Genomic DNA, 57,542 nt, shown 5'->3' on the forward strand with positions numbered 1-57,542 from the left:
CAACCTCATCCGCCTGGATGCCTGGTGGAACGGACACCCGCTCGACCGGACCCGCACCAGCCACCTCGCCCGCCTCGAACTGGCAGAACTCGCTCTCGCAGCCTGAGACGAGTTAACCAGCAGGATCCTGTGTTGCTATAGATGGCGTCATCATCTGACACTTCGAGGACAGGGCGTTCGATGGCATCGGTGACGTTTCGCGATGAGACTGCGACAGGCCGGGAGCTGGCGGAGTTCTCTCTGCCCGGCCTGCCTGAGCGGATCTCGGCCCGGGAGCTGGTACGGCTGCGCGTGCGCGAGGAGGTGGCCCGCCACAACGCCGCCCCGTCGCATCATTTCCGCGGCCTGGTCAAGCCGAGCGACGCCGAGGTCGAGCTGAACGGCTACCGGATGCGCACCGCGCGCAGGCTGGACTGGGACAAGCAGGCCGACGCCGCCGAGGCCGCGTTCGCCCGCAACGGATTCCTGCTGCTGGTGGGCGACCGGCAGATCGAGGACCTGGACACCGAGATCGATCTGGCCGCCGACCCGGTGGTGTCCTTCGTCAAGCTCGTCCCCCTCGTCGGGGGCTGACGTGACCTGCATCGTCCCCCGCCGCAGTGCCCCCTCCCGGGACGTCAGCCCTTGATCTGCCGGACGATGGTCTCGTCGGTGATCCGGCTGTCCCCCGCCAGGAGGAGTGCCTTGCTGAGGATGAGTGCGAGGCGCCCGTCGTCCTCGAACGGCAGGAACAACCCCCCGTTGCGGTCGGGTGCGGAGACGATGCACAGGTAGACGTCGCCGGGCTCCATGAGGACGTTGGCGCTGCCCAGGTGGATCTTGTAGGTGCGCAGGTCGCCGCGGACGACGAGGTAGCGATCGGTGAGGGAGCAGCGGCCGGCGATCGCCAGGCGCGGCAGCAACCGGGCCAGCGCGTCGCGACGCACCTCGGCCGAAGGCGGCAGCTCGCCGAAGGACGCCGCGTGCCAGTAGTCGAGATGGCGGTCGTGCCCGCGGTCGGCCCACTCCGGGTCGGCCGCGATCGAGGTCACCGCCACGAACAGGTCCACGTCCCGCATGGCCTCGCTGAACACCAGCGCCGGCACCTCGGCCAGCGGCGCCTCCCGCCACTCGCCGTCCACCCTCCGGTGGAAGCGCACCTGGTCGGTGGAGGCGTGCTCGCCCGGATCCCCGTACAGGTAGTCGTGGAAGAACGACGCCCGCCACCGTCCCTCGGCCAGCACCCGCGTGGCCTGGCCCGCGTCGCCGCCGTCCCAGGGGCCGAGCATGTCGGCCCGCCACCCCCGGACCTTGAACATCGCGTACAGCCGCCGGTAGTCCACGACGTGTCCGGCGAAGCGGTTGGAGTAGACGGCGGTCCGCTCCTCCGCGGGTGTCAGCGGGTAGACCTCGCGGAACGCCTGCTTGAACGGCTGCCTGACGTGCCCCTCGGCCACGGCCTCCCGCCAGCCGGTCACCTCGGCGAGCGTCGCCCGGGCGGGATGCCAGAGGCGTACCCGCCGGCCCTCCAGCCCGCCGAGCGCGGCCCGCCACTCCCCCGGCGCGACCTCGGCCTCCCAGATCAGCCGCGCGGCCACGGTGGCGGCGATCGGATGCGCCGCGATCTGCTCGCGCCAGGTGTCGTACGGCTGCGCGGCTTCGCCGGCGAAGCCCGCCTCCAGCGCCCTGACCAGGGTCGTCACCTGCCGCTGCACCTGCTTGACCAGCTCGCGCACCCGCTTGACCTCGTCGGGACGCTCCTTGCGCAACGCCGCGGGCGCGGCCTTGAGCCGCCGGTCCCCGTGCCACCAGGACAACGCGAACTCGCCGTCCTCACCGGCCGCCACGACCGCCAGGTGCTCGCCCATCGGCACCTCCAGCCGCCCGCCCGGGCCGAACCCGAGATCCGGCATGCGGAAGGCCACCTCGATCCGGTCCGCGAGCCCCGGCTCGGCCTTCCGGATCATCCGATCGAGCTGCTTGACCACCCCGGCGTGCCGGGTGAGCGCGCGGGCGGTGCGCAGCGCCGTGATCGCCTCCGGCGTCGGGAACCGTTCGACCGCCCGCGCCACCTCGTACAGCAGCGCCTGCGAGGGCAGGGTCTTGGCCGCCGTGGGGGCGACGGCGACCCGGGAGAGCAGGCGGTCGAGCAGCTCGGGCAGCCACGGCTCGTCGCGGAACAGCGCCAGCCGCGCGGCCCGCCCGATCGCCCCCGTCTCGGCCGGTCCGAACGCCTTGTCCGCCCGGTAGGGGATCTCGCCCGCGTGAATCGCCGCCAGCCGGTCGTCGGCGGCCTCCAGTGTCGAGCGGGCGAAGTCCACGTACGCCGGCATCGCGGCCAGCCGCTCCCAGACGTCGGTCAGCTCCGGCGGCGACCCGTACGACCGGGACCCGATCTCGGCCAGCAGCGCCCTGCCCGCCGGGTCCATACCCATGACCAGCTCGAGCTCGGCGGCCGCCAGCGGCTCCTGCCGCTCCTGCATGATCTCGGCCACCTCGTCCATCCCGGCCAGGCCCGCCACGGCCAGGAACGCGTACGGGTGCTCGGTCCGCTTCTCCCTGACCATGAACTCGATCAGGGTGCGCGCCGGCGCGGCGAGTGCGGCCGACGGCGCACCGCCGGGGCAGCGCAGCAGCGCGGCCGCCGCCAGGCACAGGTCGGCCCACTTACGGCGGGCCAGGCCGTCGACCAGGGCCTCGTACAGCGCCACGCACGACTCAGAGCTGAAGGACGGCTGCCGCTGCCTGACCTCGTCCTCGACGATGACCCTCGCCGAGAACGCCGGGCCGCTGCTGGTCACGCGATAGGCGAGCGGCAGCAGGGCGCCCAGGTCGGCCGCGCTGAGCTGCGGCCCGGCCTGCCGCCAGACGAGATGCCCGGCACCGGGCTCGGTGAACTGGTTCTGGAGCCGCTGGGCCGTGGGGGAGAGCTGCATGTGGTGTCCCTTGGTCTGCCAGAGGACCGTCAACCTTGATCCTCGCTTTCACCGCAGGAGAATGCCGCACGCCACCGACAGAAGCCAGTTCCCGGGCTGCCCGGATGCGGCGCTACCCCAGCACGGGGAAGTTCGCCCTGATCACGCCGTGCGGGTCGCGGGCGCGCTTGAGGTCGCGCAGCCTGGCCAGCGACTCGCTCGGGAACGCCGCCGCGGCCTGCTCGCCCCCGTGCAGCATCGTGTACGGCTTGCGCCCGCTGGTGACCGGCACCAGCGCCTTGCCCAGCCGTTCGAGGCGATCGGCCGTCGCCTCGGAAGGCAGGCCGATCGCGTAGATCAGGTAGGGCTCGTCCAGGTGCCCGGCGGCGCCGCCGCCGTCCGCGGGCCTGGCCAGCGCGCCGCCCAGGTGCCGGATCTGCACGCTCACCAGCGGGTCGATCGGCTCGCCCAGCAGCACGCCGGCCACCTGGTCGTCCAGCCCGGTCAGCAGCTCGCACCGGCTCGCCCCCGGCGAGGGGTCGGTGGGCTCGTCGCAGATGGAGCCCAGCTCGGCCACCGGCAGCAGCCGCCTGTTGTCGCTGACGGCCCCGCCGATCAGGTCGAAGGGCCGCAGCAGCCCGCCCGGGTCACGGCCCAGGAACGTGCTGTCGATCATGACGAACCCGGGACCGCCGGGGATCTGCAGCAGGTCGAACCAGACCGTCAGCTCGTCCGGCGCGGACGCGCTGACCTCCTGGAAGGCGGCCAGCACCGCGGGCGCCCGCTCGATCGGCCACATGATCCGCCCGCCGTGCAGGAAGGGGGCGGGACGCAGCTCGAACTCCACCGCCGTCACGATCGCGAAGTCGCCGCCGCCGCCCCGCAACGCCCAGAACAGCTCGGGGTCCCGATCGGCGCTCACCCTGATCCGGGTGCCCTCGGCGTCCACCGCGTCGAAGGCCCGCACGCTGTCGGCCGCGAAGCCGTACTTCCTGCTGAACCAGCTCAGCCCGCCGCCCAGCGTGTACCCGGCCACGCTCACCACGGGCGAGCTGCCCGCCAGGCCGGTCAGCCCGAGCGGGCTCGCCGCCGCGAGCACCTCGCCCCACTTCACGCCCGCGCCGACGCGGGCCACTCCGTTCTCGATCTCCACGCCGCCGAGCCCGCCGGTGCGCAGCAGGATCGTGCCCTCGGCGTCGCCGGAGGCGCCGTGGCCGCTCGGCTGCGCGGTCACCGACAACCCGTGCAGGCGGGCGTAACCGACCGCGGCCGCCACGTCGTCGGCGTCGGCCACCTCCACGACCGCGCGCACCGGCTGGTCGACGGCCAGGTTCCACGGCTTGCGCGCCTCGTCGAAACCCTCGTCGCAGGGGAGGAGCACGCGGCCGTTCGTCAGATTCTTCAGCTCGTTCATGCGTCCAGCGTGCTGTTTGGGACTTGAGGAGGAGTTGGGGTTGACTTGGGGTTCGTGGAGTTGAGACTGTTCGGCCCGCTTGAGGTGGACGGCGACGAGGGTGACCGGCTCGACCTCGGCACCCGCAAGCAGCGGGCGGTCCTGGCCAGGCTGGCGCTCGAGCCCGGCCGCGTCGTCCCGCTCGACCAGCTGATCGAGGAGCTGTGGGCCGGGGAGGCGCCGGCCAAGGCCACGGCGACGCTGCAGGCGTACGTCTCGCATCTGCGGCGGGTGCTCGAGCCGGGCCGCAAGCCGCGCACGCCGCCCCAGGTGCTGCTCACCCGCGAGCCCGGTTACCTGCTGAACGTCACGCCCGGCCAGACCGACGTGGGCCGCTTCGCCGCATGGGCCGCCGACGGCGCGCGCCTGGTGAAGCAGGGGCGGCACGCGGAGGCGGCCCGGGTGCTGGACCGGGCCCTCGCGCTCTGGCGCGGGGAGCCGCTGGCCGAGTTCCCCGATCTGGCGCCGGTGGCGTCCGCGCGGCTGGGCGAGCTGCGGCTCGCGGCCGAGGAGGACCGTCTGGAGGCGCGGCTGGCGCTGGGCGAGGCCAGCGTGCCCGACCTGGAGGCGCTGACCGAGGCGCATCCCTACCGGGAGCGGGCGTGGGGGCTGCTGGTGCTCGGGCTGTACCGGGCGGGGCGCCAGGCCGACGCGCTGGCGGCGCTGCGCAAGGTGCGCGCCCTGCTCGCCGACGAGCTGGGGATCGAGCCGGGGCCGGAGCTGAAGCGGCTGGAGCAGGCCGTGTTCGAGCAGGCGCCAGAGCTGGACGCGGCGACGCCCGCGAGAGGCGAGGTCGCGCCCGCGGACAGCCCCAGGCCCGCGCCCGCTTTCGACGGCGACAGGCTCGTGGCCAGGGAGGCAGAGCTGCGTGCCCTGGAGGAGCTGCTGTCCGAGGCCAGGCGGGGCAGGGGCGGGCTGGTCCTGGTCACCGGCGAGGCGGGCATCGGGAAGACCAGCCTGGCCAGGGCCGCCGCCGACCTCGCCGCCGCCAGGGGCTTCAGGGTGGAATGGGGGCGCTGCCTCGACGGCGGCACCGCTCCGGCGTTCTGGCCCTGGACCAGGGCGGGCCTGATCCCGCCGCGCCCGCACGCCGAGCTGTTCGACCTGTACGACGCCGTGCTGTCCGAGCTGCGCAAAGGGCCCCTGCTGGCGGTGCTCGAGGACCTGCACTGGGCCGACGCCTCCTCGCTGAAGCTGCTCGGCCACGTCGCGGGCGAGCTGGCGAGGACCTCCGCGCTCGTCGTCGCCACGCTCAGACCGGAGCCCGGCGAGCACCCCGAGCAGCTGCGCGAGACCCTGGGCGCGCTGGCCAGGGAGGGACACAGGCTGCCGCTGAAGCCGTTCGACGCCTCGGGCGTACGCGACTACCTGCACCTGCACGATCTGGCGGCCGACCCGCAGGAGCTGCTCGACCGGTCGGGCGGCAACCCGTTCTACCTCACAGAACTGCTCCGCCTGCCCGAACCCGAGCGCCACCTCGTCCCTCAGGGCGCCCGCGCCGTCATCGAACGCAGGCTGGCCCGCCTCCCCGAACCCACCCAGGAGCTGCTCAGAGCCGCCGCGGTCGCGGGCCGCGAGGTGGAGCTGGACCTGCTGACCGCCCTCGTGGACCGCCCGGTCGAGGAGGTCATGTCGCAGCTGGAGCCCGCGCTGGCCGCCGGACTGCTCGCCGAGGCCGCCGACTACCGCTTCTCCCACGCCCTGGTACGGCAGGCCCTCGACGCGGGGCTCACCAGGCTGGACCGCGCCCGCCTGCACCTGCGGGCCGCCGGACACCTGGAGACCGTGCCCGGCGCCGACCCCGTGCTCCTGGCGGGCCACTTCGCCGCCGCGGCCAGGCTGGGCGGCGCCCCCAAAGCCGTCACGTACGCCACGCGGGCCGCCAGGCAGGCCGCGCAGCGGCACGGCTACCAGGAGGCCGTCCAGCTGTGGGAGCTGGCGCTCGATCACCTGCCGCCCGGCGGCTCGCCCGAACGCTGCCGCGTGCTGACCGAGCTGGGCCAGGCCCGCCGCACGCTGGGCGACGCCGAAGGCGCCTACCGCGAGCTGACCGAGGCCATCGCCCAGGCCCAGCGGCTCGGCGACAGGGACGCGCTGGTGGCGGCGGTCTCGGTCTTCGGCGGCCTGTCGGTGTGGAACTGGCGCCCGTACGGCACGGTGGACGAGGACATGGTCGCGATCCTGGAGGACCTCCTGGCGGGCGACCTCGACGACCGGTCCAGGGCCGCGCTCCTGGGCACGCTCGGCACCGAGCTGCACTACGGCCCCCGGCGCGCCGAAGGCGAGCGGCTGGCGCTCGAGGCGATCGACCTGGCCCGCCGCTCGGGCGACTCCATGCTGCAGGCCAGGGCGCTCAACAACTACCTGATCGCGAGCTTCGTACCTGGCCGCAACCCTGAGCGGCTGGCGGCGGCCGAGGAGATGCTGGCCCTGCCCGGGCTGCCCAGGGAGGCCAGGCTGGTGGCTCGGGTGCTGCGCATGGCGTGCCTGCTGCGCGCGGGCGAGCTGGCCGAGTGGAGCCGGGACCTGGCCCGCTGCGAGCAGCTGCTCCACGAGGTGGACCGGCCCGAGCTGGAGGCGATGGTCCGCGTCGCGCAGACCGCCGACCACGCCCTGCACGGCCGGTGGGCGGAGGCGGAGGCGCTGGCCGAGCACTTCCCCACGATCTCCTACGGCGCGAGCCTGTGGGGCCAGGAGGCCCGGCGCCTCGGCGTCCTCTACACGTGCCGGCGCGGCCAGGGCCGGGTGGCGGAGCTGCTGGACGAACTGGTGGCCGCGGGCGACCGTCCGCTCATGAGCATGGTGCGCCCGCTCGCCATCCTGGCCTCCCTGGACGTGGGCCGCACCGGACAGGCGCGGCAGCTCGTCGAACGGTGGGGCGTGAACCTGCGGGAGGACTGGTCGGCGGACTTCTTCTTCCCGGTCTGGGGTCTCGTGGCCGCCCAGCTCGGCACCCCCGACCCCGGGGAGATGTACGAGCGGCTGCTGCCGATCGCCGGCCAGCCCATCGTCATGGGCACGGGCAGCGCGGCCCTGGGCTCCGTGCAGGACGTGCTGGCCGAGCTCGCGCTCCGGCTGGGCCGTGCGGACAGGGCGCTCGAGCACAACCAGGCGGCCATCGCCACGCACCAGCGGCTGGGCCTGGCCTACCTGGAGTCGCGCAGCCGCGCCCGCCGCGCCGAGCTGACGCCCTGAGCCTTGTCGGTGGCCCCGCGTATGGTGACCCTATGCCTGTCATCGAGGTCGCCGGGCGCGAGGTCCGCATCACCAGCCCCGACAAGGTCGTCTTCCCGCAGACCGGCCACACCAAGCTCGACCTGCTCGGCTACTACCAGGCCGTGGGCGAGGCGGCGCTGCGGGGCGTGCACGGGCGGCCGATGGTGCTCAAGCGGTTCGTGCACGGCATCGAGCAGGAGGCCTTCTTCCAGAAGCGCGCCCCGGCCAAGCGGCCCGACTGGATCGAGGTGGCCGAGCTGAAATACCGCTCGGGGCTCAGCGCCGAGGAGGTGGTCTGCACCGACCTGGCCCAGCTGCTCTGGGTCGTCAATCTGGGGTGCGTCGACCTCAACCCCCATCCGGTGCGCTCCGACGACCTGTCCAGGCCCGACGAGCTCCGCATCGACCTCGACCCGGTGCCCGGCGTGCCGTGGTCCGACGTGCTGGCGACCGCCCAGGTGGCGCGCGAGGTGCTGGCCGATCACGGGCTGGTCGCCTGGCCCAAGACGTCCGGTTCGCGGGGGTTCCATGTGTACGCGCGGATCGAGCGGCGCTGGCCGTTCGCGAAGGTGCGCAAGGCGGCCGAGACGGTGGCCCGCGAGGTCGAGCGGCGGGCGCCCGAGCTGGCCACCAGCCGGTGGTGGAAGGAGGAGCGGCACGGCGTGTTCGTCGACTTCAACCAGAACGCCTACGACCGCACGGTGGCCTCCGCCTACTCCGTGCGCGCCGTCCCCGACGCCCGGGTCTCGACGCCGCTGACCTGGGACGAGGTGCCCGGCTGCCACCCCGAGGCGTTCACCGTCGACACGGTGCCCAAGCGGCTGGCCTCGACCGGCGACCCGTGGGCGGACATGGACCTGCAACCGGGCTCGCTCGACGGGCTCCTGGCGCTGGCCGAGGAGCTCGGGCCGGCGCCCAAGCCGCCCAAGGGCACGGGGCGCCGGCAGCAGACCATGCCCGTCATCGAGATCGCGCGGGCGGAGCACAAGGACGAGGCGCTGGCCGGGTTCGAGCGGTGGAAGGCCCGCCATCCGGAGGCCGCGGCCCGCCTGGAGCCCGCCGACGTGCTGGTGGACGGCATGCGGGGGCGCAGCAGCGTGTGGTATCGCGTCCGGGTCAACCTCCAGCACGTCCCGGAGGAGCTGCGGCCGGAGCAGGAGCCGCTGGAGGTCGACTACGACCCCTGGCGCGGCGCCGCGGGCCCCCCACCAGGCCTTACGTGATCCAGCAACTGGCTCGACGGCTAAGCTGATCGGATGCGAGCGGTTGCGTTTGACATCTTCGGGGGCGAGCTCGAGGTGCGCGAGCTGCCCGATCCGTCCCCCGCGCCACATGGTGCGGTGATCAGGGTCGAGGCGACGGGGCTGTGCCGGTCCGACTGGCACGGCTGGCAGGGGCACGACCCCGACATCAAGGTCCTGCCCCACGTGCCGGGCCACGAGCTGGCGGGCGTCGTCGAGGCGGTGGGCCCCGACGTGCGCGGCTGGCGTCCGGGGGCGCGCGTGACCGTCCCGTTCATCTGCGCCTGCGGCACGTGCCCGTCCTGCGCCACCGGCGACCAGCAGGTGTGCGAGCGCCAGACGCAGCCGGGCTTCACGCACTGGGGTTCGTTCGCCGAGTACGTGGCCATCGACCACGCCGACGTCAACCTGATCGCGATCCCCGAGGACATGGCCTTCGTCACCGCGGCCGGGCTCGGCTGCCGCTTCGCCACCGCGTTCCGCGCCGTGGCGCAGGTCGGCGAGGTGCGGCCCGGCGAGTGGGTGGCGGTGCACGGCTGCGGCGGCGTGGGCCTGTCGGCCGTGATGATCGCGACGGCTGCCGGGGCTCGCGTGGTGGCCGTGGACGTCAGCACCGACGCCCTGCACCTGGCCGAGCGGGCGGGGGCCACGCACTTCGTCAACGGCTCGGCCGGTGACGCGGCGGCCCAGGTCAGGGAGCTGACCAGGGGCGGTGCTCACGTGTCCATCGACGCGCTGGGCAGCCCGCAGACATGTGCCGCCTCCGTCGAGAGCCTGCGCCGCAGGGGCCGTCACGTCCAGGTGGGACTGCTGCCGGGAGGGCCGACGCCGGTGCCGATGGGCCGGGTGATCGGCCACGAGCTGCGCCTGCTGGGCAGCCACGGCATGGCCGCGCACGCGTACCCGCCGATGCTGGAGATGATCAGGGCCGGCATCCTCCACCCCGACCAGCTCGTCACCCGCACGATCGGGCTGGCCGACGCCGGCAAGGCGCTGGCCTCGATCGGATCGGTGCCGGGCGTCACGATGATCACTCCTCGATCCGGCCACTGATCGTCCCGAATCCGGGGGCCATTCACCGAAACTCGGGTAATCGGCCTGACCGTCATTGAGCAAGACTTTCCACAATCGTGTCAATACGCCAGGATTGAGGGCCCCGCAGACGTTGTAAGCTGGCCGACCGCGTGATCGACATCGCGCTGCCCGGCAAGGACGGGCTCGCCGCCGCCGGCGAGCTGCCCAAGTGCGGGGTGCTCATCCTGACCGGCGTGGGCACGCCCGGCCTGCTCAAACGGGCGCTCGACGTGCACGTGCGGGGGTTCATGGCCAAGGACGCCCCGCCGGAGCGGCTGGCGGACGGCATCCCCAGGGTGGCCGACGGAGAGCAGGTCATCGACTCGGAGCTGGCCATCGCGGCCATGCGCCCGGCCGACGCGCCGCTGACGCAGCGTGAGCTGGACGTGATCGGGGCCGCGGCGGACGGGGCGTCGGTCGGGGAGATCGCCCGCGTCGCTGTTCCTGTCCGAGGCACCGGACGCAACTACCTGTCCAAGACCACGGCCAAGCTGGGCGCCCGCACCGGATCGACGCCATCCGCATCGCCAGGGAGGCAGGCTCATTGAATCACTTATAGACCCTTAGTGATCGTTAGTGGGGCGATGGCTGAGTTCCTTCGGCTGGCTGGAGTCTCGGTTGGACTGAGGCTTTGCCTGAGAAGCGATCTGGAGAAGATCGTGGTGATGTGGTGGGGCTGTTTGTGCCCACTGGTGGCCTCGTCTCGCTCGTATGTTCTACCCGGCACCCAAAGACTGGTAATCTATCGGTCACTCACTGTGCAAGACAGGAGGTGGGGTGCAGGTGGTGGAGATGTGCCAGTTCGTCCGCAATCAGGGTCGGGCAGAGACATCGCCCGCGCCTTGCTGGGCCGGGCGGATGGCGCTCGTATGGCGCTTGGTGTAGGGGAAGGCAGAGGTGCCACAGCGAGCGGCGGAGGCTCGGCGCCGTGCGCAATGGGGATGCCGTCGGGGTCGTCAGGGCGGGGGTGGCTGGTGAGGCGGAGGATCCCGTTGGCCGAGGGCGAGAGCCCCCGGACGGCGTGCGCTCGCGTCTTGTTGCGCGGTGGGGTGGAAGCGAAGACCGGCGAGTTGGTGTCGCCGGGAGTGCTGGCGATGCGGGTGGGCTGGTGTGCGGAGTTGGTGTCCGGCATGACGGCGGCGCTGCTGGCTGACCATTGGAACAGCGCCGATGTCGCATTGCTGGCGGGTGGGGTGGATGCGGGCGGGCGACGCCTGCCGTCACAGGCGTGGATGGCGCTGCGCCGGCTGGGCTGGATGGCCAGCGCGCCGGAGGGTGTCAGGGTCAACGACCGTGTCATGCGGATGGCCCAGGAGCAGGCCGGACGCCTGCTGCGCGGAGCGTGCTGGCGGGCGGAGGTGACCGCCGGTGTGCTGGCCACCTGGCCCGCCGATGCGCTCAGGCGCACAGCCGAGGAATGGGACGCCGTGCGCGCCGCCGTCCCCGACGGCCGGCGCCTGCCTTCTAGCGTCATCAAGGCCCGCACCCGGCAGGTCGCCGCCTATCTGCGAGCCAACGGCCGGCTGCCGGCCGACGTGTTCGAGCTGGAAGACGTGCCCCGGGCGGCGCGGATGCTGCTGCTGGCCGCCTGCGACCGCCAGCAGGCCACCATCGAGCGCAGCGAGAGCGACCCGCGGCGGGCTGTGCTGCGGCTGCAGCTGCCCACCCGGCCCGACCCGCGCTCGTACGCGGATTGGACGTGGGTGGCCTGCCCCATCACCCTGCCGCCCACGGTCCCCGCCTCGGCCCTCCTGCACCTGCCCACCCTTCGCCTTGCGGGCGGCCGGGTGCAGGCTGACATGGCCTACACCCACGCCGTTCCCACGACCAGCCATACCGGTCACACGGTCGCGCTCGGCGTGGACTGGGGCCTGAACACCCTGCTCAGCGCCGGCGCGACCCGGCTGCACCCCGACGGGCGGATCAGCGCGCTGGGCTCCGGCGCCCAGTTCCGGGCCGCCGGGGTCGTGGCCAAACAGCACCGGCTACGCCGCCTGTCCGAGCACCTGCACACCAAGGCCGACCACCACCAGCGACTCATCGCCGAAAACACCCAGCACGAGCTGACCGGCAAACACACCGTCCTGCGCGACGAGATCCGGCACGTATCCAAGCGCCGCTCCAACCTCAACGACGCCCTGGCCTGGGCCGCCGCCCGCTGGGTCGTCGACCAGGCCATCGCCGCCCGGGCGAGCGTGATCTACCTGGAGGATCTGCGCTCGCTGGAAGCTCGGGGTATGGGCTACACCCTCAACACCCGCCTGTCGCAGCAGGTGCGCGGCCAGATCGCCGACCGGATCAGGCACCTGGCCGCCGAGGTAGGCATCGCCGTCGTGACCGTCCCAGCCAAGAACACCTCCAAGCATTGCCCGCACTGCCTCACCCCGCTGCGGCACCGCAAAGCCCCTGACCAGCCGACGATCGCAGGCTGGAAATGGGCCATCTGCCCTAACCCCGAATGCGGCTGGCAAGGCGACCGCGACCAGGGCGCCTGGCGCCGTATCGCCGCCCGCGGCCTCACCCACCAAGCCAAGACCGTGACAGACCGGGCGAACGGCCAGATGACCATCCCCACGATGGTGGACAAGCTGGAAGCCGCCGCGGTCATCACCCCGCCCACCACCCAGCCTTGCCGGACGGATCGGTCCAAGACCGGCCCCACCCGGCGCAGCACCACACGCCCCGCGCCCAGGCGACGCAGGGCACCCTCCCCGGCACGACCTTCGGGTCCTGCTGGCCAGCGTCCGGAGGGACCCGCACCAACGGACCGGCACCGGCTGCCCCGAGCAGCCCACCGGCACCAGGACGGACAGGCGATCAGCACACCCACCAGGCACCGGCCACGCGGCGCGGCACTGGGCGCAGGATTCCATCTCCACGCCCACGCCGCCCCACCCCGGTGGCAACCGATCCCAGCCACTACGCCTGACATAGGATCGTTAAGCTGATCAGAGACGCTGGATCTAGGCCCGCGTACGCGGCGAGGAAGGCCAGGGCGTCGGCCGCCAGGCCGACCGACCAGCTGGACGCCCGCGTGCCGTGCCCGACGTCCGGCTCGTGCCTGAGCAGGATCGGCCGGTCTCCGCCCGTCGTCCACTGCAGGGCGGGCGCACATCTTGCGCGCGTGCATCGGATCAACACGCGTGTCGCCCGCCGAGACCGTGAAGAGCGTGGCCGGGTAGTCCAAGCCCTTCCTGACGTGGTGGTAGGGCGAGTAGACCAGGAGCCAGGCGAACTGCTGGGGGTCGTCGGGGTCGCCGTACTCGCCCGTCCAGGAGGGGCCCAAGGCCGCTCAGGTGATAGCGGGCCATGTCGAGCAGGCCCGCCGAGCACATCGCCGCCGCGAACAGTCCTGGCCGCTGGGTGAGTGCGGCGCCGACGAGCAGGCCGCCGTTCGACTCGCCCCAGATGCCAAGGCGTCCGGGTGTGGTCCAGCCGTCGGCGATCAGCTTCTCCGCGGCGGCGACGAAGTCGTAACACGTTCTGCTTGCGGTCCAGCATGCCGTCCCGGTGCCAGCCCTCGCGAACCGGCGCCTCCGTGACGAGCCTGACGTGCAGCGACAGCAGGACCGAGCAGCGTCACGCCGCCCGCGACCCCCGCCCCCGACCGCACCAGCCCGGCCAGGACCGGCGCCGTCAAGGCGGCTATGCCCGCTGCCAGCCCGAGCCCGCCTAACCAGCCGGGAGCCTTGAGTCTTGAACGCCCCACGACACGAGTCCGCGACGTGTGTCTTCCACCCCACCCCCGGTATGCGGTTGGGTCGACGGAGCCGGCCGTGTCGTGAATACGCCCGCCATTGCCCCGCTCCTCCTAATCGACCTGATTGGGATCGGCCCTGTAAATGTCGTCGGCGCTTTGGATACCCGTGACTTCCCGCCTGCGCCCCTGTTAACCAGACCAATCCGCTTCCAGTCTCCGGACCAGGGCCGAGGTCCGCCTCGCCGGCCCTTGGCCCGTGGTCCCCGGCGGAGCCGTGGCGACACCCCCGATCAGCCGGGCCGATCGCACCCGTATGGTGGGCGCCATGGAATACACAAGACTTGGCAGCACCGGTTTGAAGGTCTCCCGCATCTGCCTCGGCATGATGAGCTACGGCGATCCCGCCAGGCAGGAGTGGGCGTTGGCGCTGGACGAGGCGGAGCCGATCATCCGCAGGGCCGCCGACGCGGGCGTGACGTTCTTCGACACCGCCGACACCTACAGCCAGGGCGCGAGCGAGGTGGTGACCGGCGAGGCGCTGCGCGCGATCTTCCCCCGGCGCGAGGACTACGTGCTGGCCACCAAGGTGTACTTCCCCATGGGCGAGGGCGCCAACGACGGGGGCCTGTCGCGCAAGCACATCCACGCCGCCATCGACGCCTCGCTCCAGCGTCTCGGCACCGACCACGTGGACCTCTACCAGATCCACCGGTGGGACGACGAGACGCCCGTCGAGGAGACCATGGAGGCGCTGCACGACGTGGTCAAGGCCGGCAAGGCCCGCTACATCGGCGCTTCGAGCATGTGGGCCTGGCAGTTCTCCAAGGCGCAGCACGTGGCCGAGCAGAACGGCTGGACGAAGTTCGTCTCCATGCAGAACCACTACAACCTCCTCTACCGGGAGGAGGAGCGCGAGATGCTGCCGCTCTGCGCCGACCAGGGCGTGGGCGTGATCCCGTGGAGCCCGCTGGCGCGCGGCGTGCTGGCCAGGGCGGGCTCGGCGGCGACGACCGCGCGGACGGGCTCCGACCAGCGCATCGACTTCCTGTACGACCCGGAGAACGACAAGGCGATCCTCGACCGGGTGGCGCAGGTGGCCAGGGACCGCGACCTTCCGGCCGCCCAGATCGCGCTGGCCTGGCTGCTCCACCAGCCGGCCGTGACCGCGCCGATCGTGGGGGCCACGAAGGACCGGCACGTGGACGACGCGGTGGCGGCCGTGTCGGTGTCGCTGACGGAGTCGGAGCTGACCTTCCTCGGCGAGCCGTACCGCCCGCGCGAGGTGCGCTTCTAGCGGTTCCCCGACCGCCTTCCGGCGGTTCCCGGATTGTCGGCCCGACCTTCTAGGGTGTGGGCATGCGGGCAAATGAGGAGGCGGCGGCGGCGCTGCAGGAATACGCGGAGCTGTTCGCGCTCTGCGGCGGCGACGCCTTCCGGGTGCGCAGCTACCAGAAGACGGACAAGGCCATCGCCGGGTTCCCCCAGGACATCTCGGTGGTCGACGTGCGCGGCGTTCCCGGCGTGGGCGAGGCGATCGCCAAGAAGATGGCGGAGTTCCTGCAGCGCGGGAGCTTCCGGCAGCTCGACGACCTGCGGGGGCGGGTGCCCGACGGCGTGCGCAGGCTGACGCGGGTGCCGACGCTGGGGCCCAAGACGGCGATCATGCTGTTCGAGGACTTCGGCATCGACTCCACCGCGGCGCTGAGCGAGGCGATCACCTCCGGCCGCCTCGACGGCGTCAAGGGCCTCGGCCCGAAGACGCTGGCAAACCTGCTCAAGGGCATCGAGCAGCTCGAGCAGTCGGGCCGCCGCGTCCACATCGGCGTCGCCATGTCGGTGGCCGAGCAGGTGATGGCCTCGCTGGAGGCCGAGCGCATCGCGTACGCGGGGTCGCTGCGGCGGATGAAGGACACGATCGGCGACATCGACATCCTCGCGGTCGCGCCCGAGTCCGTCATGTCCGGCTTCCGTGCCCAGCCCTACGTCGCCGAGGTCATCGCCGCCGGCGACAAGAAGACCTCGATCCGCACGACGTCCGGCATCCAGGTGGACCTCCGCGTGGTGCCCGCCGGGTCGTGGGGCGCGGCGATGCAGTACTTCACGGGCTCCAAGGAGCACAACGTCGCTATCAGGGAGATGGCGGTGAAGAAGGGCTGGAAGCTGTCGGAGTACGGCCTGTTCGAGGGCGAGCGGGTGATCGCCGCCGCCTCGGAAGAGGACATCTACGCCGCGCTCGGCATGCAGTACGTGCCGCCGCCGATGCGCGAGGACGGCGGCGAGGTCAGGGCGGCGCTCCGTGGCGAGCTGCCGGAGCTGGTGCGGCTGGAGGATCTGAAGGGCGACCTGCACACCCACACCAACCTCACCGACGGCATCGCCTCACTGGAGGACATGGTGGCGGCCGGGCACGCCCGCGGCTACGCGTACTACGCGGTCACCGACCACGCCCCCGACCTGGCGATGCAGCGGATGACCCTGGACAAGGCGCTGGAGCAGCGGGGGCAGGTGGCCGAGCTCCAAGAGAAATATCCCGACATGCGCCTCCTGCACGGCACGGAGCTCAACATCGCCCCCGACGGGTCGGTCGACTGGCCCGCGGAGATCCTCGCCGGGTTCGACGTGTGCGTGGCCTCGGTGCACTCCCATTTCGGGATGTCGCGCGAGGAGATGACCCGGCGCTTCATCACCGCCTGCGAAAACCCGTACGTGGACATCATCGGGCATCCGACGACCCGCAAGATCGGCAAGCGGCCGGCCGTCGACGCCGACTGGGACGCCGTCTTCCGCGCGGCCGCCCGCACGGGCACCGCCATGGAGATCGACTCCTTCCCCGACCGGTCCGACCTGCCGTCGGACCTGGTGCGGCTGGCCAAGCACCATGGGGTGAAGTTCTCGATCGACAGCGACTCGCACGCGATCCCGCATCTGGCCAACCAGCGGTTCGGGGTGGGGGTCGCGCAGCGGGCCTGGCTGACCACGGACGATGTCATCAACACGTGGCCGCTGGACCGGCTGCTGGCGTTCCTCGGCCGCTGACGCTCCCGGCCCGTCGTCGACACGCCGAGGCAACGCCGCCCGCCGCCGGATACGCCTGCGGCGCTCGGTAGAACAGCGCCACTGGCCTCCGGGGGCACCGGCCGGGACCCCGGAGTGAGTACATCGCCCAGCAGCCAGCGGTAACCGTGTCGTGCGATTTCGGTCCTGGTGGGCGGTGGCGGTCGTGCTGGCGGCCATTGCCGGGTTCTGCCATGGGTCCATGGCCGGGCAGGGGGATCCGGCGCCCTGGCCCTTTCGCTTGCCGTCGACGTACACCCTCGCCGATGACTCCGACCACCCCGTCGGTCTTCGCCAACTTCGCCATCGCCTGCTGGACGTCCCCCAATGTGACCTGGCCGGCCGCCGGTGCCGGCACGCTCAACGCCGCCGCCGCGCACCGCTGTGCGCGGCGGCGGGCGTGGCCGATCGGTGATTCCTGCTGGTCGAGGTGTACGGCCGCGCGACGGGCCGTCGCGCACCGGCCCTTCACCGCCCATCAATCCTTACGTGAAATCTGACTGCCGGGCGGATGACCGCCACATGGTTTCTTCCGAGAAGGGGAATTACCAGACCCGAAAAAAGTCAGGACCAAAACAGCACAACTCATATTGGTGATTTACAACCGCTCTGCCTTGTGTGTAGCTTCGGGAGGTCTCGAATTCCCCGATGCCTTTTATGGAGGCTCCATGCGCGGATTTCGGTTACGCCCGTCAGCAAGGCGCGCGCTCATAGCAGGCGCAGCCGCCGTCCTCATGGGCGGAGCCATGGTGGTCAACGCTCCGGCGAGCGGTGCCGCCGAACCGAGTGTGAAAGCCCCGGCCGAGGCCGTCGCCGTCCCCGCTCCCGTCAGCCCGGACGTGGCGCAGGTGATGAGCACGGCGCGTAAAGCCAGAACAGAGGCCGTCGTGGCCTACTGGACAGAAGAGCGCATGCGCAAGGCGATCCCGGTCTCGGAATCCCCCAACAAGAATCCCACGCAAGACTCGCCGTCCGACGTCCAGTCGGCCGTTCCCAGAAGCGTCCAGCCCGCGGCGCCGCCGTCCCTCAAGGGGGTGGAACGCGGCAAGGCCGGCCGAGGCACTAGCCAGAACGTCAACGTGCTGGTCAACGCGTCGATCGCGGTCGGCAAGGTCTTCTACCGCAACGCCGTGGACGGACTCGACTACGTCTGCTCTGCCGGTGCGGTCAACAGCCCGTCCAGACGCATCGTGAGCACGGCCGGTCACTGCGTGCACGGGAGCAGCGGCGGGAACTGGCACCAGAACTGGGTCTTCGTCCCCTACTACAATTACGGAAACCGTCCGTACGGAACCTTCGCCGCGAATTGGCTGATCAGCTTCAACGGCTGGATCAACAACAGCAACTTCGATTACGACGTCGGCTTCGTCAAGACATTCAACAATGAGTGGGGCCAGCTCCTCGTCGACACGGTGGGCGGCCACGGTTTCCAGACCGGACAGCCGAAATCACGCTTCATGACCATGCTCGGCTACCCGTCGGAGTCCCCTTACCCGGGAGACTGGCAGTATTTCTGCCAGGGCACCACGTCCGCCTCCGGATCGAATCAGATCACGATGGGTTGTCCGCTGACGCGTGGCCAGAGCGGCGGCCCGTGGCTCTGGTCGTACGACGACAGCACAGGCCTCGGATATGTCAACGGCACATCCAGCACACTGGACAGAATTGTCAACCCCACCCAGTGGTGGAGTCCTTATTTCGACAATCCTGACTGGGATCTCTTTAACTACGCCGACCAGATATCCTGACGAATAGTGAGGCGGGGCGCCCCGGCTCCACGCCGGGGCGCCCCGCACCCGTCCTCAGTCTCCCATCGAGGGGAGGTCCTGGTGTTGTCCAGGACGGTCATAGCGGCAGCCGCGACCGCGGTCCTGATCGCCCTCGCTGTGATCGCGGTGCGCATGGCGACGTCGCAGCCTGCGGAGGGCGCTCGCCCCGCTCCCGGTGACACCGGCATTCCTGCCTCGCCGACAGCTCACCGCGTCGCGACTCCCACGCCGGCTGAGGAGTACTGGACGGACGAGCGGATGCGTCGAGCGTCACCGGCGCCCGCGCCCGTCCAGACGGAGTGAGCGCGCCTCCGTTCGCCCGTCGTCGCTCCACCGCAGCGGTGAACAGCCGGAGGTTCGCGACTGGCCGGAGATACGGCCGCTGGTCCGCAGGCCAGGCTCAGCGGGGTAAGCGCGATACGCGCGTTCCCCGGCGATCAGTCGTGGGTGATGATCACCTTGCCGAAGCCGCCGCCCGACTCCACGTAGCGGAAGGCGTCGGGGACGTGCTCGAACGGGAACATCCGATCGAGCACCGGACGCAGCCGGTGGGCCTCGACGGCGCGGTTCAGCTCGACGAAATGGGCCCGGCTGCCCGTGGCGACGCGATGCAGCGCCGCGCCAGCCCCGAACAGCGTCGCCGGTTCGATGGGCCGGGCTCCCTCGGCGCCGGAGAGCCAGTAGCCGACGAAGGCCACCTCGCCGCTGACCGCGACGGACTTCAGCGACTGCTCCAGCGGCCCCGTCGCATCGACGACACGATCGACGCCCACGCCGCCGGTGAGGGCACGGACCTTCTCCGACCATGCCGGGTCGTCCCGGTAGTTGATCACCTCGTCCGCCCCGAGGGCCTTCAGCCGGTCGGCCTTGGCGGCGCTGGACGTGGTCACGACCACCGCGGCTCCGGCCACCTTGGCGAACTGCAGCACGAACAGCGACACGCCTCCCGACCCCAGGGTCAGCACGGTGTCTCCGGCGTGCAGCGCGCTGCCCGCGGTCAGGGCGTTCCAGGCGGTCACCGCCGCCAGCGGCAGCGCCGCGGCCTCCTCGAACGAGAGGTGCTCCGGGATGTGCACGACGCCGTCCTCGCTCACCACGGCGTACTCCGTCAACATGCCGTCGATCGTCGTTCCGAGCTGTGCGGCGTTGTCCTGTATGAACGGACCGTCCAGCCAGCGGGGAAAGACGGTGGCCGCCACCCGGTCGCCCGGCTTCACCCGGCTGACCTCCTCACCGACGGCGACGACCTCCCCCGCCCCTTCACAGCCGGCCACCACGCCGGGTCTGATGGGCAGCGGGTAGTCGCCGGCGAGCACCCTCAGGTCACGGAAGCCGAGCGAGTTCGCGCGAACCTTGATCACGACCTGCCCACGCCCCGGTGCGGGTTCGTCGTGGTCCTGAACCGTCAGCCCGGCGAGGCCACGTCCCGGATCAAGGTGATAACTCTTCATGAAAACGGCCTTTCACGCTCTCGTGGTCATGCGTGGAGGCCGGCCCCGCGATGCGTCGGCGGGCGGCCCCACGTTTCACGACGGGATCCTGCTGAGTGGCCGCGGCGTCCGGCAATTCCCTCGAGGGAATCGCCGGTGCCGACGGGGACTGGATAGAAATGTCTGGTGAGCAGCACGATCGAACGGAGCGGCGTCGGCACGGAGCTGAGCCGCTGGCGCCGGGCGCGCCGGCTCAGCCAGCTCGAACTGTCCGCGCTGGCCGGCACGACCCAGCGTCATCTGAGCTTCATCGAGAGCGGTCGCTCCCAGCCGGGGCGGGCGCTGGTGATCCGGCTGGCCGAGTCACTCGGCCTGTCGCTGCGGGAGCGCAATGACCTGCTCGCCGCGGCCGGGTATGCGCCGATATTCACGGAGTCGGGCTTGGACGAATCCGCGCTGCGGCCGGTCCGCGACGCCCTCGAGCAGATCCTGCACGGGCATATGCCGTATCCGGCGCTCGTCGTCGCGCCCTACGGCCGGGTGGTGGCGGCCAACGACGCCGTCGAGGTGTTCACCGAGGACGCCTCACCCGGGCTGCTCGCGCCGCCGGTCAACATGCTGCGCCTCATGCTCCATCCCGACGGGATGGCACCCAGGGTGCGAAATCTTGACGAGTGGGGCCGGCATGTCATCGAGAACCTCCGCGCCAGGGCACGGCGGAGCCCGGATCCGCGCTTGGACGATTTCCTCACCGAACTGGCCGGATACGTCCCGCAGACCCCGGTCGGCCCCGGGCACCTCGGCTTCTCCGTGCCGATGCGGCTGGCGTCGGCCGACGGCGAGCTGCGTCTGATCACCACGCTGACCTCGTTCGCCACCGCGATCGACATCACGCTTGCCGAGCTCCACCTGGAGGCGTTCCTGCCCGCCGATCAGGCCACCGCCGAACTCCTCCGGATCCGGGCGGAGCGGCGCCGAACCGGAAAGAGCGCGGGGTAGCCCGGGGCCGGTTCCCGGCTCCCCCGCGGCGGGTAAGGCCCTGGATGGCGAAATGGAACGTTCCCGTGCTGGTTGGGCAGAGTTTGGCAACAGGGGACGCACTGGAACAGACTGAGGGGATTAAATGGTTTCCAGGTAGGAAATACGTCTTAGCGAGGTGACTACCATGAGGCAAGCGACGGCGGCGATCGTGAAGCCACTGCCCGAACACCTGTTCAGGGTGCACGGCCTGAACGCGGAGATGCGGTGGGAGGCCATGTCGGGGCAGGGATACCACACCCCGATCGACCGCTTCTTCGTGCGGAACCACACCTCCACTCCGATCATCGACGTCACCACCTGGCGGCTGCGGGTGCACGGGGCGGGCGTCCGATGTCCGCGGGAGTTCGGCTACGAGCAGCTGCGGGCCATGCCGTCGCGGACGTTCGACGTGGCGATCGAGTGCGCCGGGAACGGGCGGCGCTTCTACGGCACGCAGCAGCACGACTCCGCACCTGGCACGCAGTGGGGGCTGGGCGCTATCGGGGTCGCGCGGTGGCGCGGGGTTCCGCTGAAGTACCTGCTCAAGGAGGTCGGGCTGCTGCCCGGGGCGGTCGACGTGCTGCCGGCCGGGCTCGACGCGCCGTTCGAGGATTACGGGCACGTACGCAGGCCGCTGCCGCTCGACAAGGCCATGGACGACGTCCTCGTCGCGTACGAAATGAACGGCGAGCCGCTGCCCCCCGATCACGGATTTCCGGTGCGGCTGGTGGTGCCGGGATGGGTGGGAATAGCCTCCATCAAATGGCTCGGCGATATAGCGGTGTCAACGACAGAGCTCCGCACGCCGTGGAACACGGTCTTTTACCCGGACGTCACGGTCCAGCCGGTGAAGAGCGCGTTCGAACTTCCCTGGAATGCGCGGCTTTCCCTCGCCGGCCCGCACATCCTGCGCGGACGGTCCTGGTCGGGGCGGGGCAGGATCGTCCGGGTGGAGGTCAGCTTCGACGGCGGGCTCAACTGGCGCCAGGCAGAACATCACGGCCAGCACCTGGTCGGCACGTGGCTGCCATGGCACATTTCATGGGCGCCACGCCACCGGGGGGCTCAGGTGCTGATGGCCCGGGCCACCGACGAGACGGGCGCCACACAGCCACTGGTCACGCCACGGCACCCGTACGGGTACGGGTTCGACGCCGTCGTGCGCCATCCCATTGACGTGGTCAATGGATAGGTAATTGTCACCGATCCGGACTGAGCTGGGAATTCACTAAAGTCTGGTACGGCACACCTGAATTCATCTGAAAGACTCTCGCGGAAACCTGCCGGAAATCCCTTCGTGTGATGCTGCACACATCCCGGGAAAAGGAGAGCAGATGCGCCAGCTGACCGCACTCGACGCCCAGTTCCTCAATGTCGAGACCGCGACCACCGCCGCACACGTGGCCGGCCTGGCGATACTCGACTCGGCGGGCGGAGCGGTCAACCGGGACGCCTTGGCGGAGCTCCTGCTCGCACGCCTGCACCTCTCGCCCGCGCTCAGCCTCCGGCTGGCCGAGGTGCCGCTCGGGCTGGACCACCCGTACTGGGCGGCCGACCCGGACTTCGACATCGGCAACCATCTCTTCGAGCTGACGTTGCCCGCTCCAGGGGACGACTGGCAGCTGGCCGAGGCCGTGGCGGCCATCCACGCGCGCCGGCTGGACCGGGCGCACCCGCTGTGGGAGATGCACCTGATCAACGGGCTGGCGGGCGGGAGGGTCGGCGTCTACACGAAGGTGCATCACGCCGCCATCGACGGCGTCTCGGGCGCGGAGACCCTCGCCACCCTGCTCGACCTCACCCCTGAGGGCCACCTCACGAGAAGAGGCCGCTCCACCGACGGCCACCTCACGAGAAGAGGCCGCTCCGCCGCGGACGCCGACCGCCCCCGGCAACGTACTCGCCCGGCGACGGCAGGCGCTTCGGACGATCATGGGGACGTGCCCGGGCTGGCCGGGATGCTGGCAGGAGCGGCCATGCGGACGGCGACCCACCCCGTACGGGCCGTCCAGTCGGTCGTCAGGGCGGCCGGAGACCTGGACGCCATCCCGCTGGCGGCGGGCATCCCCGGCGCCAGGCTCATCGCCAGGGCCGCGCGGCTGGTCGCCGGCGACCGGCACGACCGCCCCGAGCTCCCCAGCCTCACCGTCCCCCGGACCCCGTTCAACGGCCCCATCAGCGCCCGCCGCCGTCTCTCGTTCGGCTCGCTCCCGCTCAAGGACGTCAAGAACGTCGCCAGGACCAACGGCATGAGCGTCAACGACGTCGTCATGACACTGTGCACCTCGGCCCTGCGCTCGTGGCTGCAGGAACGCGACGCGCTGCCGGAGGCGCCGCTGATCGTCGCCGTCCCCGTGGCGGTCCGTACGGCCGAGGCCAAGGACCTGGTCGGCAACCAGATCTCCGCCATGGTCGCCCCCATGCCCACGAACGTCCCCGACCCCAGGGAGCGCCTCCAGGCCGTCGGCGCCGCCATGCGCACGGCCAAGCGGCGTTTCGCGCTGGCCCCGGCGACGTGGCTGAGCGAGCTGTGCTCGGTGCTGCCCGCCCCGCTGACCAGCCTGGCCACGCCGGCGATCTCCCGGCTGGCGGGGATGGCGTTCCCGCCGATCAACCTCATCGTCAGCAACGTGCCGGGCCCGCAGTTCCCGCTCTACCTGTGCGGCGGGAGGGTGCTGTCGTACTACCCGCTGTCCGTCCTGACCGACATGAGCGGCGGCCTGAACATCACCTGCTTCTCCTACGACGGCATGCTCGACTTCGGCGTCGTGGCCTGCCCCGAGCGGATGGACGACGTGTGGGGGCTGCTCGGCCACCTGCGTACGGCGCTCGAGGAGTTGTCAGACGAGGGAATGGGCGATGAGTTCCGCGACGGCGTCGGGATCGATCTGGTGGCCGGTTAGCTGGCAGAGGTTCTCCTGGTAGAGCAGGACGGCGGCGAACGTGGCCGCCGCCACCTCCAGCCTGGCCGCGTCCCCGCGCGCGCCGGGCAGCGCCAGCTCAAGCGCGAACCTGGCGCGCCTGATCAGCTCGCCGTTGAGCCGCCCGAGCCGTTCCTTGACCGAGCCGTGGGTGTCGGCCTCCCTGAACAGGATGCGCCGCATCGCGGGCGAGGCCCGCAGCGGGAGGCCGCGCGCCAGTTTGGACAGCGTGCGCGCCGGGTCGCCGGGCACCGCGTCGACCTCGCGCCCCTCCTCGACCAGCGTGCGTTCGTCGACGAGGGCGACCAGCACGTCGATCTTGTGCGGGAAGTAGTGGAAGATCAGCCCTTTGGGCACTTTCGCCAGCCGCGCGATGACCGCGGTCGGGGTGGCCTCGTAGCCGCCGCCCGCGAACAGCTCCTCGGCCGCGTCCAGGATGCGCGTACGCGCGTCACCGATCACCACAGCTCGCACCATAGCGCCACCTGCGACTTCACCGCCATCCCGGGAGAGCGAGACCCCCGTGCCGGGCCCTGCCGCCCTCGACCTGTCGTCCGCCCAGCACTGAGCGAGGGGGTGCCATCGGGCAGGCTCGGCGAAGGTGCCGATAATGGCGTAATGAGATCAATAGGCACGACGGACCTGTCCGTTTTCCCGATTTCGCTCGGCACGAATGTCTTCGGCTGGACGGCTGACAAGGAGTCCGCGTTCGCGGTCCTGAACGCGTACGTCGAGGGCGGCGGCAACTTCATCGACACCGCCGATGTCTACCCGTACTGGGCGACCGGCGAGTCCACCTCGGAGATGATCATCGGCGAGTGGCTGCACACTCGCCGCAACCGCGACTCCATCGTGCTCGCCACCAAGGTCGGCATGCTGGAGGGGCTGCAGGGGCTGGCCCCGGCGACCATCCGGACGGCGGTCGAGGACTCGCTGCGCCGGCTCCGTACGGACTACATCGACCTCTACTGGGCGCACGTGGACGACCACGACACGCCGCTGGTGGAGTCGCTGGCCACGTTCGACGCGCTGGTCCGCGAGGGCAAGGTCCGGCACGTCGGGGCGTCCAACTACGGCGCGGAGCGGCTGGCGGAGGCGCTCAAGACCGCCGGCGAGGAGGGGCTGGCCCGGTACGTGGCCCTGCAGCAGCAGTACAACCTGGTCGAGCGGGGCTACGAGGGCGAGCTGCGGGACGTGGTGGCCGGGGAGGGGCTGTCCAGCACGCCGTACTTCGGGCTGGCCCGCGGGTTCCTGACCGGCAAGTACACGCCCGGCGTGACGATCGACAGCCCCCGTGCGGGGATGGCGGCCGAGTACCTGCAGAAGGAGCACGGGCGCCGGGCTCTGGATGCGCTGACCAAGGTGGCGGCCGAGCGGGCGGTGGCTCCGGCCACGGTGGCGCTCGCCTGGCTCGCCGCCCAGCCCACGGTCGCGGCGCCGATCGCCAGCGCCCGGGACGTGGCCCAGCTCGAGCCCCTGCTGGCGGCCGCGGAGCTGGCGTTGAGCGAGGAGGAGCTGACCCTCCTGGACGAGGCCTCCCGCCCCTGACGCCTGTGCGCCGTCCTGCCGCGCCCGGCGGGCGCGCACGCACAAAGGGCGCGGCGAGGTGCCGGGGCAAGGCAGGAGGGTCAGTGGACGCGGTTCACCGGCGAGGCGCAGACCGCGCGCAGGTCAGTGGACACGGTTCACCAGGGACGCGCAGAGCGCGCGCAGGTCCGTGGCGTCCGGCAGGCACTCGTCCATGACCGCCAGCGCCGCGGCAAGGTGCCCGTCGGCCTGGGACTGGGCGACGGCGCGGCCGCCGGCCTGCTCCACGAGGCGGGCGGCGTGGCGAAGCGAGTCCTCGTCCGGGACGCCGGCGGCAAGGAGGACGGACAGCTCGCGAGCGGCCGGGTGGTCGGCGGCGAGGGCGGCGAGGACGGGAAAGGTCTTCTTGTCGCGCCGCAAGTCGGAGTACACGGGCTTGCCCGTGATGCGCGGGTCACCCCAGATGCCCAGCATGTCGTCCGCGATCTGGAAGGCCACCCCCAGATCCCGCCCCATCCCCCACATGCGGTCGGCGACCTCCGGCGCGCCCCCCAGTGCGACCCCCGCGGCGGCGGCGGCCCCGAGCAGGCCGCCGGTCTTGCCTGCCGCCATCGCCGTGTACTCGGAGATCGTGACCGCGTTGGGCCCGTGCCAGGGCCGGTTCTCGAAGGCCATGTCCGCGGTCTGTCCGTTGACGAGCTCGATCAGCGCCGCCGACAGGTACTTCATCGCCTCAGGCGACCCGGAGAGCTGGCTGATGGCCAGCGCGAGGAGCGCGTCGCCGGCCAGGAGCGCCGGGCCCACGCCGTACGCCTTCCAGAGGGCCTCCCGGTGCCGCCGCCGCTCGTCGTGATCGATGATGTCGTCGTGCACCAGCGAGAAAGCGTGCACCAGCTCCACCGCCACCGCCCCCGGGAGCGCCGACTCGGCCGTGCCGCCGACGGCCTCGGCGCTGAGCATGGCGATGGCGGGCCGCACGCCCTTGCCGCCGTCCCCGTTGTGCGGCCTGCCGTCCGCATCGGACCAGCCCAGCGCGAACGCGGCCATCCCGGCACCCCACGGATGCAGCGCCGAAACGGCCTCCCGTAGAGCCGGCTCGAACAGGCGCCGGCAGCGGGCCACGGCGTCGCCGCCCAACGGATGGCTGAGATTCAATCGGTGCTCCTACCCCGGTACGATCTTGAATCTACATGCACAAGCATGTGATACTCCACCCAACAATTGACATTTGTCAGGAAATGTCCGTGGTGCGAGACGGACACTGTACGCGACGGAGGGAGCACTGGTGGCGATAGACTCCGCCCCGCTCAGAAGACTGCCACCACTCCCCCCAAAATACGGCAAAGCGGACACATTCCTAGTAGGCATGCCAAATAGCCGCATAGCTGGCTCTTAGTCGTATAGAGCATTCGGATCGGGGATCGCCGCCATGTCGTACGCCACGGAAACCTCCGTGATCACCCCCCAAGTCGTTCCCTTTCACCGAGCCATCCCCCGGTTGGTGAAAGACCCGGTCGACGAGCTGGCCAGGATGGGCACCGAGGCCGCGGGCCAGGTGGTCCGGGTCGACCTCGGCCCCTTTCGCCCTTATCTGGTCTCGCACCCCGACCACGTCCAGCAGGTGCTCACCGCGGAGTGGGGCAACTTCGCACGCGAGGGCATGTTCTGGCGGCCGGTACGGCGGGTGACCGGCAAGGGCATCCTGCGCGAGGGCGACGAGTGGGCGTCCGCCAGGAAGATCCTCCAGCCGCTCTTCACCGCCAAGTACACCGCCACCCTGGCCGAGGGCATGGCCGACGCCATCGCCGAGCGCGTCCTGGAGCTCGACGTCCACGCGCGAGCGGGCCGCCCGATCGACGCCGCCGACCAGATGACGGCGATCATCAACCAGGCCGTCGTCAAGGTCCTGTTCGGCGGGCGCATCTCACGCGACACGGCCGAGCGGCTGGCGCCCGAGTTCGCCACCTGCGCCACGTCGATCGCGTTCCGGCTGCTCTTCCCCTTCGTGCCGTACTCCATCAAGGTTCCGGGCGATCGCGCGTACCTGAGAGCCATGAACAACATCGACGAGATCGTCTATCCCCTCATCGAGCAGGCGCACCGCGAGGGCGCACACGGCGGGACGGCCGACCTGATCGCGGTGCTGCTCAGGGCCAGGCAGCAGGAGGACGGCCGGATGGATCTGGAGCAGGTCCGCGACGACCTGGTGAGCATGTACGCCACCTCCACGGAGACCACGGCGACGTCGCTGACCTGGCTGTGGGCGGTGCTGCACGATCATCCCGACGTCAGCGCCCGGCTCCATGAGGAGATCGACCGCGTGGTGGGCCAGGAACCGGTACGGCCGGAGCACGTGCCCCGGCTCACCTATCTGCACATGGTCCTGCAGGAGCTGTTACGGCTGTATCCGGCGGGCTGGATCATCCCCCGCCAGGCGGTCGCGGACACGAAGATCGGCGGCGTCCGGATCAAGGCCGGCTCGCAGGTGCTGATCAGCCCGTACACCACCCACCGCCTGCCGGAGTTCTGGGACCGGCCACTGGAGTTCGACCCCGGGCGCTGGGCCGACGGCGCCGCCCCCAGACATCGCTACGCGTTCTTCCCCTTCGGCGCGGGCCCGCACTCGTGCCTCGGCCAGGGCCTGTTCCGCATCGAGGCCCCGCTGGTCATCGCCAGCCTGCTGAGCAAGTACCGGTTGGCGCTGACCAATCCCCAGCGGCTCACCGCCGTACCGGGAGCCTCAGCACGGCCGAAACAGCAGATCATGCTGCGGCTGGTGCCCATCGAGCGGAACCCGCGGACATGAGCCACGTGAGCATCACCGCCGAGGCGGCGACGGACATCGCCGCGCACGCGCGCGAACTGATCGAGAGCCTGATGCTCAGGCCATGGGGACAGGTCTCGACGTCGGTCTACGAGACCGGCCGGATCGTCGCGCTGGCCCCCTGGCTGACCGGCCACCGGGAGCGCCTCGACTACCTGACCGGCGCCCAGAGTCTGGACGGAGCCTGGGGCGCGCCGGACGGCTACGGTCTCGTGCCGACCCTGAGCGCCACCGAGGCGATCCTGACCGCGCTGGCGCGCGAGGATCCGGACACGGACCGCGAGCGCCTCACGCAGGCGGCCGAACGAGGGCTGCGCCGGCTCGCGGCCTGGCTGGGCGGCGGGCGGATCGACCTGCCGGACATGCCGGCGATCGAGCACATCGTGCCCTCGCTCGTGGCCCTCATCAACCGGCACCTCCAGAACCTGCCGGACCACGCGCCGCTGCCGCTGCCCGAGGGAATGAGCTATGACAGCCTCGACCGGGTCACGTCGTGGATCGGCTCGGGGGGCGCGATCCCGGAGAAGCTGCTCCACGCTCTGGAGATCGCGGGTGACAAGGCCGGTGGGGCGCCCAGCGTCCAGCCGGCCTCCATCGGGACCGTCGGGGCGTCGCCTGCCGCCACCGCCGCCTGGCTGGCCGGGCGGGACGCGGACGGACCGGCCCGCGAGCATCTGGAGGCGGTCGTCCGACGCCACGGCGGTCCCGTGCCCGTCGGGCTGCCCATCACCGTGTTCGAGCGGGGCTGGGTGCTGAGCTGGCTGGCCCGCGCGGGCGTGCCCGTCGAGGTGCCGCCGGAGATGGTGGCGGACCTCAGAACGGCCATCGGACCCGGCGGCACTCCCGCCGGGCCGGGGCTGCCCGCCGACGCCGACACGACCTCCGTGGCGCTGTACGCGCTGGCCCTGCTGGGAGCTCCGCACGAGCCCGACAGTCTGTGGAGCTTCCGTTCCGGGTCCCACTTCTCAACCTGGCTCGGCGAGCAGGGCATGTCTGTCAGCGTCAACGCTCACGTGCTGGACGCCTTCGGCGAGTACGTACGCCGCAGGCCCGCCGCCGCGCCACGCTACGAGCAGACCATCTCCGAGGTGGCCGCCTGGGTCCGTGAGCGGCAGGAGCCGGACGGGAGCTGGAGGGACAGGTGGCACGCCTCCCCCTACTACGCCACCGTCAGCTGCGCACTGGCGCTCGCCTCCTTCGGCGGCGCCGCATCGGCCGAGCCGGTGCGTGCCGCGGTCGAGTGGGTGCTGGACAGCCAGCGGCCGGACGGCTCCTGGGGCCGCTGGGAGGGCACCGCCGAGGAGACCGCGTACGCGCTGCAGATCCTGCTGCTGACCGGGGACCGGACGGACGCTCGGCTCCTACGCGCCGCGGCGGCGGGCGAGGAGTACCTGACGCGCTGGGCCGGCAAGGAGCATCCTCCGCTCTGGCACGACAAGGATCTCTACGTGCCGCTCGCAGTGACACGCAGTGCGGTGATCGCCGCGGCCCATCTCGCCCGGCGGGCGCGGGAAGGCACCCGGCCGCCGGACGGTGCGCCGTCCTAGCCCGCGTACGTGTCCGCGTCCCTGACCAGTTCCTGAACGGTATACGCATGCGTGTCCCTGGCCATGAACCAGCCACCGTTGAACGCGACGTTCCTGCGCTGCCCGTCCGCGATGCCGGCCAACGGGGCGGGCAGCTCCGCGAGGGCGGCCAGGAACACCGCGTGGAGCTCGGCGTAGTGCGCGAAGACCCGCTCGACGGCGGCCTCGGTGGTCATGCCCGCGCGCTCCAGGATGAGGACGGAGCTCGGCTTGCCCTCGTTCCTCTCCCGTTCGAACGTCCTGATGTCGTTGGCGAGCCGCATGCATGCCGCGCCCAGGGAGGTGACTCGCTCGATCGATCCCCAGTGCTCGGCGTCGGCGGGAGCGGGACCGCAGATCCCGAGGGCGGCGGCCCACCATGTGGGGTAGAGGATCGTGAGGCTGCCGTTGGCCAGGTACTCGTCGTACGCCGGCCAGGGCTCGTCACCTGCCGCCCACCGGCGCTCACGGACCATGGCGAAGCCGGCGCGTTCGAGCTGTTCCCTCAGCATCGGCGCGTGCACCTCGGCACCGGCGTGCCCGCGAAAGCGGGCGCACCACTCCTGCCAGGCGTGCAGCCCCTGCCCGACGGCGTCCTCGGCACCCGCCCGAGGTGGTGCGCCGGAAATCATCGAGCAGAGCTGCTCGAAAAAGGCGGTGATATCGCGATGAGTCCACTGCCCCGCGATGTTGTCAGCGATGTCGTCGATGCCGAACAAGATCGTGATCAGCGTACCGAGATCGGCGATCTGATCCGGCCGCGCGTGCGGGAACGTCGCCGCGGCGGACAGGCAGCTGAAAGCCAGCCGGCTGGCGGAGCTGTCACCGTCGGCGAACAGGCTGGTGTACGGACGCACCAGCCCGGCCGCTTCGGGCACGGCGTCGAGCCCGGCCCTGAGAACGGCGCCCCGGTCCTCCTCGGGCACGCCGGCCAGCTGGTGGGCTCCCCGAAGCAGGCGATCCACGAGGTCATTACTGATGCTGAAGTACCCAGGAGGGACAGGATCGCTCACCCTGGAAGGATATCTACTTTGCGAGTATTTGACTAATGTTGTCAAAAAAGGGATATTTGGTAGCTAAAGTGATTGATGTTGCTTGAGAGGTGCTTTGAGCTGCGCTAAAGTTCCTTGATCGTAGGCGCCCGGTATGCCGCTGCATGTCCTGGTGGTCAGCACACGAAATGACTTTCACAGGGTAGGTACAATGGGCTTCCGCAATACACGACTGCGGACCAAAGTCACGGCTCTGCTTCTCTCGCTCGCGGCGCTGTGGGCCTTCGCTGCGTGGGTCACCCTTCGCGAGGGCGTCAACCTGCTCTGGGTCTCCCAGCTCGACTCCAGCATCGTCTCACCCAGCGAGCCGCTCCTGGTCGAACTGCAGAAGGAACGGCGAGTCTCGGTCGTCAAGCTGGCCAACGCGGGCATCCGGACCCGCAAGGACCTGGAAAACCAGCGCAAGCAGACCGACCGCCTGATCACCGCCTTCAAGGAGTCGGCGGCCTCGAGCGTGGTCGACTTCGCCCTGGACGAAGAAGGAGCCAGGCGGCTCGCCGACGTGTTCGGGCAACTCGACACCCTGAAGCAGACCCGGCAGGCCATCGACTCGGGGCAGACGGACAAGATCCGGGCGACGAGGTCCTACGGCGACGTCATCGACTCCGTCTACGGCCTCTACGGTTCACTGGCAACCCTTGACGACAAGACCATCGCCAAGGGCATCCGCACGCTCCTCGGCCTGAGCCGGGCCCGAGAGGTGATCACCAGGGAAGACGCGCTGATCGCCGGCGCGCTCGCCGAGGGCCGGCTGACCACCGCGGAGCACGCGCAGTTCACGCAGACCGTGGGAGCCTGGCGCGTCCTCGCCGACCAGGCAGCGGCCGATCTCACCCCCGACGAGAAGGCCAACTACGACAAGGTCGTCAACGGCCAGTCGTTCACCCGTCTCAGGAGCCTGGAAACACTGCTCTCCGAGCAGGACCCGAGCACCGGGACCCTGCCGTTCACCGCCGAGCAGTGGAAGACGACCGCCGACCGCGCCCTGGCCGATCTCAACAGCCTGGTGCTCACCGGGGGAGACCGCATGGTCGATCAGGCGGTGCCCGTCGCCGTCAACGTGGTCGTCCGGCTGGTCCTGGCCGGCGGTCTCGGCCTCATCGCGGTCATTGCCTCGATCATCCTGTCCATCACCACGGCCCGCGCCCTGTTCGCCCAGCTGCAGAAGCTGCGCGACGCCGCCCATGAGCTCTCCGACGACCGGCTGCCCGGCGTCGTCGAGCGCATCGGCCGCGGCGAGGAGGTCGACCTGGCCAAGGAAGCCCCGGACCTGGACTTCGGCGACGACGAGATCGGCCAGGTGGGCCAGGCGTTCAACACCGTGCAGCGCACCGCGATCAGCGTCGCGGCCGAGCAGGCCGAGCTGCGCCGCAGCATCCGCGACATCCTGCTCAGCCTGGCCCGCAGGACGCAGGGCCTGGTCCACCGGCAGCTCACCGTGCTCGACGTGATGGAGCGCCGCGAGACCGACCCCGAGGAGCTGAAGGAGCTCTTCCGGCTCGACCACCTCGCCATCCGCATGCGGCGCAACGCGGAGAACCTCATCGTCCTTTCCGGCTCGGCCCCGGCCCGTACGTGGCGCCGCTCGGTCCCCATGGTCGACGTCGTCCGCGGCGCCCTGGCCGAGGTCGAGGACTACACCCGCGTCACACTCATGCCGATGGGCGACGTCGTGCTCGTCGGCCGCGCGGTCGGTGACGTCATCCACCTGCTCGCCGAGCTGATCGAGAACGCCGTGTCGTTCTCGCCGCCGTACACGAACGTGCAGGTCAGTGGCCAGCTTGTGGCCAACGGGTACGTGATCGAGATCGAGGACCGCGGCCTGGGCATGAAGCCCGAGGACCTGGAGGCCAACAACGCGCGCATCGCGGAACCGCCCGAGTTCCGCATCACCGGCACCGCCCGGCTGGGCCTCTACGTGGTCAGCCAGCTCGCCAAGCGCCACGAGATCCAGGTGGTGCTCAAGGCGTCGCCGTACGGCGGGACAACGGTCGTGGTGCTGCTGCCGCAGGAGCTCGTACAGCTCGACCCCACGCCCGAGCCGCAGAGCGGCGAGCAGCGCGAGCGCCTGCCGCGCAGGACGACGGCCGTGGCCACCGCGATCCGGCCGGTCACCGCGGAGAACGTACGCACGCTCAAGCCCGCGCGCCAGGCTCCCCCTCCGGAGCCCGCCCCTGCCCCCGTGCCCTCGCCGGCCCCCCTGCCTTCGCTCGCCCCTGTGGAATCAGAACCCGAAACGCCGGCCGAACCGGAGCAGAGGCCTGTGACCGAGTTCACGTCGAATGGGCTGCCCCTGCGGGTGCCCCAGACCAACCTGGCGCCAGCGCTGCGGGACGAGACGCCCACGCAGCCCGACTTCGAGGAGGACGATGACGAGCGCTCGCCGGAGGAGATCCGCGCGATGATGGGATCTCTGCAGTCAGGCACACGTCTTGGCCGGAGCGAGGCCGCCAAGATGCTGGACGAGCAGTCGAGAGGTGAGGCATGACCCCCTCCCCCGGCACTGATCTCAACTGGCTGCTCGACGACCTCGTCGGCCGTGTCAAGGAGGCCGAGCACGCCATCGTGCTGTCGTCCGACGGCCTGCTGATGGCCTCTTCTGCCGGGTTGCAGCGGACCGACGGCGAGCACCTGTCCGCCGTCGCCTCCGGGCTGCAGAGCCTGGCGAAGGGTGTCTCGGACCAGATCTCCGGCGGCACCGTACGGCAGACGGTCGTGGAGTGGAAGCACCAGTTCCTCATCGTGACCACGGCCGGCGAGCGGGCCTGCCTGGCCGTGCTGTGCGCGCAGAACGCCGACATCGGGCTGATCGCGTACGAGATGGCGATGCTGGTGGCCCGCGTCGGCCAGTACCTCACCTCGGGCGCCCGCAACGCCGAGGCCATCGCCGGGAGCGACCGGTGAGAGGCGCGGACGAACCGACGGACGAGCACTGGGTGGATCCGGAGATCATCCGGCCCTACGTGGTCACCCGTGGCCGCACGCAGCCCGCGCACGGCCGGTTCGACCTGATCTCCATGGCCCTCGCGGTGGGCCCACCCCCAGGCCCCGACGCCGGGCTGGATCCGGAGCACCTGCGGATCCTCCAGCTCTGCCGCGAGCCCAAGTCCGTCGCCGAGATCGCCGCGTACCTCGATCTGCCGGCCGGCACGATCCGGGTGCTGCTCGGTGACCTGTTCGACCGCGAACTCGTCTCTGCGCAGGAACCACAATCCGAGGTGGACATGCATGACATGAAGATGTACAGGGCGGTGCTCGATGGCCTTCGGTCGCTCTGAGCGTCCGCGCCTGCCGACGGCGATCAAGATCCTGATCGCGGGCGGCTTCGGCGCGGGCAAGACGACGATGGTGGGCGCGGTCTCCGAGACCCGGCCGCTGCGCACCGAGGAGGTCCTGACCGACCGCGGGATCGGCGTGGACGACCTCACCTCGGTGGAGGCCAAACGCACCACGACCGTGGCGATGGATTTCGGCCGGATCACGCTGGGCACCGACTACGTCCTGTACCTGTTCGGCACGCCCGGGCAGGAGCGGTTCTGGTTCGTCTGGGACGAACTGGCCGAAGGGTCGCTGGGCGCCGTCATCCTGGCGGACACCCGGCGGCTGGCGGACTGCTTCCCCTCGGTGGACTATTTCGAGCGGCGGGGCACGCCGTTCGTGGTGGCGGTCAACTGCTTCGAGGGGGCGCCTACGTTCGAGCTGGACGAGGTACGCCTGGCGCTGCAGCTGAACCCGTCGATCCCCATCATCATGTGTGACGCCCGGAAGAAGGACTCGAGCCGCGAAGTCTTGATCAGCTTGGTCAAGCACTCGGCCCGTCTCCGCGCCGAACCAGTCGGAAGCTAGGGGTCGCGGGGGGCGAGCAAGGCCTTCCATGGGGGGCGCTTCGCGCGCGGGATTCCAGACAGCGCCTCCCAGGGGGGCTCACGCCCCCCTTCGACCCCCCGCTCGCCATCACCCGCCCGTTGCCTGGTTACCGGGCGGGCCTGCTGGAGCCCGCCCCGAGGGGTCCTCGCTGGCGCTCGGGCGACTTTGATCGGGGATCGAGGCTACGGCCCCGATCCCCGGGCGAGATCGACGATGACGAAAGGCGACGCCTGCTGCGGATCAACCACAGGGGCACCGGATCGGTAGTGACCTGGCTGCGGGCCCAGATGGTGCTGCTGTCCGCGCTGAGCATGCCCGTGGCGAAGATCTCCGCACCTGACGACGAAGAAGGACAGCCGGGTCAGCGGCTGGGCGGCGGCAAACAACGTCGAGTTCGCCTACACGCCGACAACAGTTCGGAGGGCAGCTCCGGTAGGTGACGGACGATCAAGTCATCAGAAAGTGGCCCATTCCTCTCCGCGGAATGGCACGTAGCCACATGGCACCGAGCCGTCGAGCCGGACCCTCAACCGCAGATTCGGCGGCGCGTCGGCGCCGTTGACCTGGGCAACCCGGATGGCGATGTCTCCGGTGTCTCGGACATGGTGCACGTAGTCAAGCAGCAGATCCGGCACCCAACCGAGCTCGCCGCCTTCGCGGGTGACCAGCAACGCTTGCCTGTTGACGGGGTTCGTCGGGTCATCGCGCAGCTCAAGAGCGTCACCTTCGCGGAGCATGGAGATCCGCGACTCTGCGCCTTCCACGTGGCGGAGGCCGTGCACGAAGAAGAACGTGCACGTTCGGCCATTCTCATCAACCTGCGGCTCAGGGACCAGGAAGATTGCGTCTCCAGCCCTTCGACCGCCGGAACGGCCAAGCACGGCCAGCGGCGGCGAGCCATCGGGCAGGCCGAGCACCGTCAGGTAAGCGTCGTAATCGGGGCGCCGAGGGCTCATCAGCCGCTGGTTGAACAGCGGGAACAGGGTCGCGGACTCGTAGCGGCGCTCGAGGTCGCCGAATCCGAGCAAAGGTCTGAAGCCTGGCATGTCCATCACTCGATGGAGGTAGGCGAACGCGTAGCCCTCGTCAGTCTGCTCCAGGAATCCAATCGGAGCGATCCGACGTGATCCCCGATCTTGGAGGGCGACTACCAGCCGAGGGGAACTCGTCGTCCCGCGTGCGCGCAACGATGAGGACTGGGGCGGGTTACCCACTGAGCAACCTCCTCCTGTTGGCGTCTATGAGCTCCACCGCGAACGTACGGGCTGCCTCCGACATTTCCGGGACCCGTGCCGCCAGATCCCCCACAAGATCTTTTCCACAGGCTGCCACCCGCTCAAGCCAGTACTCACGAACCTGCGTCCCGACAAGGCCCAAAGCCGTTTTCGCGAACTCCGTCAGCGTAACCTTACGACACCCCTCGAACCGCCAGGCAGTACCCCTCCGGAGGAAGGCCTCCCAGTCTCTCGCCCCAGCCAGAATTCTGCACCGATCCGCATCTGTGAGGCTGAACCCGAGGCTGGTTGCATGATCGTAGGAGGGACACAGCAACAATTCGCCACATTCTGCGCCAATCAGAACGGCCCAGTTCGCTGGATGCCGATCACGGTTGGCGATCAGAGCGTCCAACACGCCATAGCTGACGAACACGTCAAAGGCACCGAACGTGCTCGGCCCACAAAAACCAGGCGGCTGGCCGTAGCCCTGCAAGGCGGCTCGGACATTTTGCAGCGTGTGTCCTTTATGCTGTTTGTCCATTGGGTCATGATCCTCCTTCAGAAACTCAGTGAGCAGGAGGAATCCAGGCTGCAGCTGCCAGCCAGGAGGCTTGACGTCGTAGGACACGCATCCTCTCCGACCGGATCTGACGGCCAGGTCGATGTCAGCCCTGGGAACGTTCAGCACAGTCGCCACTTCCGAGGCGAGCTTCTCCGGCCAATGATCCGCTTGTTCTGCAGTGTCATTCCGAACATTCGGCTTGAACAGGGCGCGCCGACGATCCGGTCCATCCGCAACAAGCCAAATCTTCTCCCCGGAACCATCGGCTTCGTAAAGATCGACTGCCCAGTCAGTCACATCCACCACAGGAAAGGGTTTGACCACGAAGAGGGAGCGTACATGAATGATCACACCAAGTTGTGGCGTTGTCCTTTTGTACCAAATAAGGCTTTGCCGCGACGCACGTACTAGGAGCGCTTGTCACAGACCAGGGCCCAAAGGCCATCGTCAAATGGTGTTTCGTACTCGGTTTCAGGCCCAGACGCGAGCGGTCGGCCCCGTCGCCTCGAGTGTCACGAGGACGAGGTGGCCGTGGCGCGTAGAGCCGGGAGAATCTCCATGGCCAGGCGTTCGGACTGTTCGCGGGGGTTCGGCCCCACGGGCATGAAGTTCATCGACGTGAAGCCCAGGCGGGCGAAGCCGGCGAGCCGGTCGGTCACCTCCTGCGGTGAGCCCGCCACCACCGCGGCACCGCCCGCGCGCTCCCCGATACGGAAGGGAACGTTGTACACACACTCCACCGCGCGCCCGTGGGACAGGATTCGCTCCCGCATGACGGCCGCCTGCTCCGGCGGGGCGAAGCCGAGGGACGGGATCCAGCCGTCGGCCAGCCTGCCGGTCGCGTCCAGGGCGCGCTTGCCGTACGTGCCGAGCCAGATCGGGATGGAACCGGCAGGCTTGGGCTCCATGGCAGCCTTGTACGTGTGATAGCGGGTGCCCTCGTATGTGAAGCGAGGCTCCGACCACAGCCCACGGATGATGTCGATCGCCTCCACCATGCCGTCGACCTTCTCCCGGATGGAGCAGCGGGGGATGGTCCGGCGGGAGGAGTTCGAGGGCGACGCGCGGGGGGCGATGATCGTGCTGACGGAGGGCGGCCTGCGCGCCATCCAGGAGGCCGCGCCCGCACACGTGGAGTCCGTATGCCGACACTTCATCGACCTGCTCTCTCCCGAGCAGATCCAGACCCTGGGGACGATCGCAGAGACTGTGCTCGCGCACTTGCCGGAGGCCGAGGGCGGGGATCCTGCGAAGGGATCGTGACGAGCGATCCCTTTCCCGCAGCATCATGGAGCCGTGAACTATCTGGACACTCTGATCGCCGTGGCCGACGACTGCCCCGTGCGGAGCAGCGTGGTGCCGCCCCTCCGCGGTGGCAAGAAGACCGTTGCCGTGCTGCAGTACGAACTGCTCCGCGATCGGCCGTTCCAGCTGACCCAGGAGGACGTCCTGTTCCTGTCCTGGCTGATGCGCCAGCCGGGTTTCGAGGACAAGACGGACGACGAGGTGAGCGCGCTGCGTGACGCCTTCTTCGCCAAGGACCAGCCGTGCCTGCGGGGCTCGCCGCTGCCCAAGAAGTAGGGGTTCGGCTTGCTGGCCGACGCCGAGGGCCGGACAACCCTGTGCCCGATGGAGTCCGAGGAGTACAGGGCCATCCTCGAGAGCGGCGAAGTGACGGTGCTCAAGGCCTTTCGTTCGCGTCGCGCTTAGTGGCCGACGCCGGAATTCCTTCGGGGGTTGCCGGTTCCTCTCAGGCGTCCCACTCCGCGTTCGGCATACCTTGCAGCGGGATGGACGCGGCAGTCAAGCCCGATGCAAACTGATCCCCATGCACGATCATCAACCGCAAAGGAATGCCGCTCTGCCGGGCGGGGAGCGACCGGCATGGGCGTTGATCGGCCCAGGGATCGCTGCGCTTACCGGTCTCTACCTGCTGACGATGCCCTTCGGACCCGCAGCGCGGCTTTCACTGCAGTCAGATCTGGGTTTGTCCAGCCAAACCACCCTGGTCATGACTCTCGTTGCGTATCTGGTCAGCGCGGCAGCGGGTGGGGCGCTGGGCGTTGGCCTTGGTGGACGTCTGCTGACGACAGTGGGCACGGCGGCCATCGCCTTAATGATCATCGGGGTGCTGCTGAACGCGTTCGCCCCCGACTCCGGCATCTATCTGATCGGCCGGGTGCTGAGCGGGCTCGGTGGCGGCGGCGCGGTGGGGGCGACGGTGGCATTCACGCGTCGGGCGGGCCGCCACTCGGGCGCGCTGGTCGGCATACTTGCAGGTCTTGGTGTCCTCGCCCTGATTCTTGGCCCGATCATCAATCACGGGCTGTCGAGCGCGTTGGCGTGGAGGTGGGGATACATGATCACGATACTTCCGTTGATCGTGGGGCTGATTGCCACCGCCGTCAGCGGATTCGTGCTGCTCCTGACCCGGCGAGCCGGGCAGCCCAGTTCGTCGGGCATGCCCCATCCGCCAGCCGCGCAACGGCCGTGGAACGCCCCTCCGGGGGCCTGACCGGAATATCGTCCGCGTCCTCGGCGGCCGGCCTCAGGACCTGCCGGCCCGGATCGAGCTTCAGGCGGGTGGCGTCAAGCCGAGGGACGCGATCAGGGCGGTCATCTCGTCGCGGTAGATCGCGGCGGGCTCGTGGGTGAGCGTGCGCAGGTGGCCGTAGATCTCCAGGGAGACCAGCCCGTGCATGCGGCCCCACACCCGGACCGTGAGCGCCACCGCGTCCGGCGGCAGGCCCGGGAACGTGGCCTGAATGTCTTCCGCCAGGTCCGGGTCGAAGTGTGACCAGTCGTACTCGCCCTTGTCCGGCCCGTGCCAGGCCGCCGCGACCAGGCCGGTGAGGCCCCGGCAGGCCCGGTGTTCGGCCTCCCTCGCCGGGCCGTCCGCCGGGGGCTGGTAGCCGGGGACCGCGTCGCCGTAGATGAGGCGGAACCCCTCCGGGTTGCGTAGCGCCCACTCCCGTACGGTTTCCGCCCAGGCCAGGACGCGGCCGCCCGGGTCTTCGACGGGCACGGCGTCGCGGGCGGACTCGGCCGCGTCCACCAGGGCCGTGTAGAGGTCGGCGATGAGCGTGGTGACCAGGTCGTCGCGGGTGGCGTAGTAGCTGTAGATCGCGCCGGCGGTCATGCCCATCTCGCGCGCGATGGCACGTAGCGAGATGGCGTCCGGGCCGCCGGCGGCCATGAGTTTGAGCGCGATCTCCTTGATCTCCGCCGTGGTCTCCGCGCGCAGCCGCTCGCGCCTGCTCATCGTCTGATCACCCACCCTTGACAGTCTACAGAGTTGGGCTACTGTTCTGCGTGTTGAGATTGAACGGTGTGTAAAAATCATTCGCCGTATAAAAATCCCTCCTGAGGAGACCTCTCGTGACGCTTTCCGCCTCTCGTGCGCCGACCGACGCGGGCCGTTCCGGGCTCAGGCTGGCGCTCCTGGCGTTCACCCAGCTCATCGTGGCTCTTGACTACAACATCGTTTACGTGGCGCTCCCCGACATCGGAGCGGCCCTGGGCTTCAGCGCGCGATCCGTGCAGTGGGTGGTGAGCGCGTACGCCATCGGGCTCGGCGGGCTGCTGCTGCTCGGCGGCCGGGCCGTCGACAAGCTGGGCGCGCGGCGCATGTTCGTGCTCGGCCTGTCGCTGTACGCCGTGGCCTCGCTCGCGGGCGGCCTGGCGACGGGATCCGCGGCGCTGGTCGTGGCCCGTGCCGTCCAGGGCGCCGGCGGGGCGCTGCTCACGCCGGCCACGCTCGCGTTGATCTACCGCGGGTTCGAGGAAGGGGCCGCGCGCAACCGGGCCCTGGGCGCCTGGGGCATGGCGGGGAGCGCGGGTTTGGCCGCCGGGTCGCTGCTGGGCGGCGTGCTGACCAACTACCTGGGCTGGGAGTGGGTGTTCTTCGTGAACGTCCCACTGGCCATCGGCGCCGCCGCGGCGGCGCCCCGCCTGCTTCAGCCCGACCCCGGAGAGGCGTCCAGGCCGGGCGGGTTCGACCTGCCGGGGGCGCTGCTGGCCACGTCGGGCTCGACGCTGCTCGTGTTCGGCCTGGCGAGCGGGCCGGAGTCGGGATGGGGATCGGTACGCGGCGCCGGGGCGCTGGCCGCCGGCGTGGCGCTGCTGGGGTTGCTGCTGCTGGCCGAGTCGCGTACCCGGGATCCGCTGATCCCGCCGCGGCTGCTGCGCCGGCGCGGCCCGGCCACCACGATGATCGTGATCGCCGTGTTCCAGGGCACGCTGGGCGGCGGCTACTACGTGCTCACCTCATACCTGCAGCCGGTCCTCGGCTACAGCGCCCTCGCGGCGGGGCTGACGTTCCTGCCGCTCACCCTCGTCTGCATGGCCGCCGCGCTGAAGGTCGCGCCGGTGCTGCTCGGCAGGTGGGGAGTCCGTACGACGCTCAGCACCGGGATGCTCGGCACCGGAGCCGGGATCGGCGTGCTGACCGCCGGCATGTCCAGCGGCGGCGGATTCTGGACGCTGCTGCCCGGCAGCGTCGTCTGGGGATTCTTCGGCGGCGTGGCCTTCGTCGCGCTGTTCGCCTCGGCCGGCGCCGGGGTGGCGCCCGAGCAGCAGGGCGTCGCCTCCGGCCTGGCCAGCACGGCCAAGGAGGTCGGCGGCGCGATCGGGCTGGCGGTCTTCGTCGCCGTCGCCACCGCGAGCCAGGCCACCGGGATGCTCGGCGGCCTGCAGGCGGCCGGTTGGGCGGCCGCGGCCGTCACCGCCGCGGGCGGCCTCATCGCTCTCGTGCTCGAACCAACCGTGAAAGGAACCACATCATGATCAACGACCTCATCGGCAAGTACCTCGACGTCTGGAACGAGCGGGACGCCGCCGCCCGTGACGTCCTCATCAAGGACGTGCTGACCGACGACTCGGTCTACTCCGACCCCGACTACGCCGGGCTGCGGGGGCACGGCGAATTGTCGGAGGCGATCGGCCGGGCTCAGGAGAAGTTCGGCGATCTGGTGTTCACCCTCGGCACGCTGATCGGCGCCCATCACGACACGGCGCTGTTCACCTGGAGGCTGGGCGCGCCGGGCTCGGACACGCCTGTGGCCACCGGCTACGACGTCGTGGAGTTCGAGGGCGACCGCATCCGCCGCGTGGTCGGGTTCTTCAGCTAGACCTTGGTCGTGCGGCCGGGTCCGGGCGGTCGGCTGACGCTCGCCCTCGCCGCGCAGGGCTGAGGCGGGCGCCCAAAGCGTCCCCTCAGCCCGCGGCGACGGTCTGCGGGCCGGCCCTCACGTGGAGACCCGGCGAGCCGCGATCACGAGCAGCACGATCGCGGCGGCCGTCATGATCGCGTTGCTGGTCAGGTCGGCCGCCAGGCTCACCGGCTCGGTCGAGATCACCTTCCACGGGAAGGAGTGCCACGCGTACGTGAGCGTGGCCCCCGCCGCCAGCGCGAGCCGGTGCGCGTCCGACCAGTTGGACCGGTGCGACCAGTGCCTGACCAGGGCGCCGACCGTGGCGAACAGGGCCAGGTAGATGAGCACGCTGACCCAGGCCGGGATGGGGATCGCCAGCCACGGCGACAGGCCGGTGGGGTCGACCGCGTAGAGGAGGACGAAGACGGCGCCGGCCACCAGGGCGAAGGCGAGCACCGCCCACGGGCCGGGCGCCCTGCCCTCGGCTGTGGGGGCGCTGCGACGCAGGCGCAGGCCGAGCACGACGAGCCCGGCGACCACTACGGCCGCCACGATGTTCTGGGGCGGGCCGGCGAGCATGCCCTTGCGGTTGAGAGTGTCGAAGGCACCGAAACCGAAGTAGAGCACGAAGATCACGGCCACGGCCCAGAAACCGCGCTTCCCCAGCCACGGCGTGGTGCAGCGCGAGCCGGCCAGCGTCTCCATGATCGCGATCGGGGCGCCGATGCTCCAGATGGTGTGCACGCCCGCCATGAACATCACCCACGGCAGTCCCGTCCCCAGCGCGGGAAGGTAGCCGTAGTCGAGGATGCGGACGCCGGCCCAGTTCTCGTCCCAGAGGGTCTGGGTGAGGAACGCCTCCTCGCACATCCCGTACGCCAGGGCGAACGCCAGCATGGTCGGCCAGCCGCGCCCCGTCCGCCGGACCGCCTCGCGGATGAACAGGGCGCCGGTGCCGTACAGAGGGATCAGCGCGACGACCACCACGACATTGGTGATCGTGGAGTTCCCCATCAGGATCTCCGCGTGCAGCGGCGCCAGGAGTGCCAGCCCGATCGCGGGCGCCACGCGAGCACGTAAGGGCATCTGGTGAGTTGTTGTCACGACTCCCAGGTAACACCACTTGGAGCAAACTTACAACTGATGTAATGATGTTCAGGATGTAAAGCGAGCGGGCCCTCTCGCGCGCTGGGGTAGCGCGGCGCCGAGCCGGTGGCGGCGCGGAAGCGGGCGTTGCCGAACCCCCTGAATGCGCCCTCCCGAGCGGTGTGGACAATGGTCGGATGCCCGTGCGACACACCCCCTGGGACCGGCCGGAGACCCGGCCCGCCATGGCCAACACCGACGACCCCCGGCCCGGACTGGCCCTCACCGACCGCTCCCTCTGGCGTGACGGCCGCCGGTGGATCCCCGTGACGGGCGAGCTGCACTACAGCCGGGTGCCGCGCGAGCGCTGGCAGGACGCCTTGCGCCTGGTCAAGGCGGGCGGGGTGAACGTGGTCTCCACGTACGTCTTCTGGATCCACCACCAGGAACACGCGGACCGGGAGCCGGTGTTCGACGGCGGGCTGGACGTGGCCGCGTTCGTCGGGCTCTGCCTGCGGACGGGGCTCGAGGCGATCGTGCGCGTCGGGCCCTGGTGCCACGGCGAGGTCCGCAACGGCGGCCTGCCCGACTGGGTCGCTCCGGCCCGCCGCGACGACCCGGCGTACCTGGAGCAGGTGCGGGCCTGGTTCGGCCACCTGGGGAGGCAGCTCGGCCCGTTGTGCGGACCTGACGGGCCGATCATCGGGATCCAGCTCGAGAACGAGCTGTACGACCAGCCGGGCCACCTCCGCACGCTGAAGCGGATCGCCCGCGAGTCCGGCCTGCACGCCCCGCTCTGGACGGCCACCGCCTGGGGCAGCGCGGACCTGCCCGTCGGCGACGTCTTCCCCCTGTACGGCGGCTACGCGGACGGCTTCTGGGTGGACACGGCCGACGGCTGGGACGACTCCTTCCGCGCCCACTTCCGCTTCTCCCACCAGTGGGACGACCCGGGCATCGGCAAGGACCTGGCCGGGGACCGCGCGGGCGGCGTCAAGCACCCGGACTTCCCGGCCGCGACGTGCGAGCTGGGCGGCGGCATGGCCACCGCGTACCACCGCCGCCCGCTGCTCGAAGGGGCGGACATCGCCGCGGTGGCGCTGACCAAGCTGGGCAGCGGCTCGGCCTGGCAGGGCTACTACATGTACGCGGGAGGCGCCAACCCGCGCCCGGGCCTGCAGGAGTCGCACGCCACCGGCTACCCCAACGAGCTGCCGGAGTTCAACTACGACTTCCACGCCCCCATCGGGGCTCACCTGCAGACCCGCGACAGCTTCCACCTGCTGCGCAACCAGCACGCCTTCCTGGCCGCGTTCGGCGACCGCCTGGCCGCCATGAACGCCACCATCCCCGGCCAGGAGTCGCTGCGCTGGTCGCTGCGCTCGGACGGGCGCAGCGGGTTCGTCTTCGTCAACAACCACCAGCCGTACGAGCCGCTGCCCGCGCACCGGGACGTGCGCTTCGACGTCGAACTCGACGAGGCCCGCGTCCGCTTCCCGCACCGCCCGGTGGACGTCCCCAGCGGCGCGTTCTTCTGCTGGCCGGTCAATCTCGACGTCCGCGGGGTCACGATCAACTGGGCGACCCTCGGCGTCCTGACGCTTGTGGAGGACTCCGTACTGGTCCTGACGAGAACCGACGGGATCCCCGCCCACCTCTCCCTGCCCGCGGGCACGTCCGTCACCGGCCATCCGGCCCTGGAGCGGGACGGCGAGGTGATCCTGGAGGACCTGCCGAGCCGCGAGCCGATCACCGTCGAGACCCCCGACGGGGCCCGGCTGCGCCTGCTGGTCCTCGACGCGGCCGACGCCCGGCGCGCCTGGACGCCCGGCGGCCGGCTCGTCATCTCCGACGCCGACATCGTCGAGGCCGACGGCGCGCTGACCGCCATCACCACCGGCCCCGCCACCGTCGAGATCCTCACGGACGGCGCCTTCGAGCGCCACCAGCTCGACCATCCGGCGGCCCCCGCCCCGGTGAAGATCGTGCGGACGGCCGAGGCCACGCCACCGCCGGCCCGCCCGATCACCGTCCCGGGTCGCGCCTCCGCGCCCGATCCGGAGACGCTGGCCGCCCACGCGGCCCGCTACACGATCACCGTGCCCCCGGGCGGCGAGCGCACGCTGCTCCGCCTCGACCTGGTCGGCGACGTGGCGGTGGCCAGGGCCGGCGACCGCACGGAGGACCTGTACTGGGACGGCGCGCCCTGGGACATCGACATCTCGGGCGGCGTCGAAACGGTCGAGGTCATGATTTATCCGCTCACACCGGACACGCCGGTCTGGCTGCCCGAGGCCGCGAGAGGGTCCGAAGGCGCCCGCATCCTCGACGCCACGATGATCGACTACCGCGCGCACCCGTTGGGCGCACTCCGCCGGTAGGCGCCGTCGATCACCAGGCTTCCACCGTGCACGCGCCCTTGCGGACGCCCAGCTCGACCAGGTCCGTCTCCACCGCGGAGAGCGGATCGTCGAGCGGGATCCGGAACGTACGGATCTGGTTCGGCCCGAAGTCCGCCGTGAGTCGGATCCGGGCCAGCGGGATGTCGAGGGTCGCCAGGGCGGCCCGGCCCGTGCTCTCGACGGCCCTGACGACCAGGTCGCGCGGCGTGTCCTCGTGCAGCTTGACCGCGGTCACCATGACCTGGCCGCCGCCGTCGTCCAGGTGGCCGCGCGCCGCCGGGAGCGTACCGTCGTGGAAGCTCTCCAGCATCGCGCGTACCGGGGAGCCGAGCAGCGCGGCCCGGCGGGTGAGCCCGGCGGCGCGCCAGTCGCCCGCGTGCGGCACCAGCAGGTACGTGAACCGCTGCACCCCCTGGTCCTGGTACGAGTAGTAGCCGTCGGGGTCGAGGAGGCGCGGGTCGTGCCAGGCGTAGACCGGGCTGCGCACGGCGGTGATGCCGATGCTGTGGCCGCGGCCCGGGGCCGGCGGGGAGACGTCGTAGCCGTGCTTGGCGTTGTTCACGACGGCGAGGCCCGCTCCGGCTCCGGACAGGTCCACCCACGACTGCGCGGGCTCCTCGGCGCTGTCGATCGGCCTGGTCAGGTGCCCGAACGGGATCTCGTACGTGGCCACCGGGCTCTCCAGCGCGACCGGGAAGCGCAGCTTCATCAGATGCGCCTGCTCGCGCCAGTCGAGCGTGACCCGCACCTCCACCGCGTCGTCCCCGACGCCCAGGATGAACTCCTCGGCCATCGTGGAGCGGCCCCACTCGCGCTCGACGCGGATGCGGGCACGCAGCGGGCCGCTCTCGCGCAGCACGATGCGGGTCGTCGTCATCGCCTCGCCCGGCCAGTCGTAGGACACCACGCGGTGTCCCCAGGTGTCGGTCGGGTCCGCGCAGATCTGCGTGTGCTCGCCCGCCGCCCCGGCCACGAGGTCCACGCCGGTGCGCTTGTCGAGCAGGCCGGCCAGCCAGCCCGTCTCCGGGTCGATCTCCAGGCGGAGCACGTCGTTCTCGATGTGCTGCTCGGACGCGGTCAGGCCGCTGGTGTACGGTGTCTCGCCCTGGCGCAGCCGGTAGAGGCGGTAGCCCAGGGCGGGCAGCTCCGCCTGGAACACGGTGGCGCCGCGTCCCTTGTCGTCCGTGGTGGCGACCGGCTGGGTGCGCTGGCAGGGCACGTCCCGGCCGTCGGCGTCCACGACCCGCACGCCGGTGGGCGCGAGGCCGTACTGCATCTCGACCCGGGTCGTGACCGGCCACGGGTGCGGGTTGAAGACCACCACCGGCTGGGTGCCGGGCTGCTCGGGCACGTCGATGTCGCGGGCGATCACGTTGTGCGCCCGGGTGATGATCCGCTTCGAGATCGCGACCGCCTCGCCGAGCTGGTCGCGGGCGTCGTCGTAGGCGGGCTCGATGGCCGAGCCGGGCAGCACGTCGTGGAACTGGTTGAACAGCACCTGTTTCCAGGCCCGCCCCAGCTCCTCGCGTACGTCGTGGCCCGCGACGGCGGCCCAGCGCTCGGCCGACAGCAGCGCCGCCTGCGCCCTACGCTGCCACGCCTTGATCCCGGAGTGCGAGGAGTAGCAGCCGGCCGCGTGGTGCTGCAGGTCGTCGCGCCACACCGGCAGCTCGGCCATGCCCTGCTCGCCCAGGCGCTTGGCCATCTCGTCGAAGTAGCGGCGCGGCGAGGACATCGTCAGCTCGCCGAACGTGCCCATCCGGTCGTAGCGGTGGATGGACTCGATGTTCGCCTTGGTGGGGCCGCCTCCGTGGTTGCCCACGCCGTAGAAGATCATCAGGTCGCCGAGCGAGCGGTCGAGCTGGCCGAGCGCCTTCTCGGTCTGGCCCGCGACCTCGCCGGGCGGGCTGCAGTACTCGAACGGGATCCGGTACGCCAGCACCCGGCTGCCGTCGGGGCTCTCCCACCAGAACATCGTGCCGGGCAGCTCGCTCTCGTGCGGCCCCGGGCGCAGGAAGCAGTAGGAGTCCATGCCCTGGCCGCGCAGGATCGCGGGCAGCATGGCGTTGTGGCCGAACGGGTCGGCGTTCATGCCGACCGTGGCCGTGACCCCGAACTTCTCCTTCAGGTAGCGCTGGCCGTACAGGCCCTGGCGGGCGAACGACTCCCCCGACGGCATGTTGCAGTCGGGCTCCACCCACCAGCCGCCGACGTTGACCCAGCGGCCCTCGGCGACCCGCTCCTTGATGCGGGCGAACAGCTCGGGGTCCGACTCCTCCACCCACGACAGCAGGACGACCTGGTCGCAGGTGAAGACGAAGTCCGGGTACTCGTCCATGCGGTGGATCGCCGACCAGAACGTCGCCCGCGCCTCCTGGTAGCCCTCCTGCCACGGCCACAGCCACACCGGGTCGAGGTGCGCGTTCCCGATCATGTGCAAGGTGCGGTCGGGGGTGGCCACCGGCCTCTGCGCCCTCGGGAGACCGCGGGGCTGGCTGCCCGAGGGGGCGTTCGACATGGGGGCGTTCGAGGGTCTGGTCATGCGGCCGCCCATGCGTCGACCTTCTCGCTGATCATGTGCAGCATCAGTGTGTGGATCTCCTGGATGCGCGGGGTCTCGGAGGAGGGAGCTAGGAGGAGGCGGTCGGCGAACTTGGCGGCGGCGCCACCGTCGCCGCCGCCGAACAGTACCGTGACCGCGCCATTGCTCTGTGCGGCTTCCAGGGCGCTGACCACGTTCGGGGAGTTGCCGCTGGTCGTGAACGCGGCCACGACGTCGCCCGGGCGGACCAGGGCCCGGACCTGCCTGGCGAAGACGTCCTCGTAGGAGTAGTCGTTGGCGATGCACGTCATGACCGTGGCGTCGGTCGTGAGCGTCACGGCGGGGAGCGGGCGGCGGTCGCGCTTGTAGTGGCCGACCAGCTCGCCGGTGAGGTGCTGCGCGTCGGCCGCGCTGCCGCCGTTGCCGAGGGTGTAGAGGGTGCCGCCCCGGGTGAACGCCTCGATGAGCAGGTCCGCGGCGGCTTCCACGGCCGGGAGCAGCCGCACGACGCCCTGGGCGGCGGCGAGGTGGGCCTCGACGTGCTCGGCCAGCACGGACGCCGCCGCCGAGGCGGAGGGCGCCGCGCCGGATCGGGACGTGTGCCCATTGGACCGAGGCGAGATGCCGGCCGGAGGGGAGGCGAGCCCGTTCGGCCGGGATGCGGGTGAGTGCAGGCGGATCGGGTCAGGCATGGCGCTTCCCTGAGGCAAGAAGGTCGTGGGCCACGGCGCCGGCGCCGACCACGCCGACGCCCTCGCCCAGCTGGGCCGGCTCGATGCGGGCGGTGCGGGCCGCGGGCGGCATGGCGTCCCTGGCGACGGCGGCGCGTACGGGGTCGAAGAGCCGGGCGCCGGAACGGGTCACGCCGCCGCCGAGGACGACGAGCTCCGGCTCGAACGCGTTCACCAGATCCGTGATCGCGCTGCCCAGTGCCCATGTGGTCTCGTTCCACACCTCGGTCGCGAGCGCGTCGCCCGCCTCGGTGGCGCGGAAGACGTCCTCGGCCGTCGGGAGCCCGATTGCGGACAGGGACGAGGCGCGACCGGCGGCGAGGGCCTCGCGGGCGCGCTCGGCGATGGCGGTGCCGGACGCGTACGCCTCCAGGCAGCCCAGACGGCCGCAGGAGCACTTGCGCCCGCCCGGCCGCACCACGACGTGCCCCAGCTCGCCGCCGTTGCCGGCCGCGCCCCGGTGCAGGCGGCCGCCGATGACGGACCCGCCGCCGACGCCCGTGGAGATCGTGAGGTAGAGCATCGTGCTGGTGCCGCGGCCCGCGCCGTACCGGAACTCGCCGAGGGCGGCGGCTGTGGCATCGTTCTCAAGCGCGGACGGCACGCCGAACTCCTCCGCCGCCATCGCGCCCACGGGGACGTCGATCCACCCGGGCAGGTGCGGCGGACACTCCAGCACGCCGGTCGTGGTGTCCAGCGGTCCCCCGCAGGAGATGCCTACGGCCGCCACCTGGGGCGGCCCCGCCTCTGCGATGGCCTTCCTGCCCAGGTCGAACAGCCTGACCAGGACCCGCCGCGGCCCCTGCTCCCTGCGCGTCGGGGTGACCTGCCAGCCGTGGATCAGGCCGTCGCCGGTGACCACGCCCGCGGCGAGCTTGGTGCCACCGATGTCCAGCGACAGGACGGGGGGAAGATCGTGCTCCATTGGGCCTCCGACGGGAACGAGTGCCACGTCAAGGCTGTGTGACATCGTTCCCACACGGATCCTAGGGCGACCCTTCCCCATGGGTCAACGCGCCCGAATGGGGAAATGTCAGATCATGGGGGGCGGTGCGGTGGATTCGCGGGTGACGAGCCGAACCCCCAGCACGGTGGTGACCGAGTCGGCGTCCGGCATCTCGATCCGCTCGTCCAGCCTGCGCACGGCGGTCGCGCCCAGGTTGAACGTGTCCTGGGAGACGGTGCTGACCTGCGGCGAGACCATGCTCATCCACGGCGCGTCGTCGAAGGCCACCAGACTGATCTCCGCGGGCGCCCGCAGCCCCAGCTCGCCGATCGCCCGCCAGACGCCCTCGGCGAGCACGTTGTTGGCGGCGAAGACGGCCGTCGGCCGGTTCGGCCCGGACAACATGTCGAGCGCCCTGCGCCGCGAGTCGGCGACGTCCCAGCCCGACGAGACGACCAGGTCGGGATCGACCTTGATGGCGGCCACGCCGAGCGCCTCCAGATAGCCGTGGTAGCGCTCGTAGCCGGTGGTCCAGTCGGTCTCGTCGATGAACAGGGCGATCCTGCGATGGCCCAGCTCGATCAGATGGGCCGTGGCGGTGCGGGCTCCCACGCGGTTGCCGACCACGACGCCGTCGGTCGAGCCCGCCGCGAACTGCCGGTCCACCTCGACGACCGGGATGCCGTGGGAGCTGAGGTAGGTGGACACGGCCGGGGAGTTGGGCGTCACGATCGCCCCGGCCACCCTGAGCGCGACCAGCGCCTCGGCGGCCTCGCTCTCCGCCTCGGCCGACAGGCTCGTGTCCGCCAGCACCATCGTGTAACCGCGCTCGCGGGCCTCCCTGCTGGCCCCCGCGGCCAGCTCCGCGTAGAACGGGTTGCGCAGGTCGCTCACCAGCACGCCCACCGACCTGCTCACCTGCTGCTTGAGCGTGCGCGCCATCACGTCGGGCACGTAGCCGAGCTCGGCCGCGGCCCGCAGCACGCGCTCGCGTACGTCGCTGGCGGCGTACCCGCGCCCGGTCAGCGCCCGTGAGACGGTGGAGCGCGAGACCCCGGCGGCCTCCGCCACGTCCTTGATCGTGGGCCGCCTGGAACGGCTGAGGGGGCCGCGCCGCTCCATGGTCATCGATCCCCTTCCCCGACCACGTCGACCAGCGCCTCGGCGTGCTGCCCGAGGCGCAGATCGCCGATGGTCAAGTCGACTGCGAGGCGAACGCGGCGCCGCGGCACGACGTCTGCGCCCAGACGGAGATGTACCTGGTCCATACCCCCCGCGGGAAGCCGCAGCGTCACAGAGCCGGGTTCGCGGCGCCAGCCCGGCGGGACGACCGGCTCGACGGTGGCCACCGCCTTGTCCGGCCACGGGTTGCGCACGGTGGCCGTCAGCACGATCTCACCGCCCGCGGGGACACTCGAGTAGTACGGGGTCAGGCGGCACAGCACCCCGTCGGCTCCCAGGTCGAGACGGTCGAGCGGGAGCAGGTCGTGATGGAGGGCCACCAGCTCCTCACCGCGCTCGGTCATCATGTGCAGGTAGTCGTCGTCCACCCAGCGGGGCCGCCAGTGGCCGCTGACCATCAGGTCGGGGCGCAGGCGGCGGTAGAGCGCGGCGCTCTTCCGGTAGTCCTCGATCTGAAACCGATTCTTGTACTGAAAATTCAGGATCTCCTGGCGTTCATTCGGGATGCCCATCCCGTCCTGCTGGTCACCGGTGACGAGCACCCGGTGCCCGTCCACCTCGAACTCGTACGCCGCCGCGAACAACGTGTGCCCGGGCAGGTCGTGCACGGTGATCTCGTACTCGCGCCAGCGCACCGTCTCCCCCAGCCCGAGCACCCGGTCGGCCGGGATGGGCTCGAACCACTGGCACGGCAGGTCGTGGTGGAGGGGCGTGGCCAGGATGGGGGCGATGTGGGAAGGCGCCCAGATCTCGGTGCCCTCGACGTCGCGCAGCAGCGGCATGCCCGCCACATGGTCGTCGTGGTAGTGGGTGGGCATCGCGACCTCGACGCTCGTGACGCCGTAGTGCTCGCGCAGCGCGGGCATGGAGGCCAGCCAGGGGCGGCGGGCCGCGCGGGAGGTGTTGTGCACGAGGCCGGTGGACATGTCGTACCCGAAGTCGAACACCATGGCCGCGCCGGACTCCGACAGCAGCACGTAGCTGTGGGACTGGCTGCTCTTGTTCATGAGCAGGTGGGGGGTCACCTGGACGAAGGGGTTGGCCAGGAGTCCGTGGAGGTCCCAGGGGTGGGGGTGGGGGCGGCGGAAGTTGACGTACCGCTGCATGGCGGTGGAGAGCTGCTTCAGGGCGTCTCGGGGGTCGGTCATCGGCTCGCCGTGCGACGGCAGTAACACCTCGAGCTCCTCCCGCTGGAGGAGTTCGGAGCTCAGGACGACCATGGCGGGGCCCTCGTTCTCGGTGTACGACCACTGGGTGGCGGCCAGCGACCACACCTTGCCCGGGGCGTAGATCAGATCACCGGTGAAGGCGACCTTCCCGACGACGTACGTCACGGACCCGGGGGTGTGCCCTGGGGTGGGCAGGACCCGTACGTCTATCCCTCCGTAGTCGGCCGTCCGGTATTCGGGCACGACGCCGTCGACCGGCACAGGGTCGAGCAGCGAGAACCGGTCGTCGCGCAGGTCGTAGTCGTTGCTGATCTGCCGGCCCGCCCACATCTCGTCGACCCGCTCGAACAGGTCGCGCTCGACGGGCGGCACGTGCACCCTGACGCCTTCGTCGACCGCCCTGCGCAGGCCCTGGGCCTGGTCGCGGTGGTGGTGCGTCATCAGGACGTCGGTGAGGCGGTCGAGGCCGAGCTCGCCGAGGAGATCCAGCACGCGACCCGAACCGAAGTCGACGGCGATCCCAGTGCGTTCCGCTCCCCCGGCGGGAGCGGCGATGACGTAGACGTTGCAGGTGTCCTCAATGCGGAACACACCGGGCACGACTTCGGTGACATCCTTGCTCACAGGGCGGGATCCTATCCGGAATCGTTCCCACAATGGACGCATCACTGCCGAAACCCCCACCATTTCGCCACGAGATCGAGGTCCTCGCCGGTGATCCGCTCGCCGGAGTTGTCGATGGACTCGACGTAGTACAGGGCGGGCACGCCGAACGCGGGCTGCGCCTCGGCGTACGCGAGCCAGTCCGCCCTGCTGGGCATCGGCCACTGGTCGGTGTCGATCAGGTGCCCGGGCATGGCGCGGGTGGCCACCGCGTGCCGGAAGCGGAGCTGGTCGACGGTGGGGACGGGGTCGCCGTGGGGGTCGAGCTCGAGCACGTCGTTGAGCCGGATCATGTCGCTGACGTCGCCGAACGCGGGATGCGGGGTGTGGGTGACCATCAGGGCGTCCGGCTTGACGCTCTTGGCGGCCTCGTACAGGGTCCTGAGCAGCTCGTGCAGGAGGGCGAGCCCCCAGGTGGTCCCGTACGACTTCAGGTGCGACCCGCTGGGGAACCTCTGGGTGAAGTCGATCTTGAATCCGTCGGCCCCGAGGTCGCCGAGGAGCCTCTCCATGATCGTCCGGATCCTGCGCCGGTAGGCCGGGTTCGAGGGGTCGGCGGCCACGGGACGGCCGCCCGCGTCCGTCACGCACTCCTCGGCGGGCAGCCCGTCGGGCGCCCACGCCCGCCACCACAGCAGCACGCGCTGCCCGCGCGTGTGCCTGGCGGCGATCCACTCCCCTAATGCGGGCCACTTGGCCGGGTCGGGCACCGGGTCGCCGTACGCGAGCTGCCACCGGTCGTCGATCACGATCGTCCCGGGCACGATCCCGTGCTCCTCCAGCCTGGACAGCCACTCGTCGTAGAGCTCCTGCCGGGACAGCTCGGTCGGCGAGAGGCCGTCGGCCCTGGCGCACTGCGCGCCCCAGCCGCAGAAGATCGGCCTGCTCCACCAGTCATGCCGCTCGCCGGCGGATGCGGCCAGGCCGTGCGCGACCAGGTCCTCGCGGTGGTGCGAGATCGCCTCCCACGGCGACGACGCGGCCCGGAACACGACGGCCGGGGACCGCCAGGCCCCGCTCACCGAGGTGCGGCACTCGTAGTCGAAGCGCAGCAGCGCCCCGCCGTCCAGCGGCTCGTAGCCGAGCTCAGTGAAGGTCAGGTCCTCGATGCCGGCGCGTACCGAGGCGCCGAGCCAGGGGCCGCCGGGCACGGCGGTGGGGCCGTCCGGCTCCTCCTTGCAGAAGGCCAGCACCAGCGGCGGCGGCGAGAAGACCGCGTGGAGGCGGCCCGGCGAGGCGTCGCCGATGACGGTGAGCGCGGCCGGCGCGGACACCGGCCGCACGACCTGCACCGGGTGGGTGGGCGTGGGGTTGAAGACGCCGCGCGCGTGCAGCCCCGTGCGGAACGTGCCCGCCGCGCGGGTGTTGAGCACGGCCCGCCCGCCGAGCAGCGTCACGTCGCTGATCACGCCGTGGCCCTCGACGCGCACCTCCACCGCGATCGTCTCGGGAGTGCAGGTCAGCCGGACCGTCTTCGCCTCCCACCCGGTCGAGCGCTGGGGGAAGTCGAAGATCGCCGCGCCCTCGCGCTCGGCGAGCACGGGCGGCAGCGTCTCGTACGTCTCGTCGCGCCCGCCCGCGGTGTTGACCGAGGCGATCAGGCTGAGGGTCATCCAGCCTTCCAGCTCGGCGCTGGGGTCGGTACGCGAGACCGTCAGCCGGTAGGAGCCGGCGTCCAGGTGGTACGCCTGGTCAGTGGGGGTGATGTGCATGTTCTAGCCGAACCCCTCGATCTGGTGCGCGGACGTGCCCACGCCCCGCCTGTAGCAGAAGTTCATCCCTTGCTCCCTGTCGTCGCGATGCCCTTGATGAAGTGCTTCTGGCCGAGGAAGAACAGGATGACCATCGGAATCGTGGTGACCACGCTGGCTGTCATGACGATCTCCCAGTGCCACTCGCCGCCGAACCCGAACTGGTCGAGCAGCGCCTTCAGCCCGCGCGGCACGGTGAACGTGGCGGAGTCGCGCAGGTAGATCAGCGGCCGCATCAGGTCCGTCCAGGCCGCCTGGAACTCGAACATCAGCGTCACCACGATCGCGGGCCGGCACAGCGGCAGCGCGATCTTGGTGAAGATCTTCCAGTTGTTCGCCCCGTCGATCCTGGCCGCCTCGAACGGCTCGCGCGGCAGCCCCATGAAGAACTGCCGCAGCAGGAAGATGTAGAAGGCGCTGCCGAACAGGTTCTGGGCCCAGAGCGGGGTGAGGGTGCCGACCATGCCGAGCGAGTTCCAGATGAGGAACACCGGGATCATGGTGACCGCGCCCGGCAGCATCATCGTGGCGAGCACGACGCCGAACAGCGCCCCCCTGCCGGGGAAGCGGAAGTAGGCGAACCCCCACGCCACCATCGCGCTGGTGATCGTGACGGTCACCGCCGCCAGCACCGTGACCAGCAGCGTGTTGAACATCCAGAGCGCGAGCGGCGCCTCCTGCCACACCTTGACGTAGTTGTCGAGGATGAACGTCTCGGGGATCAGGCGATGGTCGAACACCTCGCCGCGCGGCTTGAAGGAGGCGCTCAGCAGCCAGACGAAGGGGTAGATGAAGGCGACGGTGAACACGCCGAGCGCGGCCCACGTCAGGATCCTGCCGGCCCGCCTCACGACTGTCCGCCCTCGTAGTGGACGAACCGCCTGGTCACCAGGATCTGCACGGCGGTGATCGCCATGATCACGATGAACAGCAGCCAGGCGAGGGCCGAGGCGTAGCCCATGTGCAGGAACTCGAACGCCTGCTGGAACAGGTAGATCGCGTAGAAGAGGGCCGCGTCGTTGCTGTAGGTGGTGTTGCCCGCGCCGAAGAAAGCGGTGTACGCCTCGGTGAACGACTGCAGGGCGTTGATGCTGTCCACGATGAACAGGAAGAACAGCGTCGGGCTGATCATCGGCACGGTGATGCGCGACGTCCGCCGCCACCAGCCGGCCCCGTCGACGAGCGCGGAGTCGTACAGCTCCTGGGGGACGCCGCGCAGCGCGGCCAGGATGATGACGATCGAGGCGCCGACGGTCCACAGGCTCATCAGCACCAGGCCGGGCTTGACCCAGTCAGGGTCGGTGGTCCAGGCGGGCCCGTCGATGCCGAAGAGGCCGAGGAAGCTGTTGATCAGGCCGTTCTGGCCGTTGAACAGCATCAGCAGCAGGATGCCGATCGCGACCGGCGGCGTCATCTTGGGCAGGTAGAAGGCCGTGCGGAAGAAGCCGGTGGCCTTCGTGGCGCTGTTGAGCAGCAGCGCCAGGGCGAGCGCGACGACGAGCTGGGCCGGGACCGACATCACGGTGAACAGGAACGTGTTCCGGAGCGCGAGCCCGACCTTCGGGTCCTCGAAGAGCGCCTTGTAGTTGTCGAAGCCGACGTACGAAGGGTCGTTGATGACGTCGTAGTCGGTCAGCGACAGGTAGGCGCTGTTGATCACGGGCCACGCGGTGAAGATCAGGAACCCGATGGCCCAGGGACTGATGAACAGCAGGGCCGCCCGGCTGTCCTTCCACCGCATGGTCCGCCAGAAAGGCGGTCGGGAATGGGACATCTCAGTTCGTACGCTTCGTCCAGCCGGCCCATGCCCTGTCCAGGGCGGCCTGGGCGTCCTGCTGCGCCTTGTCGAGCGCCTGCTGCGGCTTGTCCTGGCCGTTGAGCACCCGGTTCACCGCGTCCTGCCAGGCCGTCTTGAACTCCTTGTCGGCCGGGTTGGCGGGGAGGCTGAAGGTGTGCTTGGCGGCCTCGTAGAACGCCTTCACGCCGGCGTCCCAGACGGGGCCGCCCGAGGTGAGCATCTTCTCGATCTCCGCGTCGGCCTTGACGTTGCCGGTCAGGACGCCGGTGAACGGCTTGCCCTCCCCCTTGCGCTTGTCCAGCCGCGCCTGGGCGGCGGCCTTCCAGGTGTCGACGAGCGTCATGGCCTTGGCGAACCGGCAGGCGGCCGCGGCGTTCTCCGAACCCTTGGGGATCGCCCACGAGCGGCCAGAGGAGAAGGCCAGCGGCACGCCCTGCGGCGTGCGGAACGTGTCGAAGACCATAGGCGCCTTGGGTGAGACGTCGTTGAGCACGTTGACGTACCACTGCTCCATGGGCATGGCGCCCAGCTCGTCCTTGGCGAACTGGTTGCCCTTGCCGAAGAAGTCCGCGGAGTCGCGCAGGGCCTTGACCCTGGCGAAGCCGCCCTGCGCGGCGTAGACGCCGACCGCGAACTCCAGCGCCCTGACCACCTGCGGGCTGTTGAGCTGCGCCGTCCTGCCGTCGGCCGACAGCAGGTCGGCGCCGTTGGCCTTGGCCCACAGCGGCAGGAACTCCGGCAGCTTGCTGTCGTAGCCGAGCACCTGGAGCCTGCCGCCCGGCGCCTTGTACAGCTTCTCGGCCGCGGCGGTGATCCTGTCCCAGCTGGAGCCGTTGACGTCGTCGATCGTCAGCCCGGCCTGCCTGAGCAGGTCGCCGTTGGCCATGGTGATCTGGACCTGGTTGAACTCGGGAATGGCCCAGACCTCGTCGCCGAACGTCACCTGGCCGAGCGCGTCCTTGTCGTACATCGAGGTGTCGATCTGCTCACCCTGGATGCACGGGGTCAGCGGGATGACGGCGCCCCGGGAGGCGAACGTGCCGATCTGGTCGCGGTTGGCGTAGATGACGTCCGGCGGGTCGCCCGCGGCCACCGAGGAGAGGAACTGCTGGATGTCGAGGTCCCCCTCGATCAGCTTGATGTCCGCACCGCCGAGCGCCTTCTTGGCCAGGTCGGCGCGGGTCGCCCCGATCTCGTCCGTCGCGCCGAAGCCCATGACGGAAATGGTGCCCTGGAACGTGGCGCTGGGGTTGAACTGACCCGCCGACGGAGTCGCCGACGCCCCGCCGCCGGTGCCCTTGGCACACGAGGTGAGTGCCAGCGCCAGGGACAACGACAGGAGGGACCAGCGGACGAGCGGGGTTCTCATCGGGGGATTCCCTCCACTGGTGTGGCAACGTTCACACATCTGAGAACGTACCCATACCGCCGAAACCCCGTCAACAACTCATTTCCCAGCGTTTCAGTGCGCGACCTTGAGCACGAGCTTGCCCGTGGTCGCGCAGGACTCGATGCGCCGGTGCGCCTCGGCCGCCTGATCCAGTGTCAGTGCCTCGACGCGCAGCGCCGCGATCGCAGGAAGTCCCGCAGCTCCGCATGACGGTAGTCGTTTGCCATGAATGTCAGGATATGGACGGCCGGAATCGTGGCAGGGCAAGGGCCCGGTCTCGTGGCGAGACCGGGCCCTTGGGGGCAGGCGCCTTCGGAGGGGCAGGGAGGCGCCTTCAGGGAGA

General features: G+C 70.6%; 47 protein-coding genes and 2 pseudogenes. 28 read left to right on the forward strand and 21 right to left on the reverse strand.

Features of this window, described 5'->3' with window-relative positions:
* Window positions 1-180 precede the first annotated feature (180 nt).
* A complete protein-coding gene (locus ABN273_RS40685) occupies window positions 181-573 on the forward strand; it encodes a hypothetical protein (RefSeq protein WP_349454686.1) in 393 nt (130 codons plus the stop codon).
* 44 nt (window positions 574-617) lie between these two features.
* Here the strand turns inward: ABN273_RS40685 and ABN273_RS40690 are convergent, their stop codons facing one another.
* Together ABN273_RS40690 and ABN273_RS40695 are read right to left on the reverse strand one after the other, a co-directional pair.
* A complete protein-coding gene (locus tag ABN273_RS40690; RefSeq protein WP_349454687.1) occupies window positions 618-2,948 on the reverse strand; it encodes a DUF4132 domain-containing protein in 2,331 nt (776 codons plus the stop codon).
* Between the two features lie 79 nt (window positions 2,949-3,027).
* A complete protein-coding gene (locus ABN273_RS40695) occupies window positions 3,028-4,308 on the reverse strand; it encodes an FAD-binding oxidoreductase (RefSeq protein ID WP_349454689.1) in 1,281 nt (426 codons plus the stop codon).
* 54 nt (window positions 4,309-4,362) lie between these two features.
* On the opposite strand from ABN273_RS40695, the gene ABN273_RS40700 reads away from it, so the two are divergent.
* From ABN273_RS40700 to ABN273_RS40720, 5 genes are all read left to right on the forward strand, one after another.
* Entirely contained in the window at window positions 4,363-7,542 is a 3,180-nt protein-coding gene (locus tag ABN273_RS40700) for an ATP-binding protein (RefSeq protein WP_349454690.1), read from the forward strand.
* A 32-nt stretch (window positions 7,543-7,574) separates the two neighbouring features.
* Window positions 7,575-8,786 (forward strand): non-homologous end-joining DNA ligase, encoded by a 1,212-nt coding sequence (gene ligD / locus ABN273_RS40705; RefSeq protein WP_349454691.1) that lies wholly within the window; start codon window positions 7,575-7,577, stop codon window positions 8,784-8,786.
* 33 nt (window positions 8,787-8,819) lie between these two features.
* Window positions 8,820-9,857, forward strand: a complete 1,038-nt coding sequence (locus ABN273_RS40710; protein ID WP_349454693.1) for a zinc-dependent alcohol dehydrogenase family protein — start codon at window positions 8,820-8,822, stop codon at window positions 9,855-9,857.
* 131 nt (window positions 9,858-9,988) lie between these two features.
* Window positions 9,989-10,426, forward strand: a complete 438-nt coding sequence (locus ABN273_RS40715; RefSeq protein WP_349454695.1) for a hypothetical protein — start codon at window positions 9,989-9,991, stop codon at window positions 10,424-10,426.
* A gap of 501 nt (window positions 10,427-10,927) precedes the next feature.
* Window positions 10,928-12,826 (forward strand): zinc ribbon domain-containing protein, encoded by a 1,899-nt coding sequence (locus ABN273_RS40720; RefSeq protein ID WP_349454696.1) that lies wholly within the window; start codon window positions 10,928-10,930, stop codon window positions 12,824-12,826.
* Here ABN273_RS40720 and ABN273_RS40725 read toward each other — a convergent pair.
* A pseudogene (locus ABN273_RS40725) lies at window positions 12,798-13,400 on the reverse strand (prolyl oligopeptidase family serine peptidase); the annotation flags it as partial. The gene ABN273_RS40720 and the pseudogene ABN273_RS40725 sit on opposite strands and share 29 nt — an antisense overlap.
* Before the next feature lie 503 nt (window positions 13,401-13,903).
* Between ABN273_RS40725 and ABN273_RS40730 the strand changes: the two are divergent.
* The 5 genes from ABN273_RS40730 to ABN273_RS40750 all read left to right on the forward strand — a co-directional run bounded on the left by ABN273_RS40730 (window position 13,904) and on the right by ABN273_RS40750 (window position 18,704).
* Window positions 13,904-14,872 (forward strand): aldo/keto reductase, encoded by a 969-nt coding sequence (locus ABN273_RS40730; protein WP_349454697.1) that lies wholly within the window; start codon window positions 13,904-13,906, stop codon window positions 14,870-14,872.
* A gap of 62 nt (window positions 14,873-14,934) precedes the next feature.
* Window positions 14,935-16,614: a DNA polymerase/3'-5' exonuclease PolX gene (gene polX, locus ABN273_RS40735; protein WP_349454698.1), complete on the forward strand. Its 1,680-nt coding sequence runs from the start codon at window positions 14,935-14,937 to the stop codon at window positions 16,612-16,614.
* Window positions 16,615-16,898: 284 nt separating this feature from the next.
* A complete protein-coding gene (locus tag ABN273_RS40740) occupies window positions 16,899-17,132 on the forward strand; it encodes a hypothetical protein (protein WP_349454699.1) in 234 nt (77 codons plus the stop codon).
* 246 nt (window positions 17,133-17,378) lie between these two features.
* Window positions 17,379-18,380, forward strand: coding sequence for a trypsin-like serine peptidase (locus tag ABN273_RS40745; protein ID WP_349454700.1), 1,002 nt, complete (start codon window positions 17,379-17,381; stop codon window positions 18,378-18,380).
* Between the two features lie 81 nt (window positions 18,381-18,461).
* On the forward strand, window positions 18,462-18,704 hold the full coding sequence (locus ABN273_RS40750; protein ID WP_349454701.1) for a hypothetical protein: 243 nt from the start codon (window positions 18,462-18,464) through the stop codon (window positions 18,702-18,704).
* A gap of 134 nt (window positions 18,705-18,838) precedes the next feature.
* Here the strand turns inward: ABN273_RS40750 and ABN273_RS40755 are convergent, their stop codons facing one another.
* Window positions 18,839-19,852 carry a zinc-dependent alcohol dehydrogenase family protein gene (locus tag ABN273_RS40755; RefSeq protein ID WP_349454703.1) on the reverse strand — a complete coding sequence of 338 codons (1,014 nt, stop codon included), beginning with the start codon at window positions 19,850-19,852 and terminating at the stop codon, window positions 18,839-18,841.
* Between the two features lie 165 nt (window positions 19,853-20,017).
* Between ABN273_RS40755 and ABN273_RS40760 the strand changes: the two genes are divergently transcribed.
* The 3 genes from ABN273_RS40760 (at window position 20,018) to ABN273_RS40770 (ending at window position 23,754) form a co-directional block, all read left to right on the forward strand.
* Window positions 20,018-20,830 (forward strand): helix-turn-helix domain-containing protein, encoded by an 813-nt coding sequence (locus ABN273_RS40760; RefSeq protein WP_349454704.1) that lies wholly within the window; start codon window positions 20,018-20,020, stop codon window positions 20,828-20,830.
* 166 nt (window positions 20,831-20,996) lie between these two features.
* A complete protein-coding gene (locus ABN273_RS40765) occupies window positions 20,997-22,043 on the forward strand; it encodes a sulfite oxidase (RefSeq protein WP_349454706.1) in 1,047 nt (348 codons plus the stop codon).
* A gap of 142 nt (window positions 22,044-22,185) precedes the next feature.
* Window positions 22,186-23,754 (forward strand): WS/DGAT/MGAT family O-acyltransferase, encoded by a 1,569-nt coding sequence (locus ABN273_RS40770; RefSeq protein ID WP_349454707.1) that lies wholly within the window; start codon window positions 22,186-22,188, stop codon window positions 23,752-23,754.
* Here the strand turns inward: ABN273_RS40770 and ABN273_RS40775 are convergent.
* The gene (locus ABN273_RS40775; RefSeq protein ID WP_349454708.1) at window positions 23,692-24,249 is read right to left on the reverse strand and encodes a TetR/AcrR family transcriptional regulator; all 558 of its coding nucleotides are present in this window, start codon (window positions 24,247-24,249) and stop codon (window positions 23,692-23,694) included. The genes ABN273_RS40770 and ABN273_RS40775 overlap by 63 nt on opposite strands.
* Window positions 24,250-24,390: 141 nt before the next feature.
* On the opposite strand from ABN273_RS40775, the gene ABN273_RS40780 reads away from it, so the two are divergent.
* The gene (locus ABN273_RS40780) at window positions 24,391-25,320 is read left to right on the forward strand and encodes an aldo/keto reductase (RefSeq protein ID WP_349454709.1); all 930 of its coding nucleotides are present in this window, start codon (window positions 24,391-24,393) and stop codon (window positions 25,318-25,320) included.
* 123 nt (window positions 25,321-25,443) lie between these two features.
* Here ABN273_RS40780 and ABN273_RS40785 read toward each other — a convergent pair whose 3' ends face one another.
* The gene (locus ABN273_RS40785; RefSeq protein WP_349454710.1) at window positions 25,444-26,454 is read right to left on the reverse strand and encodes a polyprenyl synthetase family protein; all 1,011 of its coding nucleotides are present in this window, start codon (window positions 26,452-26,454) and stop codon (window positions 25,444-25,446) included.
* A 346-nt stretch (window positions 26,455-26,800) separates the two neighbouring features.
* Between ABN273_RS40785 and ABN273_RS40790 the strand changes: the two genes are divergently transcribed.
* The gene (locus ABN273_RS40790) at window positions 26,801-28,105 is read left to right on the forward strand and encodes a cytochrome P450 (RefSeq protein ID WP_349454711.1); all 1,305 of its coding nucleotides are present in this window, start codon (window positions 26,801-26,803) and stop codon (window positions 28,103-28,105) included.
* Window positions 28,102-29,670, forward strand: a complete 1,569-nt coding sequence (locus ABN273_RS40795; RefSeq protein WP_349454712.1) for a prenyltransferase/squalene oxidase repeat-containing protein — start codon at window positions 28,102-28,104, stop codon at window positions 29,668-29,670. The genes ABN273_RS40790 and ABN273_RS40795 overlap by 4 nt, the downstream gene beginning before the upstream one ends.
* On the opposite strand, the gene ABN273_RS40800 is transcribed toward ABN273_RS40795, so the two are convergent.
* Entirely contained in the window at window positions 29,667-30,653 is a 987-nt protein-coding gene (locus tag ABN273_RS40800; protein ID WP_349454713.1) for a terpene synthase family protein, read from the reverse strand. The two genes, ABN273_RS40795 and ABN273_RS40800, sit on opposite strands and share 4 nt — an antisense overlap.
* 238 nt (window positions 30,654-30,891) lie before the next feature.
* Here ABN273_RS40800 and ABN273_RS40805 point away from each other — a divergent pair, with 238 nt between their 5' ends.
* From ABN273_RS40805 to ABN273_RS40825, 5 genes are all read left to right on the forward strand, one after another.
* On the forward strand, window positions 30,892-33,228 hold the full coding sequence (locus tag ABN273_RS40805; protein ID WP_349454714.1) for a sensor histidine kinase: 2,337 nt from the start codon (window positions 30,892-30,894) through the stop codon (window positions 33,226-33,228).
* Entirely contained in the window at window positions 33,225-33,644 is a 420-nt protein-coding gene (locus tag ABN273_RS40810) for a roadblock/LC7 domain-containing protein (RefSeq protein WP_349454716.1), read from the forward strand. Before ABN273_RS40805 ends, ABN273_RS40810 begins: the two co-directional genes overlap by 4 nt.
* Window positions 33,641-34,018 (forward strand): DUF742 domain-containing protein, encoded by a 378-nt coding sequence (locus ABN273_RS40815; RefSeq protein ID WP_349454717.1) that lies wholly within the window; start codon window positions 33,641-33,643, stop codon window positions 34,016-34,018. The genes ABN273_RS40810 and ABN273_RS40815 overlap by 4 nt, the downstream gene beginning before the upstream one ends.
* Window positions 33,999-34,586 carry a GTP-binding protein gene (locus tag ABN273_RS40820; RefSeq protein ID WP_349454719.1) on the forward strand — a complete coding sequence of 196 codons (588 nt, stop codon included), beginning with the start codon at window positions 33,999-34,001 and terminating at the stop codon, window positions 34,584-34,586. The genes ABN273_RS40815 and ABN273_RS40820 overlap by 20 nt, the downstream gene beginning before the upstream one ends.
* Before the next feature lie 287 nt (window positions 34,587-34,873).
* Complete coding sequence (locus tag ABN273_RS40825; protein WP_349454720.1) at window positions 34,874-35,047, forward strand: hypothetical protein; 174 nt, start codon at window positions 34,874-34,876, stop codon at window positions 35,045-35,047.
* 15 nt (window positions 35,048-35,062) lie between these two features.
* Here the strand turns inward: ABN273_RS40825 and ABN273_RS40830 are convergent, their stop codons facing one another.
* The 3 genes from ABN273_RS40830 to ABN273_RS40840 all read right to left on the reverse strand — a co-directional run bounded on the left by ABN273_RS40830 (window position 35,063) and on the right by ABN273_RS40840 (window position 37,384).
* Window positions 35,063-35,659 carry an HIRAN domain-containing protein gene (locus ABN273_RS40830; protein WP_349454721.1) on the reverse strand — a complete coding sequence of 199 codons (597 nt, stop codon included), beginning with the start codon at window positions 35,657-35,659 and terminating at the stop codon, window positions 35,063-35,065.
* Window positions 35,660-35,813: 154 nt separating this feature from the next.
* Window positions 35,814-36,710, reverse strand: a complete 897-nt coding sequence (locus tag ABN273_RS40835) for a HipA domain-containing protein (protein WP_349454723.1) — start codon at window positions 36,708-36,710, stop codon at window positions 35,814-35,816.
* Between the two features lie 188 nt (window positions 36,711-36,898).
* Window positions 36,899-37,384, reverse strand: coding sequence for an LLM class flavin-dependent oxidoreductase (locus ABN273_RS40840; RefSeq protein ID WP_349454725.1), 486 nt, complete (start codon window positions 37,382-37,384; stop codon window positions 36,899-36,901).
* Here ABN273_RS40840 and ABN273_RS40845 point away from each other — a divergent pair.
* The 3 genes and pseudogenes from ABN273_RS40845 (at window position 37,362) to ABN273_RS40855 (ending at window position 38,901) form a co-directional block, all read left to right on the forward strand.
* The gene (locus ABN273_RS40845) at window positions 37,362-37,649 is read left to right on the forward strand and encodes a MarR family winged helix-turn-helix transcriptional regulator (protein ID WP_349454726.1); all 288 of its coding nucleotides are present in this window, start codon (window positions 37,362-37,364) and stop codon (window positions 37,647-37,649) included. The two genes, ABN273_RS40840 and ABN273_RS40845, sit on opposite strands and share 23 nt — an antisense overlap.
* A 33-nt stretch (window positions 37,650-37,682) precedes the next feature.
* Window positions 37,683-38,096 (forward strand): annotated as a pseudogene (locus ABN273_RS40850) (DUF6157 family protein).
* Window positions 38,097-38,214: 118 nt separating this feature from the next.
* Window positions 38,215-38,901 carry an MFS transporter gene (locus tag ABN273_RS40855; RefSeq protein WP_349454727.1) on the forward strand — a complete coding sequence of 229 codons (687 nt, stop codon included), beginning with the start codon at window positions 38,215-38,217 and terminating at the stop codon, window positions 38,899-38,901.
* Between the two features lie 60 nt (window positions 38,902-38,961).
* Here ABN273_RS40855 and ABN273_RS40860 read toward each other — a convergent pair whose 3' ends face one another.
* Window positions 38,962-39,663 (reverse strand): TetR/AcrR family transcriptional regulator, encoded by a 702-nt coding sequence (locus tag ABN273_RS40860; RefSeq protein WP_349454729.1) that lies wholly within the window; start codon window positions 39,661-39,663, stop codon window positions 38,962-38,964.
* Between the two features lie 101 nt (window positions 39,664-39,764).
* On the opposite strand from ABN273_RS40860, the gene ABN273_RS40865 reads away from it, so the two are divergent.
* Window positions 39,765-41,171, forward strand: a complete 1,407-nt coding sequence (locus ABN273_RS40865; protein ID WP_349454730.1) for an MFS transporter — start codon at window positions 39,765-39,767, stop codon at window positions 41,169-41,171.
* Window positions 41,168-41,515 (forward strand): nuclear transport factor 2 family protein, encoded by a 348-nt coding sequence (locus ABN273_RS40870; protein WP_349454731.1) that lies wholly within the window; start codon window positions 41,168-41,170, stop codon window positions 41,513-41,515. Before ABN273_RS40865 ends, ABN273_RS40870 begins: the two co-directional genes overlap by 4 nt.
* Window positions 41,516-41,632: 117 nt before the next feature.
* Here the strand turns inward: ABN273_RS40870 and ABN273_RS40875 are convergent, their stop codons facing one another.
* Window positions 41,633-42,607: a hypothetical protein gene (locus ABN273_RS40875; protein WP_349454732.1), complete on the reverse strand. Its 975-nt coding sequence runs from the start codon at window positions 42,605-42,607 to the stop codon at window positions 41,633-41,635.
* A gap of 215 nt (window positions 42,608-42,822) precedes the next feature.
* Here ABN273_RS40875 and ABN273_RS40880 point away from each other — a divergent pair, with 215 nt between their 5' ends.
* Window positions 42,823-45,006 (forward strand): beta-galactosidase, encoded by a 2,184-nt coding sequence (locus ABN273_RS40880; RefSeq protein WP_349454733.1) that lies wholly within the window; start codon window positions 42,823-42,825, stop codon window positions 45,004-45,006.
* A 10-nt stretch (window positions 45,007-45,016) separates the two neighbouring features.
* Here ABN273_RS40880 and ABN273_RS40885 read toward each other — a convergent pair whose 3' ends face one another.
* From ABN273_RS40885 to ABN273_RS40925, 9 genes are all read right to left on the reverse strand, one after another.
* Window positions 45,017-47,569, reverse strand: coding sequence for an alpha-mannosidase (locus tag ABN273_RS40885; RefSeq protein WP_349454734.1), 2,553 nt, complete (start codon window positions 47,567-47,569; stop codon window positions 45,017-45,019).
* A complete protein-coding gene (locus ABN273_RS40890; protein ID WP_349454735.1) occupies window positions 47,566-48,261 on the reverse strand; it encodes a D-sedoheptulose-7-phosphate isomerase in 696 nt (231 codons plus the stop codon). Before ABN273_RS40890 ends, ABN273_RS40885 begins: the two co-directional genes overlap by 4 nt.
* Window positions 48,254-49,225: an ROK family protein gene (locus ABN273_RS40895; RefSeq protein ID WP_349454736.1), complete on the reverse strand. Its 972-nt coding sequence runs from the start codon at window positions 49,223-49,225 to the stop codon at window positions 48,254-48,256. The genes ABN273_RS40890 and ABN273_RS40895 overlap by 8 nt, the downstream gene beginning before the upstream one ends.
* A 108-nt stretch (window positions 49,226-49,333) precedes the next feature.
* On the reverse strand, window positions 49,334-50,374 hold the full coding sequence (locus ABN273_RS40900; protein WP_349454737.1) for a LacI family DNA-binding transcriptional regulator: 1,041 nt from the start codon (window positions 50,372-50,374) through the stop codon (window positions 49,334-49,336).
* Window positions 50,371-52,221, reverse strand: a complete 1,851-nt coding sequence (locus tag ABN273_RS40905) for an MBL fold metallo-hydrolase (protein ID WP_349454738.1) — start codon at window positions 52,219-52,221, stop codon at window positions 50,371-50,373. The genes ABN273_RS40900 and ABN273_RS40905 overlap by 4 nt, the downstream gene beginning before the upstream one ends.
* A 41-nt stretch (window positions 52,222-52,262) precedes the next feature.
* Complete coding sequence (locus tag ABN273_RS40910; RefSeq protein ID WP_349454740.1) at window positions 52,263-53,972, reverse strand: hypothetical protein; 1,710 nt, start codon at window positions 53,970-53,972, stop codon at window positions 52,263-52,265.
* Window positions 53,973-54,034: 62 nt separating this feature from the next.
* Window positions 54,035-54,862: a carbohydrate ABC transporter permease gene (locus tag ABN273_RS40915; RefSeq protein ID WP_349454742.1), complete on the reverse strand. Its 828-nt coding sequence runs from the start codon at window positions 54,860-54,862 to the stop codon at window positions 54,035-54,037.
* Complete coding sequence (locus tag ABN273_RS40920) at window positions 54,859-55,752, reverse strand: carbohydrate ABC transporter permease (protein WP_349454744.1); 894 nt, start codon at window positions 55,750-55,752, stop codon at window positions 54,859-54,861. Before ABN273_RS40920 ends, ABN273_RS40915 begins: the two co-directional genes overlap by 4 nt.
* Before the next feature lie 34 nt (window positions 55,753-55,786).
* Window positions 55,787-57,178: an ABC transporter substrate-binding protein gene (locus tag ABN273_RS40925; RefSeq protein WP_349454746.1), complete on the reverse strand. Its 1,392-nt coding sequence runs from the start codon at window positions 57,176-57,178 to the stop codon at window positions 55,787-55,789.
* Window positions 57,179-57,542 lie beyond the last annotated feature (364 nt).

Source organism: Nonomuraea sp. B19D2 (genome assembly GCF_040137845.1).
GTDB lineage: Bacteria > Actinomycetota > Actinomycetes > Streptosporangiales > Streptosporangiaceae > Nonomuraea.

What these genes read in the sequence shown, in the direction of transcription:
- ABN273_RS40845 (WP_349454726.1), top strand. Translation starts at nt 37,362, where the DNA reads ATGATGTCGATCGCCTCCACCATGCCGTCGACCTTCTCCCGGATGGAG.
- ABN273_RS40880 (WP_349454733.1), top strand. Translation starts at nt 42,823, where the DNA reads ATGCCCGTGCGACACACCCCCTGGGACCGGCCGGAGACCCGGCCCGCC.
- ABN273_RS40810 (WP_349454716.1), top strand. Translation starts at nt 33,225, where the DNA reads ATGACCCCCTCCCCCGGCACTGATCTCAACTGGCTGCTCGACGACCTC.
- ABN273_RS40840 (WP_349454725.1), bottom strand. Translation starts at nt 37,384, where the DNA reads ATGGTGGAGGCGATCGACATCATCCGTGGGCTGTGGTCGGAGCCTCGC.
- polX (WP_349454698.1), top strand. Translation starts at nt 14,935, where the DNA reads ATGCGGGCAAATGAGGAGGCGGCGGCGGCGCTGCAGGAATACGCGGAG.
- ABN273_RS40885 (WP_349454734.1), bottom strand. Translation starts at nt 47,569, where the DNA reads ATGACCAGACCCTCGAACGCCCCCATGTCGAACGCCCCCTCGGGCAGC.
- ABN273_RS40910 (WP_349454740.1), bottom strand. Translation starts at nt 53,972, where the DNA reads ATGCACATCACCCCCACTGACCAGGCGTACCACCTGGACGCCGGCTCC.
- ABN273_RS40765 (WP_349454706.1), top strand. Translation starts at nt 20,997, where the DNA reads ATGAGGCAAGCGACGGCGGCGATCGTGAAGCCACTGCCCGAACACCTG.
- ABN273_RS40805 (WP_349454714.1), top strand. Translation starts at nt 30,892, where the DNA reads ATGGGCTTCCGCAATACACGACTGCGGACCAAAGTCACGGCTCTGCTT.
- ABN273_RS40730 (WP_349454697.1), top strand. Translation starts at nt 13,904, where the DNA reads ATGGAATACACAAGACTTGGCAGCACCGGTTTGAAGGTCTCCCGCATC.
- ABN273_RS40710 (WP_349454693.1), top strand. Translation starts at nt 8,820, where the DNA reads ATGCGAGCGGTTGCGTTTGACATCTTCGGGGGCGAGCTCGAGGTGCGC.
- ABN273_RS40740 (WP_349454699.1), top strand. Translation starts at nt 16,899, where the DNA reads ATGACTCCGACCACCCCGTCGGTCTTCGCCAACTTCGCCATCGCCTGC.
- ligD (WP_349454691.1), top strand. Translation starts at nt 7,575, where the DNA reads ATGCCTGTCATCGAGGTCGCCGGGCGCGAGGTCCGCATCACCAGCCCC.
- ABN273_RS40920 (WP_349454744.1), bottom strand. Translation starts at nt 55,752, where the DNA reads ATGCGGTGGAAGGACAGCCGGGCGGCCCTGCTGTTCATCAGTCCCTGG.
- ABN273_RS40890 (WP_349454735.1), bottom strand. Translation starts at nt 48,261, where the DNA reads ATGCCTGACCCGATCCGCCTGCACTCACCCGCATCCCGGCCGAACGGG.
- ABN273_RS40795 (WP_349454712.1), top strand. Translation starts at nt 28,102, where the DNA reads ATGAGCCACGTGAGCATCACCGCCGAGGCGGCGACGGACATCGCCGCG.
- ABN273_RS40755 (WP_349454703.1), bottom strand. Translation starts at nt 19,852, where the DNA reads ATGAAGAGTTATCACCTTGATCCGGGACGTGGCCTCGCCGGGCTGACG.
- ABN273_RS40895 (WP_349454736.1), bottom strand. Translation starts at nt 49,225, where the DNA reads ATGGAGCACGATCTTCCCCCCGTCCTGTCGCTGGACATCGGTGGCACC.
- ABN273_RS40770 (WP_349454707.1), top strand. Translation starts at nt 22,186, where the DNA reads ATGCGCCAGCTGACCGCACTCGACGCCCAGTTCCTCAATGTCGAGACC.
- ABN273_RS40820 (WP_349454719.1), top strand. Translation starts at nt 33,999, where the DNA reads ATGGCCTTCGGTCGCTCTGAGCGTCCGCGCCTGCCGACGGCGATCAAG.
- ABN273_RS40745 (WP_349454700.1), top strand. Translation starts at nt 17,379, where the DNA reads ATGGTGGTCAACGCTCCGGCGAGCGGTGCCGCCGAACCGAGTGTGAAA.
- ABN273_RS40695 (WP_349454689.1), bottom strand. Translation starts at nt 4,308, where the DNA reads ATGAACGAGCTGAAGAATCTGACGAACGGCCGCGTGCTCCTCCCCTGC.
- ABN273_RS40830 (WP_349454721.1), bottom strand. Translation starts at nt 35,659, where the DNA reads ATGGACATGCCAGGCTTCAGACCTTTGCTCGGATTCGGCGACCTCGAG.
- ABN273_RS40775 (WP_349454708.1), bottom strand. Translation starts at nt 24,249, where the DNA reads ATGGTGCGAGCTGTGGTGATCGGTGACGCGCGTACGCGCATCCTGGAC.
- ABN273_RS40780 (WP_349454709.1), top strand. Translation starts at nt 24,391, where the DNA reads ATGAGATCAATAGGCACGACGGACCTGTCCGTTTTCCCGATTTCGCTC.
- ABN273_RS40900 (WP_349454737.1), bottom strand. Translation starts at nt 50,374, where the DNA reads ATGACCATGGAGCGGCGCGGCCCCCTCAGCCGTTCCAGGCGGCCCACG.
- ABN273_RS40870 (WP_349454731.1), top strand. Translation starts at nt 41,168, where the DNA reads ATGATCAACGACCTCATCGGCAAGTACCTCGACGTCTGGAACGAGCGG.
- ABN273_RS40855 (WP_349454727.1), top strand. Translation starts at nt 38,215, where the DNA reads ATGCACGATCATCAACCGCAAAGGAATGCCGCTCTGCCGGGCGGGGAG.
- ABN273_RS40925 (WP_349454746.1), bottom strand. Translation starts at nt 57,178, where the DNA reads ATGAGAACCCCGCTCGTCCGCTGGTCCCTCCTGTCGTTGTCCCTGGCG.
- ABN273_RS40685 (WP_349454686.1), top strand. Translation starts at nt 181, where the DNA reads ATGGCATCGGTGACGTTTCGCGATGAGACTGCGACAGGCCGGGAGCTG.